Genomic DNA, 55,681 nt, shown 5'->3' with positions numbered 1-55,681 from the left:
CATCGGTCAACGCCTTGATGGTCTCTTGCGTATCCGCGACGATGGTGAGATTCGCGCGCTTCGCGATGGGCGCGCTCGCATCGAGGTTCACGGCGATCACATGCCGGCAATCCTTGATGCCCTGCAAGTGCTGCACAGCCCCCGAGATGCCGAACGCGATATAGACGCTCGCTTCCACGGTCTTGCCCGTTGCGCCGATCTGCTTGTCGCGCGTGAACTTGCCGTCGTCCACCGCCACGCGGCTCGCACCGATCGCCGCGCCCAACGTGCTCGCAAGCGCTTCGAATGCAGGGATGTCGGACACGCCGTTGCCCGCGGAAATGATGAAGTCGGCTTCTTCCAGCGCCACTTGCGCCGCGTCCATCTCTTCGATGCCGAGATCGACATACGCGCTTTCAGTCGAGGCGGGCACGATGCCCTCGCTCGCCACGCGCTCGCCTGCGCCGACGAAGGGCAGCTTTGCATCGACGGCGTTCGGCGCGAGCAGCATCACATCGGCCAATGCGCGCGTGGCAAACGCGCGGCCCGCGTGCGCATACGATGCAACATGCGATGCATCGATCTCGACGATATTCGTTGCGATGCTCGCGTCCGCTTGCGCGGCGTAACGGCGGCCGAGATCGCCATCGCCGGTTGCGTTGTCGGGCATGAAGACATGCGCGGGCGCGAATGCCGCCACGCATGCAGCCAGTGCGCGCAGTTCTTCATCGGGCGCATAGCGGCGGCGATCGAACGCATCGAGTGCGATATAGCGATCCGCACCGAGCGATGCCGCATCGTCGCTGAACGCGCCGAACGCGATCAGCACCACTTCTGTCTCGTCATCCGCGAGCAACGCGGCGGCCGCGAGCGCCTGACGCGCGTGATCGTCGAGCGCGCCGCGATCCGTATGCGCCGCGACGAGCATCGAGCGGCGCGCGGGCTTCGTCGTGCGACGCGGCTTCACGTCGCTCTTGTGGCCGCCATGCGCGAACGCCTGAACGTCACCGCCGTCGCCGATTTCACCGAGCGTGATGCGCTTGAGCCCTTCTGCCGTGACGATAAAAGGCCTGCGCGGATCGATTCGTTTGATCGTGTTCATGCGTTACTCCAGCGCTGCGGCGACCAGCTCCGCCACGTCGAGCACTTCGGGGCGAGGACCGACCACGCCTTCGAGCATCGCGGTGCATTGCGGGCAACCGACTGCGACCACATCCGCGCCCACCGACTTCGCATCCGCGATACGGATATCGGGAATGCGCTGCTTGCCAGGGATATCGGTCAACGGCGCACCGCCGCCACCGCCGCAACAACGCGCACGCATGCCATGACGTTCCATCTCGACGACCTTGATGCCGATGGTCTTCAGGAGCTTGCGCGGCGCCTCGGTTTCGCCGTTATAGCGGCCGAGATAGCAGGGATCGTGATACGTGATCTTCTTGTCCGCGAGCACCGCAGCCGCTCTGGGCGTGAGCTTGCCGCCCGCGACGAGCTCGGCCATGAACGCCGTGTGATGCTGCACTTCGTAGAAGCCGCCGAGCGCGCGATATTCATTGCGCAGACTATGCAGCACGTGCGGGTCCGTCGTGACGATGCGCCTGAACGTGTAGCGCGAAAGCGTATCCATCAGCTTCGTGGCGCACTGCTGGAACGTGGCTTCATCGCCCAGGCGGCGGGCCGTATCGCCCGTATCGGTTTCCACGCCGCCGAGCACCGCGTAATCGACGCCCGCCTTGTTCAGCACCTTCGCGAACGCACGCAGCGTGCGTTGATAGCGCATGTCGAACGCGCCTTCGCCCGCTATCAGCAAGACATCGACAGCACGCCCCGGCTGCGCGACCTGCACCTGCAAGTCCACGGACCAGTCGTAGCGCGCACCGATGTCATAGCCGTTCGCGCTGCCCGTCTCACGCAGATTCGCAAGCGTGATCGGGCCCTTGCCCGGCACGTCGCCTTCCACGAGCGTCTGGTTGCGGCGCATATCGACGATGGCATCCACATGCTCGATCAACATCGGGCACTCCTGCACGCAAGCGCGGCACGTGGTGCAGGACCAGATGGTATCGGCTTCGATCATGCTCGAAATCAGCGGCTTGCCCGGCGCGCCCGCATGCTTGCCGATGGGAATGCCCGGCGTGGGACTGCCCGCATAAGCCGCATCCGTGCCGCCGACCATGCCGGTCACGAGGTCCTGAATCAGCTTCTTCGGATTCAACGGCTGACCGGATGCGAACGCGGGACACGCGGCTTCGCACTTGCCGCATTGCACGCATGCATCGAAGCTCAACAACTGATTCCAGCGAAATTCAACGGGCTTGCCGACGCCGTATTCCTTCGCATCGAGCACGGGCTTCTTCAATGCCGTGGGCGGCACCACGTCTTCCTCGTGCTTCGCCTTGAACCGTTCCTGGCGCGGATGAAACGCGAGATGCAGGAGACCCGCCATCGCGTGCTTCATCGGGCCGCCCCGTGCCGCGCCGAAGGTCATCGTGTAAGCGCCCGCGCCGATCAGCAATGCGACGATGATCGCAAGCGCACCCGACATCCACGATGCAGGCAGCAGCATGAACAACGCGAGTCCGAGCGCGAACGAGCCGAGCAACAGAGGCAGGCTGTCCCACGGTCCGTGCGACAGACGCGCGGGCACTTCCTTCGCACCATGCCTGCGCCGGTACACGAAGAACGCGCCGGTCAGCATGATCAGCGCCGCGACGAAGATCAGCTTGTCGAGCCACGGCGAATAAATCGCGAGGCCATAGTTGAGAAACACGAGCGCCATCGCGAGAATCGCGCCGCCCGCTGTCGCGACGTGCGTCCTTGCGATATACGGATCGCGCGCCACGACATGATGCAAGTCCACGAAATAGCGCTTGGGGATGGTGAAAAGATTGGCCCATCCATAAGCGCCTGCAACGGTGGCGCGTCCTTCGCGCCAGTAAGCGGCGCGCCGCATGATCGCGAAGGCGAGGCCCGCTACCGAAGCCCACAACAAGACGGTGATGACAAACACGGGGTTCATCGCGCAATGCCCTCGTCAAAAGTCCTTGCAAAGACGCAGCGCGTCGTAGATCGCGCCGTGGATGTTGTGCATCGAGATGCAGTCGCCGACGCGGAACAGGAGGAATCGTCCGTTGCCAAGCTCTTCCGAAAGACACGGTTGCGCTTCCGATGCGAAGAGCTTCTGCACATCCACTTGCCCGCGATTGAGCGACTCCGGCTTGAGCTTCCAGTAGAGCGCGTCGTTCGGCGTGGAGCCGTTCTCGATCACCACCTGATCCACCGCGCGTTCCTCCTGCTCTTCCGTGTACTCGTTGCGCAGCACGGCGATCTTCTTGCCGTTTTCCTCGTACACCTTGTCGAGCCAGTAGTTCGGCGTATGGATGACGCCTTGCGCATAGAGGCGTCGATAGAAGATGGGGAACGTGGTGCCGCCGACGTCATCGGCCACTTTCACATCGGGCGTGACGATCTCGACATTCGACCCACGCGACGAGATGAAGTCCGCGACGCCCGCGCCGGCATGCGTGCTCACGCCGTCATAGACGAGCACGTTCTTGCCGGGCTCGACCTTGCCCGAGAGAATGTCCCACGCACTCACGGCGAGACCTTGCTCCACGCCCCACGCCGGCACCTGATCCGTGAACGATGAGCCGCCCGTCGCGAGCACGACGATGTCCGGCTTCTCGGCCATGATCGCCTTGTCGTCGGCAGCCACGCCGAGACGCCGGTCCACGCCGAGCCGCTTCGTTTCCATGTCGAACCAGCGCACGATGCCCGCCATCTGCTCGCGCTGCGGCGCCTTTGCAGCAAGCATGATTTGCCCGCCGACGTAATCGTTCTTTTCGAAGAGCACGACATCATGCCCGCGCGAGCGCGCAACACGTGCTGCTTCGAGTCCTGCGGGACCCGCGCCCACGACCACGACCTTGCGCTTCGGGCCACGCGTCTTTTCGATGACATGCGGCATGATCGCTTCACGCGATGTCGCCGCGTTCTGCACGCACAGCACATCGAGACCGTTGTATTGACGATCGATGCAATAGTTCGCGCCCACGCACTGCTTGATCTCGTCTTCGCGGCCATCGCGAATCTTGATGACCATATGCGGGTCCGCAATCTGCGCGCGCGTCATGCCGACGAGATCGACCATGCCGTTCGCAAGCAGACGCTCGGCCTGGCCTGCATCGCGAATACTTTGCGCATGCATGATCGGCAGCTTCACGACCGACTTGATGCCGGCCGCGAGATGCACGAACGGCTCGGGCGGCAGCGCCATCGGCGGCATGCAGTTGGCAAGCGTGTTGTGCGTATCCGCGCCCGAACCGATCACGCCGATGTAATCGATGAGACCCGTTTCGGCCATCGCCTGCGCGATCTCTTTCAGTTGCTCGTGATCGAGGCCGTCTTCATGGAACTCGTCGCCGCACATGCGCAGGCCCACGCAGAAGTCCGCGCCGACCGTTTCGCGCACGGCCTTCAGCACTTCCACGCCGAAACGCAGGCGGTTTTCGAGCGAGCCGCCCCATTCGTCGGTACGGAAGTTCGTGCGCGGACTCCAGAACTGATCGATGAGATGCTGGTGCGCCGCCGATATCTCGACACCGTCCATGCCCGCGTCCTTCACGCGCTTCGCGGCGGCCGCGAAGTCTTCGATGATGCGGCGAATCTCTTCCACTTCGATGATCTTCGCGTTGCCGCGATGCACCGGCTCGCGCACGCCCGACGGCGTCATCAGATGCGGCCAGTTCTCGCCATGCCATGCCGAGCGGCGGCCCATGTGCGTCGCCTGAATCATGATCTTCGCGCCATGACGATGCATGGCTTCGGCGAGCCGAGACAGCGGATCGATGATCTTGTCGGTCGACAGGTTCACCGACTTCCACCAGCCTTGCGGGCTATCGATCGATACCGGGCTCGATCCGCCGCACACGGCCAGTCCCACGCCGCCCTTCGCTTTTTCCTCGTAATAGCGGATATAGCGATCGCCGGGCAGGCCGCCCGGTTCGGCATAAACCTCCGCATGCGCAGTGCTGACGATGCGGTTACGCAAGGTCAACTTGTTCAGCGTGAGCGGCTTGAAAAGGTTCGGGTAACGCATGGCGGTCCACCTAAGATTGAATATGCCTCGATGCTTTCTATGCGCGATGCGTGCTATCCGTGCTATGCGTGGACGTGCAGCGGCGACACTTCGAACACGCAATGGTCGTGGCCTTCGGCGGCGCACTGCGTTTCGATGGAACGCGAGCGCGGGCCTTTCTTCGCGCTATCGGGCGCGGTGTCGTTGACCCAGTCCATCGCGCCTGCGAACCATCCCGCGAACATGTAGCAGAGCTTGCCCTGCTTGCCGGGCTGCGCGAGCACGAACGACGAATGACGCAAGTGGATACGCGCCATCGAGCTTTGCGGATCGGATTCGACGATATCGAAGAGACCCCAGCCACGCTGCGAAAGACGCTTCAGGTAGTGCTCGAACACGGCCATGCCGACGATGCCGTGCTTCGCCGCTTCCTTCTCGCACCAGTGATAAGCGGACTTGTAGCCGGCTTTATAGAGAATCTCGGCATACGTCTCGCGTCCGAGCGCTTCTTCGACGGCGACGTGATTGTTCGTGAAGAAATGGCGCGGCACGTAGAGCATCGGCAGCGCGTCGGTGGTCCAGACGCCGGTTTGTGCATCGACGTCGATAGGCAGTTGCGGTTGCATCGCGGGTTCCTCGTTCTTATGGTCAGACGTTCCACACTTCGCCGAATACGCGCAGCCAGTTCTCGCCCATCACCTTCTTGATGCGCGATTCACTCCAGCCTGCGCGCTGCATCGCGGCAGTGAGATTCGGAAACTCGCCGATGGTGCGAATGCCTTCGGGATTCACCACCTTGCCGAAGTTCGTCAATTGACGATAACGGCCCTTGTCGTGCGTGATCCAGTCGAAGAACTCGGTGCTATAGCCTTGCGTGAAGTCCGTGCCGATGCCGACCTTGTCTTCGCCGACCACATCGATCACGTATTCGATTGCTTCGAGATAATCGTCGACCGTCGCGTCCGGGCCTTTCTTCAGGAACGGCGCGAACATCGTCACGCCGACGAAGCCGTTCGCATCGACAATCTCTCTCAGCTGTTCATCGGTCTTGTTGCGCGGATGCTCTTTCAAGCCCGACGGACAGCAATGCGAGTAAGTAACAGGCTTCTTGGAACACGCGATGGCATCCGACGACGTCTTCGCGCCCACATGCGAGAGATCCACCAGAATGCCCACGCGATTCATTTCCTGAATCACTTCGCGGCCATAGCCGGAGAGACCGCCATCGGCTTCATAACAGCCGGTGCCGACGAGGTTCTGCGTGTTGTAGCAGAGCTGAACGACGTTCACGCCCAGCTCCTTGAACACTTCGATATAGCCCAGGTTGTCCTCGAACGCATACGAATTCTGGAAGCCGAAGATGATGCCGGTCTTGTTCTCTTTCTTCGCGCGGAGAATGTCGTCGGTCGTGCGCACGAGCGTGAGAATCTCACTGTATTCGCGGATCTGCTGCTTCATTTCCGCGATGTTGTCGACGGTCTTCTGAAAGTCTTCCCACACCGAGACCGTGCAATTGACGGCAGTGACGCCACCCTTGCGCATGTCTTCGAACACGGAGCGCTCGAACTTCGAGATGTTGAGTCCGTCGATGATGATGCTGGAGTCGTGCAAAGTGCTCATCGCTTGTTTGCTCCGTGTGCTCAGTAGATGGGGAAGCGCTCGCACAGCGCGAAGATCTCGCGGCGCACGCGTTGTTCGGTTTGCGGATCGCCTTCGGGATGCTCGCGCAACGAATCGAAGACTTCGAGAATCAGGCGTCCGGTTTCGCGGAACTCTTCCACGCCGAAGCCGCGCGTGGTTCCCGCGGGCGTGCCCAGGCGAATGCCCGACGTGACCGTGGGCTTCTCGGTATCGAACGGAATGCCGTTCTTGTTGCACGTGATGCCTGCGCGCTCGAGGGCCTGTTCAACCTGATTGCCCTTGAGACCCTTGGGACGCAGATCGACGAGCAAGAGATGGTTGTCCGTGCCGCCCGTGACGAGATCGACGCCGCCCGCCTTCAGCACTTCGCCCAACGCCTGTGCATTCGCGAGCACGTTGTCGATATACGTCTTGAACTCGGGCTGCAACGCTTCGCCGAACGCAACGGCCTTGCCCGCGATCACATGCATCAGCGGACCGCCTTGCAGCCCCGGAAACACGGCGGAATTGATCTTCTTCGCGATGTCTTCGTCGTTGGTCAGGATGAAGCCGCCGCGCGGGCCGCGCAGCGTCTTGTGCGTGGTCGACGTGACGACATGCGCGTGATCGACCGGATTGTCATGACGCCCCGCCGCGATGATGCCCGCGATATGCGCCATGTCGACCATGAGCTTCGCACCGGCGCGATCGGCGATTGCGCGCAGCCGCTTGAAGTCCAGCTTGCGCGGGTAAGCCGAGAAACCCGCGATGATCAGCGACGGCTTGTGCTGCTCAGCCAGCTCCTCGATCTGCTCGTAGTCGATCAGCATGGTGTCGCGATTCACGCCATATTGAACCGCGTTGAACCACTTGCCCGACAGCGCCGGCTTCGCGCCGTGTGTGAGGTGACCGCCCGCGTCGAGCGACATACCGAGCACGGTATCGCCCGGCTTCGCGAGCGCGAGCATCACGGCGCCGTTGGCCTGCGCGCCGGAATGCGGCTGCACGTTGGCGAACTTCGCGTTGAAGAGTTGCTTGATGCGATCGATGGCAAGCGACTCGACTTCATCGACGAACTCACAGCCGCCGTAATAGCGCTTGCCCGGATACCCTTCCGCATACTTGTTCGTGAGCACCGAGCCTTGCGCTTCGAGCACGGCGCGCGACACGATGTTTTCCGACGCGATCAATTCGATCTGCGATTGCTGGCGTTCCAGTTCCCGAAGGATGGCGCCGCGTACGGAGGCATCGCGCGCGGCGAGCGGCGCTTCAAAGAAGGGATTCGAGTTCGACATGGCAGGTCCGTGGTCAGGTAAGAACGATCATTGGATGAAGCCTGGGTTGCGTGCCTTGCGCCGCGTGAGCCTTCATCGCTTGCGTCTATTCTTGACGTTCGCCTTGCCGGTCAATTTACGAATTCAGACGTGTTCTTGGCCTTTTCCGACATGCGCGTCTGTTTTCGACAAGTGGCCGAATCGCTTTGGGTGTAGGACGCTTCTCCTTAAGGATGCACTGCACTATGGCGGCACGCTCGTGCGCTGAGTCAGTGCTTTTAGCACGCGTGTTCGCGCCGCAATAGTGCGTGCTTTGAAGACATTGATAAGCGCGGCTTGAATATTCAGGGTTTAGCCTGATGGCATGCAAGTTGCACTTGAAAACAAAATGCTGGAGTGACACCACGCCGCAAGTCTCGGCGTCGAACTATAGATTCCAAGGAATCAATTCCCACATGTCTCCCGATCGCACGGCGTCGCTGTCGCACTTCGCCTTTATGCCGCTGCCGAACTTCACGATGATCGCGTTCACCAACGCAGTGGAAGTCCTGCGCATGGCGAATTACCTGACGGGGCAGCCGCTCTATCGATGGTCTATCGTCAGTCCCACGGGCGGACCCGTTGCGGCAAGCAATGGGCTTTCCGTCGATACGGGACCGGTGGAATGCGTGGGCCAGCCGGATATCGTGTTCGTGGTGGGCGGCATCGACGTGCAGCATTCGACTACGCCCGAACATCTCTCCGCATTGCGTCGCTTCGCGCGCACGGGCAGCGTGCTCGGCAGTCTTTGTACGGGAACGTATGCGCTTGCGCGCGCCGGATTGCTTGCGGGCTATGCGTGCGCCATTCACTGGGAGAACATGTCGGCGCTCAAGGAAGAGTTTCCCGACACGCGTTTTCTCAAAGAGTTATTCGTGATCGATCGCGATCGCGTGACGTGTACGGGCGGAGTCGCGCCGCTCGACATGATGCTCAATCTGATCGCCGCGCGTGTCGGCACGGCGCGAGTCACGCAGATCGCGGAACAGTTCATCGTCGAACACGTGCGGGACACCAGCGCGCAACAACGCATGCCGCTCGTGGCGCGGCTCGGATCGGCGAACAAGTCCTTGTTCGAAGTGATCTCGCTGATGGAGAACAACATCGAGGAACCGCTTTCGCGCGAAGAACTCGCGCGGCTGGCGGGCATGTCGCAACGGCAATTGCAGCGTCTTTTTCGCGAGCATCTCGGCATGACGCCGACGCATTACTATCTGACGCTGCGCCTGAGACGCGCGCGCGAATTGCTGCTGCAGACGGACATGTCGATCATGCACATCACGATGGCGTGCGGCTTTCAGTCCGCATGTCACTTTTCGAAGAGTTATCGCGATGCGTTCGGCACCGCGCCCACGCGCGAGCGCAGAAAGCAGGTGCCGCCTTTGAGTGCCGTGCCGGTCATGGTCGCTTGAATTCTCTCAGCGCATGAAAAGCAAGCGCCTCTTTCTAGAGGCGCTTTGTTCTTTACTAAGCCGCTTTGAGCAACCCATGCGGATCGATGACGAACTTGCGCGGCGCGCCACCATCGAACTTGCGATAACCTTCCGGCGCTTCGTCGAGCGTGACCACCGATACATTCACGATATCCGCTATCGGCAAACGGTCCCACAAAATCGCCTGCATCAGATTGCGGTTGTATTTCATCACCGGCGTTTGTCCCGTATGGAACGAATGCGACTTGGCCCAGCCGAGCCCGAAGCGGATGCTCAGGCTGCCCTTTCTCGCGGCGGCATCGGCGGCGCCGGGGTCGTCGGTGACATAGAGGCCTGGAATGCCGATCGCGCCTGCTGCCTTCGTGATTTCCATCAGTGAGTTGAGCACGGTCGCGGGCGCTTCGGCGTTGTGCTCGCTTCCGTGTCCGTGCGCTTCGAAACCGACGCAATCCACGGCGCAATCCACTTCGGGCTTGCCGAGAATCTGCTCGATCTGCTCGCCGAGCGTCGCGTCTTTCGAGAGATCGATGGTCTCGAAGCCCATCTTGCGCGCATGCGCGAGGCGCTCTTCGTTCATGTCGCCGACGATGGTGCAGGCCGCGCCCAACAGACGCGCCGATGCAGCCGCCGCCATGCCGACCGGCCCCGCGCCCGCGATATAGACGGTCGCGCCCGGCTTCACGCCCGCCATGACCGCGCCGTGATAGCCGGTCGGAAGAATATCGGAGAGACAGGTGAGGTCGCGGATCTTGGACATCGCCTGCGCCTTGTCGGGGAACTTGAGCAGGTTGAAGTCGGCGTACGGGACCATCACGTACTCGGCCTGTCCGCCGATCCATCCGCCCATGTCCACATAACCATACGCGCCGCCCGCGCGCGACGGGTTCACGTTGAGGCACACGCCGGTGTGCTGCGCCTTGCATGTGGGACAGCGGCCGCATGCGACGTTGAACGGCACGGAGACGAGATCGCCGATGGATAGCGTCTCCACGTCGCGTCCAATTTCGATGACTTCGCCGGTGATTTCGTGCCCGAGCACGAGGCCGATGGGCGCGGTGGTGCGGCCGCGAACCATATGCTGGTCCGAGCCGCAGATGTTCGTGCTGACGACTTTCAAAATGACGCCGTGGCCGATGTCGCGGCCGCGGGGATCGACCATTCTCGGATAGTCGATGGACTGGACTTCGACTTTGCCCTGGCCTAGATATACGACGCCGCGGTTCGTGCTCATCTCATTCGTCTCCTTGGATTCGTGGGCGGCTGCGCGCGTGCGTCTCGTCGCGATGCACGCGGCCGTTGGGGGAGAGTAGGACGGTTTTACTTCACACGTTGGGGGGAATGCGACGTGGGGTTGGTTGGGAGCGACAGGGGTTGTCGTAAGTGGGTGGAGGAAGCACTGCATGAACCGGTACATAAAACCAAATCGCCTCGCGCAGCCGAAGCCACGCGAGGCGAGACTCCTCATCGAAACGAGAGAGAGAAGAAAGCCCTTAATGCCCCACCGGCCCCGTAGCCTTAAGCTCGGCTGCAGTCTTAGCTTGCGGATGCGCCGCCTGCTTGATGAGCAACGCCACCGCCGACACCAATCCCGCCACCGCGATCACCGCGAAGATCCCGCCAAACGTGAAGTGCAGCCGCGTCAACTCGGCAACAAGAAACGACCCCGCAATACCGCCAAAGCGCCCGATGCCGAGCATCCACGCAACGCCAGTACCACGCCCTTGCGTCGGATAAAACGCGGCGGCGAGCGCGGGCATCGACGATTGCGCCGTGTTCATCAACACGCCCGCGAGGAACACCACCAGCACGAGCAAACCCACGTTGCCTGCGGCCTGACCGATGCAGTACACGCTCACCGCCGTCAACGCATAACATGCGGCGATGATGCGGTTCGCGTTGAACTTGTCCATCAGCACGCCGAGCAACACCGCGCCCACGCCGCCGAGCGGGAACAATGCGGAGATGAGCGTCGCGCGTTGCGGATTGAGTCCGGATTCCTTGAGCAGAATCGGCATCCAGTTGATCGATGCATAGAAGATCACGAGGCCCATGAAATAGGCGAGCCACAGCATGATCGAGCCGACGATGTATGAACGCGAGAGCACCACGCTCATGCCGCTCTGCCCTTGAACCGCAGGCGCCGCTTCGGTCATGAAGAAAGAACCGGCGTTGCGCGCGTCTTGCGAAATGCGTGCGAGCGTCGCGCGAATCTTCTCGACGGGCTTCGCCTTCGCCACCATGTAACGCACCGATTCCGGCAGCGTAAGAAGCAGCAGCACGGACAGCACGAGCGGCGCGACGCCGCCCAGAAACAGCACGCTGCGCCAGCCGAAATGCGGAATCATCCACGCCGCGAGAAAGCCGCCGAACGCCGCGCCCAACGGAAAGCCGCAGAACATCAGATTGATGAGCGTCGCGCGCCGATTATCGGGGCAAAACTCACTCATCATCGTGACGGCGTTGGGCATCGCCGCGCCGAGGCCCAGGCCCGTGACGAAGCGCAGCGTCGTGAGTTGCGTGATATCCGCCGAATAGGCCGATGCAAAACACGCGACGCCAAAGAGAATCACCGATGAAAGCAGCATCAGTCGACGGCCCAGGCGATCCGACAGCGGCCCCGACAGCAGCGCACCCGCAGCAAGGCCGAAGAGCGCCGCGCTCAGCACCGGCGCGAGCGCGGGGCGGCTGATATGCCATTCCGTCACCAGCGACGGCGCGATAAAGCCGATTGCAGCCGTATCGAAGCCATCCAGCAGGACAATGACGAAGCACATCCCGAAGATGAGCCACTGAAACGGCGAGAACGGATGCTCGTTGATGAACGTCTGAACGTTCACGCTTGGACTTCTGCTCACTTCATTCCCTTTATGTTGAGAGGCCAGATATTCGCCGAATGTTCGCGATACGAACAGCGATTCACATAGCGAACCTTACGACTCGCGTGAGAGTACGCAACAAAGGACGCCTCCGCAACGCGGGGATACCCGGAAACGGCTCCGGCACGCCTTCGAATGCGTCGATAGAATGAGCCCATGCGAAAGCCTCAAACTCACTCTAAAGCGAACGAACACGCGTTGCCGCTTCACACGCCGAGCACGGCATCGCTTGCAATGGCCGCCGCCATCGCCATGATCGCGTGGCTCGCCATTGCCGCGCAGACGGACCTGAGCATCGCGCGTTCGCTCGGTCGCGGACTCACTGTCATCGACGGCCTCGCGCGCATGAGCAGCTATCTGACGAATCTGACCGTGCTGCTCACGGCCTTGTGCTTCACATGCGTCGCCACGCGCGCGCAGTCGCCTGTCGCGCGATTCTTTCGGCAACCGCCTGTCGTGACGGCGGTCGCGGTGTATATCGTGTTCGTGGGCATCGCGTACAACACGCTGCTGCGTTTCTGGTGGACGCCGTCGGGGTATCGCGCGCTCGTCAATGAGGCGCTGCATACCATCGTGCCTTTGCTTGCAGCGCTCTACTGGCTTTTGTTCGTGCCGCGCTTTCACTTGTCATGGCGACGATGCGCGTTATGGCTCGTCTATCCGCTTTGCTATTTGTTCATCACGCTATGGCGCGGCAGCACGTCGGATTTCTATCCGTACTGGTTCATCAATGTTTCGGAGCTGGGCTATGAGCGCGTGTTCTTCAACGCAACCCTGCTCGTCGTGGCCTTTCTCGTGTTGATGAGTGTGTTCCTCGTGATCAATCATCGGCGCGAAGACTTGAGCGTGCCCGATCCGGATGTCGAGTCGGACGACATGGCCGACCCGGGCACACCGCGCTGATTCGCGCTCAAGCTCAGGCGGGTTTCGTATCCAACATGATGAGTTCGACGCCGGCGTGCGCGAAATTCGCAAGATCCGCAGCCGTCGCCTGGCCTTCGGGCGATGCCAGGCCCGAGTGAATTGCATCGAGTGAATCGAATTCCAGCAGCGCGACCAAATGATAAGGCGACTCGCCTTGCGCCACCGTCACGGGACCGGTGCTGATTTCATAGCGCTTGAGACCAGGTATTTTCTTGGCAAGCGGCGCATGCGTCGATGCGTAGTGGGCGTCGAATGCTGCCTTGTCGGAAGGCGTTTTATAGAGCGCCATGAGTTGGGCCATCGTCGTTGTCTCCTGAGTGGTCGTGGGCGTTAATGCATCGAATCATCGAATAAGGCGCTATTGCTTCTCCAACTGAAGATAAAGCCGCTGCACGTTCTGCGGCTGGGCAATGGCATAGAGCTTATAGCCGCTAAAGGCGGGGACTTGCACCGAATGCATCGCATCGGTAAGACCCACGCCGCTCTTGTAAGCGCGCTTGACCGACGCATCCAGTTCGCGCAGATAAACGCCTGTCTGCATGACGTCGTCGCCATTCAGCGGCGCGCCGAACGCGGGCACGACGGCCGTGAGATCCAGCGCGCGCAAATTGTCCAGCGCGCTGAGCCAGCCGGGAATGTGCTCGTTGCGCAGTTCGGGAATGCGTCCATTCGAAACGAGACTGCCCGCGAACAACACACCCGTTTGCGTATCGAGCACCGCAAGATCGCCGGGCGTGCTGGCCGGACCGAAATGCAGCAATTGCAGCTTGCGTCCGCCGCTTTCGATTTCCGTCGTGCCATTGACCGTGCGATCCGGCACGGTCACGCGCGATCCGGCCATCTCGTCTTCGCCCAGCGTCTTGCGCAAGTTCGCGAGACAGATCGAGCATCGCTCTTTAATCAGTTGCGCAGTGCGAGCGTGCGCGAGTATGGGCACATCGCGATCCCTAAATGCAGCCGCGCCGAATACGAACTCCGGCGCCTGATGCGTGATGATGACGAGCTTCACCGGCAAAGGCGTGACCTTGCGAATGGCTTCGATCATCGCGCGTCCATAGCGATAAGACGGCCCCGTATCGATCACCGTCACGCCGCTCGGCCCCACGATAAAGCCATTGTTCGCGACGATGCCGTGATTCGCGGGCGCAACCGCATCGGCGGTGCCGATGAACGCATACACGCCCGGCGCGATAGCGACGGGCGCAGGCATGCCGGCGAGCGCGGCCATCGCCACATCGACGAACGCGAACAGCAGCGCGCCTATGAAGGCTCTCACGCAACGTGGCGTCATTTCATCGCCGATGTTTGCGGGGCCGATTGCGCGTCGATCGCGACCACGCCTTCGAAGTTCTTGTTCTTCGTATCCTCGATATGCGCCTTCAATTCACCGCTTCCGCTCGGCACGAAATAGAAGCGGAAATTCGGGTTCTCGCTGATCGAAAAGTTCACGTTCGCGGTCATCACCGGCTTGCCTGCATATGTCACGGCAACCTTGCGCACGAAATAGGCCGTAGCGTAATTGCGCGTGACCTGATTCATCGCCATGCCGGTTCGGTTCGGGTGACGCACCATCAATTGAGCGAGTTCGGGCTTGCCCGCTGCGGGCTTGCCTTCGGCCTGAAGACGCACGGCACCGGCCTCGCGTTCGCCCGCTTCATCGTCCTTGCCTGCAGGAGCCGAACAGCCGCCCGATGCCTTGACGAAACGTACTGCGCTATAGAGATGTCCGTCGTTCGTCTCGGCTATCACGCGCATGAACGTGTAGTCCTCCACGCGCACGCGTGTTTCTATGCTTGCCAGTCCCGACTCCGGCGTGAATTCGAATGAGCCTGCATACGGCTCCGGATTCTCGTCGATGAATAGATAGACCTTGCTGATATAACGGGAAGGCGTTTGTGGAAACTGCGCATTGATCGCGATGGGAACAACGGCAGCATCGGCGGCGCGCGCGGGTGCATCGAGTTTGATGACGGCATCGCCATGTGTATCGATCGTGCGGCCTTTGAACGTGCCTTCCTTGAAGTCGAGCCAGCGCGCGACCTTATCGGGATCGTCGTCGGGCTGAGCGGCTTGCGCGATGCAGGGGGCAAGCGTCACGAACAATGCCGCGAACGCTGCAATGGGTCGACTCGTCATGATGTCCTCCTCTGCCGCTACTGCTCCCATTCGAGTTCCGCATAGGCCGCCGTCACGTTGCGGCGATGATAGACGTCGTACAGCAGCCACTTGCCGCGCTGATTCACGCCTATCGTATCGACGGCTTTTTGAATGGTTTCGCCTCGCTTGATGGCCGCTCGCACATCGCGCGCCAGTTCGGCAAGGTACTGTTCCTCCGCATCCAGCGATTGCGGCCACGGGACATTCAGCGGACCATGTCCCGGTACTACATAGCGCGGATTCATCTGCTTAATGCGCGCGATATCTTCAAGCCAGCCGACAATGCTTCCGTCCACCACCGGTATGCATCCGACGAAAAGCAGATCGCCGAGCCATAACGTACCGCTCTTCTCATCGTATACCGTGATGTCGTTGTTGGTATGCGCTGTTTTCCATGATTGCAGCGTCAGCGTGCGTTCGCCGAGATCGAGTGTCATGGTTCCGTCTACCGACAAGGTCGGCGGGATGATTTCGCTGCCGTCCGCCACCGCGCCAAGCTCTCGATGCAACGCTCGCAAGTAGTTGTCCGCGCGCGCCGCCTCCGCTTCCGCGAGCTTCGCGCTGCCGACGTATTGCGGATGATGGTCATTGAACGCCGCATTGCCGAAGATATGATCCGGATGCATGTGCGTATTGATGACATAGCACACAGGCAACGGCGTGACGCGTCGAATAGCGGCGCGAAGTTGCCGCCCTTCGGCGAGCGTGCCGCCCGTGTCGATGACCGCCACGCAGCGAGATCCGACGATAAAGCCCACGTTGGCAATATCGCCGCCGTTGGCAGGCGTCGCGACATCGTCGTGACCGCGATGCGCGTAATTGCCCGGTGTAATCTGCTGCACCGCAAGCGCCGGTTCCGCATGCGCGCTCGCGGCGCCTAACGCAAGCATTGCCGATAACGCCAACGCGCGCAGCATCGACGCTATTGTCATCGAACGCTTTCCGCATCCGCGAGACGCCTGGGCCGCAGCAAGCCGAACTCCGCATACTCGCGCTCCAGAAACGGCTCGGCATGTTCGAGCAGAAAGCGTCGAAACGCGAGACACGTGGGCGACAATTGCTTCGAGCGCGAATGCACGAGCTGCCATGTTCTTTCGACGGGCGTGCCGTTCACATCCAGCACCGCAATGCCGCCCGTGCGCAATTCGAGCGCAAGCGTATGCAGTGAAATGAGGCTCACGCCCATGCCGGCCATGACAGCCTGCTTGATCGTCTCGTTGCTTCCGAGCGTGACGCTGCGCGATGGAACGAAGAGATTCTGCTTGAACACATGTTCCGCGACGGCACGCGTTCCCGATCCCGGCTCACGCAACAGGAACGTGTCGTGAGTGAGTTCGTGCAAGTCGAAGCGACGCGCATTTCTCAACGGATGCGACAGCGGCGCGACGATCACATGCGGATGATAGGCAAGCGGCTCGGCCGTCGTGCCAAGCTCGGGCGGCGGGCGTCCCATGATCGCGAGATCCGTTGCATTATCTTGCAAGAGCCTGAGCAAGGTCTCGCGATTTCCCACCGAAAAGTGCACATCGACTTTTGGATATTGCTGCGAATAAAGCGCGAGTAATTTTGGCGCGAAGTAAGTTGCGGAACTCACTATGCTCACCGCAATCGATCCGCTATCCGCTTGCGTGAGCGACATCATGGCGTCTTCCGCGTCCTTGATTTCACCGAGGATGCGGCTCGCATGATGCTGCAGCTTCTCGCCGGCCTCCGTCAGCGCGAGCCGGCGCGCAACGCGCTCGAATAGCGGCAAGCCGACGGCGTCTTCGAGTTGCTTGATCTGCATCGACACCGCCGGCTGCGTGAGATGCAACTCTTCCGCCGCGCGTGCGAAGCTGGGACAGCGCGTGGTGATCACGAAGATTTGAAGCTGACGCAGCGTGAGAGAACGGACGAAGTTCATGCGTGGTGCAGAGCGTGGAGCGAATCACCGGCTCGCGCGCGGTGCGTTCCCCGTCTTGACGGGCGCGCTTGCAGGCGGCGAAATATTCTTGAGCGCGCCTTGGAAAGCAATCGTCTCCTTCTGCAAGGGATGCGCGAAGTCATTGCCCGCGCCGGGCACTTCGGTGCGAATGAGGAGCACGCGACCGGGCACGTCATCGGCAATGACGAACGTATAGCGCTTGCCGGTGTATTGCGCAAAGCGATCGGCATTCGGATCGTTGAGGTAAGGCTGAATCACGATCTGGCGCGCCTTGACGCCCTTGCCGTTCTTGATCCCGAGTGTCTCGCCAGAAACGGGCGTGACCGCAGGACCGGCGGCAAGCGCAAGCCGAACGCGCTGCTGGAAATAGCGGCGCTGTCCACCGGTCAATTGCTGCATCTCGGCGATATCGTGTTCGAGAAAATAAATGATGACGGGATTGCATGGCAGGCCGCCTGGCACATCGACGTTGCCTGTGCGATCGGTCACGCGCGCGTCGTTCTTGTTATTGCCGGGACTCATCACGAGCACGCGCAACGTATCGCTGACCTTGGCGGGCGGGCCCGAATAATCCACTGCGTAATCGAGTTCCGTCTGAGGATCGATGCCCGTCATATGCGGCTGCATGAAAAGCAACCGCTCGGCTGGCGCAATGTCCGGCGCAGCCGCCGATGCGGGCGGCGCATCGGCGGCGAATGCATTGATCGACAAGGCACCGGCGAGCGCGCACGCCGTCGCGAGCGCGCGAAACACCACATGCGCGGCGCTCATTGCGTTTGCGCCGGCTGCATCGGCTGTAGCGGCAGCAACGGAACCTGATAGCTCGTCAGAATCTGATCGATCTTCGGCTGGTTCGATGCAATCCAGTTGTCCACTTTGTCCCGCCATGCCTTTTCGCCATAACGCACGCCCATCGAGATTTCGAAATCGAAGCGTATGCCCGGTTGAGGCGGAAAGGCCACGAGCCTCACCTTGTTATCAGAGCGATTCACGAAATAGCCTGCAATAGGGCCCCAAACGAATGCGGCATCGACATTGCCTTTCGAAAGATCGCGCTCGATCATCTCGCCGGGAAACGCTTCCGGATCGCCGCTTTGCCCTTGATACGACACAGCCTGATCGATGAGGTTATTTCTCAGCAGCCAGTCCACCGCAGGACTCTTCACGAAGATGCCGAGCTTCATCTTCTTGAGCTGATCGGGCGGCAGATTGATGAGGTCCGCCGGCGTCTTGATGCTTTCGTACTCGGGTCGGTTGGGCAGGACCATTGCATATGTCGAATGCAGATACGGCCGCGTGGTCGCAGTGAGTTCATAGCCCTTCGGCACGCCGATGATCAGATCGCACTTATAGCGGTCGGTATCGGGCACCTTTTCGCGCAGCGTATTGCGCACGAAGCCCATGCGCTGCGGGAAATACGTGTATTCGAGCTTGTAGCCGAAGTCACTCGCCATCTGGCTCGCAATCTTGTTCTCGTAACCTTCGCCCTTCTGGTTCGAGAGCGGCATGTTGTTCGGATCGGCGCATACGCGCAGCACGCCGTCCGCGCCGTCGTTATTCGGCAGATTGGGAGGCGGCGCGCCCGCGCCTTGCGCAAACGCCGCTTGCGCTGCAAGTGCCGTAAAACAGGTGGTCATCAAACGAAACATCGAACGAAACAGCGCGCCGCTGGCTTGACGGTAAGACATGAAGCCTCCGGGAGTGAACGCGGTCATCTAACGTCGACGTGCCTATTTGGCATCGATCGCCTGCAAGTCGCCCGGATTGATTTTGCCGTCGGAACGTCCCTTCAGATACGCGTAAAGATTCTCCCAGTTCTTTTGCATCATCTGACTCGAACTGAAGTCGGGCATACCCTTCTCTACGCGGCCGCCAAATACAGTGCGATGAAATTCGGTTTTGTCGAGCGTTTTGAAAGCATCGATCAGCGAAGGGCCGACCATGCCCTCCTGCCTTGCCCCGTGACAGCGTTCGCATGCAAGCGCACGCCACGTACGCCAGCCCTGCAGCGTATCGTTGTCGACCTTGTTGCCGTCGACGACCTTGTACGCCACCGGCTTCATCTGCCCTGAATCGGTCTGGGCAAGCAAGCCTGAAGACGCAACGAGCGTTATCGACAACACCAAGAGTGATCGGCCTTTCATGCGCTTGTCTCCTTGAATAATGATCGTGCTTTGAAGCGGATATGCGCGGCGGCGTGAGTGAGTTGCCGCCGCGCATGACTGCTCAGGTCAGGAAGGTTGCATCAACTCGGGATGGCGAAGATGAACAGCGTGCCGCCGAGCGCCGTGTACTTGGCGAGTTCGCGATAGCCGCCGACCGCGCCGAGACCTTCCGTCGACTTCTCGAGTCCGGCTGCCATGCCGATGCCGGCCCAGCCGCCGATACCCGAATACACGCCGACGTATTGCTTGCCCTGATACTGATACGTGAACACGTTGCCGATGATCCCCGACGGCGTCTTGAACTTCCACAGCTCCTTGCCGTCCTTGATGCGAACCGCCTTGATATAGCCTTCGAGCGTGCCGTAGAACACGATGCCGCCTGCCGTTGCGAGCGCGCCGGACCACACCGAGAACCGCTCCGGCTTGGACCATGCGATCTTGCCTTTGGCCGCATCCCACGCGATGAAGTTGCCCATCGAACCGTTTTGGTTCGGACCGGGATACATCGAGAGCGTTGCGCCGACGAACGGCTGACCGGACACGTAATCGACCTGGAACGGCTCGTAATCCATGCAGACGTGGTTGGTCGGTACGAGGAAGAGACTCGTGCCCGGATCGAACGCGGCAGGCTGTTGGTCCTTGGAGCCGAGCGCCGCGGGACAGATGCCCTTGACGTTGTGATCCGGACCGGCCTTTTGCGTCGAATACGATGCATTGCGAATCGGCAAGCCGCTCTTGAGATCGACGCTATCGGCCCAATTCACTGCCGGGTCGTACTTCTGCGCGACAAGCAATTCGCCCGTTTCACGATTCAGCGTATAGCCGAAGCCGTTGCGGTCGAAGTGAACGATCGCGGGCACCTTCTTTCCGCCGATGTTCAGGTCCGAGAGGATCATCTCGTTGACGCCGTCATAGTCCCACTCGTCGTGAGGCGTCATTTGATAGACCCATTTCGCTTTGCCCGTATTGAGATCGCGCGCGAAGATCGACATGGACCACTTGTTGTCGCCGGGGCGCTGTGTCGGGTTCCAGGTGCCGGGATTCCCCGTGCCGTAGTAGACAAGGTTGAGCTTCGGATCCCATGCGTACCAGCCCCATGTGGTGCCGCCGCCGTATTTCCACTGATCGCCCTGCCAGCTCTTGATGGACGAGTCGGCGCCGATCGGCGTCATCTTGCCGTCGGTCCAGGTCATCGTTTGCTGCGGGTCGAGCAGCATCTCATCGTCGGGGCCTGTGCTAAAGGCCTTCCAGACTTCCTTGCCGTCCTTGATGTTGTACGCGATGAGACGGCCGCGCACGCCGAATTCGCCGCCGGAGATACCGGTCAGCACCTTGTCGCCGAATACGTGTGGGGCGTTGGTATTGGTTTCGCCTTTCTTGGGATCGCCGTTTTGAACGCTCCATACAACATCGCCGGTCTTGGCATCGAGCGCGACGAGTTTCGTGTCGGCTTGCTGGAGGAAGATCTTGCCGTCGCCATAAGCGAGACCACGGTTGACCGTATCGCAGCACATCACCGATATGACTTGCTGATCCTGCTTGGGCTGGTATTGCCAGATGAAGGTTTGGTCCTTCAGGTTGATGGCGATGACCTTGTTGGGAAACGGCGAGTGAATGTACATCGTATCGCCGATGACGAGCGGCGAGCCTTCGTGACCGCGCAGCACGCCGGTGGACATGGTCCAGGCAACCTGTAGCTTGCCGACGTTGTTCTCGTTGATTTGCTTGAGCGTGCTATAGCGGTGATTCGAATAATCGCCCGCTTGCGCTGCCCAATTCGAGGGATTCTTGATGAGGCTGTCGAGTTGTGGATCGGCCTGCGCCACATACGAATTCAGGCCTGCCGTCGCGACCACCGCCAGTCCAAGAACCAGGGTGCGTAAGTTCATGTCTCCTCCAGAAAGGTGATGCCTCCGACCCAGGGATGACCACGCTACCGGCTTGCATCGTGCGCGCCTTCTGGATGCAGGTAACGCGTATTCGCATTGCCCGGTCATGGCCGGACGTTTTGTGTATCGACGCCAATTGCATATTCCATGCCGGTTTTTAAAACGCTTGCGCGCGGGGTGGTTTGCGGCTGCGCGTGGTGACTTGCTGCGTATGCGTGCCTGGATGAGCGATACATACTGTGTCAAATACGCGAAATGTTCTGTTTGTTTGAGACAGCGTTTGCTTCACTTCGCTGTTGACGCATTGCAGCAGGTTTCTCTTTGCCTCTGGCCGCTTTGCGCGTGCATACTGACTCTGTGTGTTCTTGCCCGGGGAGGTATCGCCATGACTCAGACCGAGAAGGTTTATACCGACGACGAGATTCAGCAACGTCTGACCGGATTGCTCGCGCATTGGTATCTCGAGGATGGTTGGCTCAGGCGCAAGATCAAAACGGAAGGATGGAAAGGGACGCTCATGGTAGTGAATACCGTGGGGCATCTGGCCGAAGCGGCCTGGCATCATCCGGATTTGACGGTGTCGTATGCGTTTGTCGTCGTGAAGCTCAAGACGCATTCTGCCAAGGGCATTACTGATAAGGACTTTGCTCTGGCTTCGAAGATCGAAGAGGTCGTGCAATGGCAGCCGGGGAAAGAGGGCGGCGCCCTCGAGGGGACCCCTTCCGGGGATCAGCGGTTTCGTTACATCAAATATGACTGAGGTTTTTTTGCCTTACGCGGCGGCCTTTGTTTCTTCGTTTCTTCGTTTCTTCGTTTTTTCGCGTCGGTCTATTAGCTCGCCCCTCCCCGGGGCGGGGGTCACTTTCTTTGCTGCTGCAAAGAAAGTAACCAAAGAAAGCAGCTTTTTCGCCCGCACTTCGTTTTTGATGTTGCACTCCGTAGAACCACGTTGGCACTCAGTTTGAAACAGCCCTGAATCACCTTCCGCGCCCGCTGAGCGCCACCCCATGCGAGCCCCCGGGCTCGACAACACCGTCGGTACACGACGCGCCGCGCGATCGCGCAAGCTTCAACGACAGTCACTCGCCACCGCTAACTCTCACTCGTGGTGGTTCGCGCGCATGGCTTGCAGTTGGAGTTTGCGGTTTGCGTGTGTGCTTGGTGCTTTGTGGCTAACGTGTGCGTTTTCTATTTCTACGTACGCGCCAGTGCCCGACGGTGTTAACGAGCCAGGGGGCTCGCATGGGGTGGCGCTCAGCGGGCGCGGAAGGTGATTCAAGGCTGTGTCAAGCTGAGTGCCAATCTGGTTCTACGGAGTGACCATACAGTCAGTGCTTCGGGCCCGAAAAGCTGCTTTCTTTGGTTACTTTCTTTGCAGCAGCAAAGAAAGTAACCCCCGCCCCGGGGAGGGGCGCACTAATAGACCAACGCGAATAAACGAAGCGACACCTCGCCAGAAAAGGCAAAAAAAACCCGCGTCCTGGTACAGGACTTGCCTAAAACGGGGGCCCAAGTCCCGGCCCAAAGAGGGAGCCCACGCCCGCATGCAAACCGACAAAAGCCGCCTATCGCCGCCCCCGGCGATCACCCTTTCGGCGTCTGCCCGGCTGCATCTCGGCTTCATCGATCCGAACGGCTCGCTGGGCCGCGCCTTCGGCAGCGTCGGCCTCGTCATCGACGGACACGACACGCGCATCACCGCAAGGCTCGCGCAGCAACGCACATCGCACGTCCACGGCATCACGACGCAAGCGCAGCGCGAACGCATCGAATCGCATCTCGAACGCCTGCGCGCAGCGCTCAACGAACCGCGTCCCGTCGAAATCGAAGTGCACGAAACACCGCGCGCCCACACCGGCCTAGGCTCCGGCACGCAACTCGCACTCGCGCTCGGAACCGCTTTCGCCCGCATCACGGGACACGACATCAGCACCGCCGACATCGCGCACATGCTCGGCCGGGGCGGCCGCTCCGGCATCGGCATTCATGGCTTCGATCACGGCGGATTGATCGTCGATGGCGGACGCAGCACCGCGCCAACTCACTCGACGATCCCGCCGCTACTCGCGCGTCACGCGTTTCCCGATGCCTGGCGCATCCTGCTCATCGACGATACCTCCCGCGAAGGTCTTCACGGCGACGCCGAAAAACGCGGCCTCGCAGCGCTTGCGCCCTTCCCCGCTTCGCTCGCCGCGCATCTCTCGCATCTCGCGTTGATGCAGATCCTGCCCGCCGTCGCCGAGAGCGACTTCGATACCTTCGCCAGCGCCATCACGACGATGCAGCAGACCATCGGCGAATACTTCGCGCCCGTGCAAGGCGGCGTGTTCGCAAGCCCCGACGTGGCCCGCGCACTCGACGCCGTAGCCGCCGAACAGAAAGCCGGCATCGGGCAAACGTCGTGGGGACCCGTGGGTTTCGCATTCGTCGCAAGTGCCGACGCCGCGGAACGCGCGCTCGAAACGGCGCAACGAGCGACGCAGCAAGGCACGCGAAACGCATCGCTTGCGTTCTCCATCGCGACCGCGCGCAATCGCGGCGCAACATGGCGCGCAGCCGGTCATCGACAGCCGGGCGCAGACGCCGCCTGAAGAACACGGCCGCCCTCATTCCAATCGATACGAGTCCATCACCATGCCCGAAGCCACCGAAAGACCCCATGTCCTGCACATGTTCACGAGCACGCCGCAGATGAGTCCGTTCGATGTCAACATGGCAGCCGACGCCGGCTATCAAATCCTCGTGCCGTATTGCAATGTCGATATCGACAGCGTCGTGCAACTCACTCAAGACGCCATCTTTTCGCGCGGACCCAAAGGCGTCTCGCGCACAGGCATCTTCATCGGCGGACGCGATGTCATGCTCGCCGCCGACATGCTAGAACGCGCGCGCAATGCGATGGTGCCGCCCTTCGAAGTCTCCGTATTCGCCGATCCGAGCGGCGCCTACACGACCGCCGCGGCGCTCGTCGCGCTCGCTGAAAAGCATCTGAAGGCCGTGCATAACGTGGGCTTCGACGGCAAACGTCTGCTCATACTCGGCGGCACCGGCGCGGTCGGACGCGTGGCGGCGGCGATGGCCGCATCGCTCGGGGCGGATGTCGCCGTTGCAAGCCATTCGAGTCAGTCGCGCGCCACGCAAGTGAGCGACGAGATCAACCGGCGCTTCGATATCGCCACGGTGGGCGTCGCGACAGGAACGCCCGAGCACTTGCATCGCGAACTCGCGCGCGCGGAAATCGTCTTCGCCACCGCCGTAGCCGGCGTGCAGGTGATGACCGCCGCCGATCTCGCCCACGCAAAACATCTGCTCATTGCCGCCGATGTCAACGCCGTGCCGCCCGAAGGCATCGCGGGCGTCAACGTCATGGACGACGGCAAGCCGCTCGCAGGCGCGCCGCGTTCGGACGCCATCGGCATCGGCGCGCTCGCCATCGGCAACGTGAAGTATCAGGCGGAACATCGCCTCTTCGTGCGCATGCGGACCGGCGGCAAGCCCGTCTATCTCGGCTTTCCCGAAGCGTTCGACGAAGCGCGCGCCATCGTCGCGGGACAAGACTCATGATGACCTCGCGTGCGCCGCGCGTCGCGGTAGCCGGATTGTCCGCGCGTCTGCTCGCGCAATCAGCCGAGCGCGCGGGCCTCAACGTGGTCGCGCTCGATATCTTCGGCGATCGCGATACGCGCGCACACGCGGGCATGTGGTTCGATATCGGCGGCGATGGTTTATCGATCGATCGCGCGCGTCTCTACGATGCGCTCGAATGCGCCGCACGCCTGCCGCGCATGCTGGGCCTCATCGTGACGAGCGGACTCGAGCCGCTCGCAATGGAACTGAGCCGTTCGCCACGCGTGCCGCGTTTCATCGGCAATGGCGCGCAAGCGCTCGCGGTGCGCAATCCACGGCGCTTTTTCGCGTTGCTCGATGAAGCGCATATTCCGCATCCGGAAGTACGTTTCACGCCGCCCGAAAATGCGGACGGATGGCTCGTGAAGCGTTCGGATGGCTGTGGCGGCACGCATATCGAGCATGCGCGCGACGTGCATCAACTTCACGCCGACGCCTATTTTCAGCGGCTTTCTCAAGGCCGTTCGATGTCCGCGCTGTTCGTTGCAGCGCATCGCGAAGTCGCGGTCATCGGCTTCGCGGAACAACTCACGGTGGCGGCGGGCACGCTGCCTTTCGTGCACGCGGGTTCGCTTGGACCCATTGCGTTGCCGCGCGATATGGCCGAGCGCATCGTTCACGCAATCGAAACGATCGTGTGGCAAACGGATCTCACTGGCCTGAACAGCATCGACTTCCTGCTCGATGCCGACACGTTTCAGGTGCTCGAAATCAACACGCGCCCTTCATCGACCATGGCGCTTTACGAAACTGCGTGGCCCGATGCATGGCCGCGCGGATTGATCGGCGCGCACGTCGAAGCCTGTCTCGACGGCGAATTGCCACTCAATGCGGACATGTGGACGCGCACGCCCGCAACCATAGCGGGACAGTGTGTGGTGTTCGCGCCGCACGGCTTCACCGTAACGAACGCATTCAGCGATGCCTGCTTCAACGATCCCGCCTGCCACGACGTGCCCTTGCCCGGCGCGCGAATCGAAGCGGGCATGCCGGTCTGCACCGTGAGCACGGCTGCATCGACACTCGATACATTGCGCATCGAACTCGAACGCGAACGGGCGCGTCTTCTGCAACGTATCAACGACATCGACTCATGACTTTATCTTCATCACTCAGCGTCAATGCACTCAGCGAGGCGCTCGTCCAAAGGCTTATCGACGACGCCGAGCGTCTTCACGTCGAACTCAATCGCACGGCGGGCGGCACCATCATCGTCGATGCAGGCGTGAACGCAGCGGGCAGCATCGATGCGGGCGTGTTGATCGCGCGCATCTGCATGGGCGGCCTCGGGCGCGTATCGCGGCGCATCGCGTTCGATGCCGCACCGCTTTGGCCGAGCTTCATCGAAGTGCATGCATCGAATCCGGTGCTCGCGTGCCTCGGCAGTCAATATGCGGGCTGGAGCCTTTCCGCGACGAAAGAGCAAACCGGCGGCAAGAAGTTCTTCTCGCTCGGTTCAGGTCCCGCGCGCGCGCTTGCGTGCAAGGAGCCGCTCTTCGATGAACTCGGCTATCGCGACCGTCATGATCGCGGCGCGCTCGTGATGGAAGTGGACCGCTTGCCGCCGCAAGTCGTCATCGACAAGGTGCTGAACGATTGCGGCCTCGCGCCCGCCAATCTGGTGATCGCGGTCACGCCGACGCAATCTGTCGCGGGGACGGTGCAGGTCGTTGCGCGTGTCGTCGAAGTTGCGCTGCACAAGACGCATGCGATCGGCGTCGATCTGAACGAGATCGTCGATGCAAGCGGCAATGCGCCGTTACCACCGCCCTCGCCCGATGGCGTGCAGGCGATGGGCCGCACCAACGACGCGATCCTTTATGGCGGCCGCGTGCATCTCACCGTGAAGAGCGATGCCGTCGCGAAGAAGCTCGCGAACGAACTGCCGTCGTCGAATGCGCGCGATTACGGCAAGCCGTTCGCGGAGATCTTCAAGTCGTTCAACTACGACTTCTATCAGATCGATGCCGCGCTCTTCGCGCCCGCCGAAGTGTGGGTATCGAGCCTCGAAAGCGGCGCGACGTATCACGGCGGAAAGCTCGAACGGGCGCTGCTCGACGCGCAATGGCAGGCGTCATGACACGCATCGCCATCATGACCGACGAGACGGGCTGGCACACGAACCGCCTGAAGAAAGCGTTTCGCGCGCGCGGCGTGGAGGCGCGTTGCGTCGATCTCGCGGATTGCCGCATCGATACGACATGGAAGCCGCACGGCATCGCGATACCCGGATTCGGTCACACGTTGCCCGACGCGGTTTTCGTGCGCGGCATCGCGGGCGGCACCTTCGAACAGGTGACGTTGCGGCTCGGCATCCTGCATGCGTTGCGCGAAAGCGGCGTGCCCGTCTATAACGATGCGCGCGCCATCGAACGCAGCGTCGACAAGTCGATGACGAGCTTTCTGCTCAATCGCCATGGCGTGCCGACACCCGCGACGTGGGCCGGCGAATCGCGCGCGTTCGCGCAACGCGTGTTGATGCGCGAGCGTGCAGCGAGCCGCAAGGTCGTGATCAAGCCGCTCTTCGGATCGCAAGGCAAGGGCTTGCAACTGCTCGGCGACGATGCTTGCGAAGCGCTTCCATCGCTCACGGCGTTCAATGAAGTGGCTTATCTTCAGCGTTATGTCGATGGCGGCAGGCCCGGCTTCGACTGGCGCGTGCTCGTGATCGGCACGCAAGCGGTCGCCGCGATGAAGCGCGTGGGCGGCGACGGCTGGGTGCACAACTTCGCGCGCGGCGCGCAGTGCGAGCCTGCCGAACTGACGCCCTCGCTCGCGGACATTGCCGTACGCGCAAGCGTCGCGCTCGGCCTCGATTACGCGGGCGTCGATCTGATCGCGTGCGCGGAAGACGGCGACCGTCCGCTCGTGCTCGAAGTGAACGGCGTAGCGGCGTGGCGCGGGCTGCAATCGGTGACATCGTTCGATATCGCTTCCTTGCTCGCCGATGATCTGCTGGATCGCAAGTGTGCGCCATTCGCTGCACCGCAACGCGCGCTTTCGCTCGCCGGTCGCGATGGACACGCCTGATCATTCACGAAACGAACGCGCACGCGCAGCGTTCCTGCGTGCATGCCGGCTCGATGTCGAATGCGCGAAGCCGGGCAACGTAAGCGTTGCGAGCGCGGGACACGGCATGACATCGGCGCAGTTCATCGTGAGCGCGGGAACGGCGGCGGCTGGTCTCTTCACGCAGGGCGCGAGCGTGGGCGCGCGCATTCTCGATGCCGTGCGCCGCACGTTCGACGCCGTCGGCTGCAATACGAATCTCGGCATCGTGCTGCTGGCTGCGCCGTTATGCGCGGCGCTCGAACATCTGCCGAACGATGCGCACATCGACGCTGCAAGCTGGCATCGCGAAACGCAACGCGTGCTTGCATCGCTCGATCTCGACGATGCCCGCCTCGCCTATCGCGCGATCGCCATTGCGAATCCGGGCGGCTTAGGGGACGCGCCCGAGCAATCCGTGCATGAAGCGCCGACCGTGGACTTGCGCGCCGCCATGACGCTCGCCGCCGACCGCGACAGCATCGCGCGCCAGTACGCAAATGGTTTCGCGGATGTGTTCAATGAAGCGCAACGCGTAAGCATCGAAGAAAACACCGCAATACTAGGGATATTCCTTAGCTTTCTAGGCAAGTGGCCCGACTCGCACATAGTGCGCAAGCAAGGCGCGGCGATGGCGCAAAGTGTCACGCGCGATGCAGCCGCGCACGACGCACGCTGGCGCGCTGCCGGCCGTCTTGCCGCCGATCCCGCGCTCGACGCATGGGACGCCGAGCTCAAGGCACGCGGCATCAATCCCGGCACCAGCGCGGACCTCGCGGTCGCGACGCTCTTCGTCGCGCTGATGACCGCGTAATGAACCATGCGCGACACGTCCCTCATGAAAATTGGCACGGTTCCTGTTTAGGAAGTGCGCGGTTATGCCGCCCGTTTTTGCAGCGCCTGAGTGCAGGAGAGTACCGAAGAGTCTTGCGCGGCTCCGAACGCCGCCGCGATTCGACAGCAAGTCGATCGTCCCAAGAACCACCCATCACTGGAGGAACAGCATGGCCAAGATCAACCGCGTCATGATAGGAGAGTCGCTGGTCGGCGAGGGCAACGAGGTCGCACACATCGACTTGATCATCGGACCGCGAGGTTCCGCTGCCGAAACGGCGTTCTGCAACGCACTCACGAACAACAAGGACGGCTTCACGTCATTGTTGGCTGTGGTCGCACCGAATCTCATCACGAAGCCGAACACGATTCTCTTCAACAAGGTGACCATCAAGGGAGCGAAACAGGCCGTACAGATGTTCGGCCCTGCACAGCATGCGGTGGCGCTGGCCGTGGCGGATTGCGTCGAGGACGGCACCATTCCAGCGGACGAAGCCGACGACCTGTTCATCTGCGTCGGCGTGTTCATTCACTGGGAAGCGTCCGACGACAAGAAGATTCAGGAGTTCAACTATCAGGCCACGAAGGAGTCGATCAAGCGTGCGGTCGCGGGCGAACCAAAGGCATCGGACGTGGTAGCGAGAAAGGGTTCCGTCGCGCATCCTTTCGCGCCGGCGTGATGATGTAACGTGTCAAACGGCCGGTGCACCGCAGAAGCATCGGCCGCTCATCATCGACGTATGCAACGACCAAGCGAGGTTCACCGAATGATCCCACGTTGCCGCGCGCTCGCGATGCTGGCCGCGCTCGCACTCATCTCGCCGCTGTCATTCGGCGCGCCGGCGCAAGGGCATGACTATCCGACGGAAGGCCGCGTCGAATACGTGTTGAGCTGCATGGACGACAACGGACATGACTTCGTGAACGTCTATAAGTGCTCGTGCGCAATCGACAAGATCGCGCAAGTGCTCAATTACGACGACTACGTCGAACAGTCGACGTTCTCCAAATACGCCACGCTCGGCGGCGAAGGCGGTGCGGAATTTCGAGTGGATCGCGCGAAGGCGCAGACCAAGAAATTCCGTGACCTTCAGCGTGATGCCTTCAAGGCTTGCGGCATCGTGCAGCGTACATCGACGGGGAAATAGGCCGCTTCATTGGCGCTTCACTGCGGTACCTTATTGCGGTACATATCCGCGCCCGATCCAGCCGAGGCCCGGCGTGGCGGACCACGAACGCCGGCGCTCGATCACCACGCCGACCGCATCGACGTCATCGAACTTGGCGGGCTTCGCGAGCGTGATCTTCACCCAGTGCGCGCCGAATTCCGCAATCACCATTTGCGCGATGCGCTCCGCGAGCGCCTCGAGCAATTGCACGCGGTGCGATGCAAGCAGCGCGTGAATGGCCTCGCGCACCGCCGCGTAATTGATGGTGTCGTCGATGTGATCCGTCGTGCATGCGCGTAGCGACGGCGTGCCGATCATGAGGCTCATGCGCACGGTTTGCGCATCGTGCAACTCACTCTTGTCGATGCCGATCACCGTTTGTCCCGTGAGTCCTTCGATATAAACGATATCCATCGGCGCGTTGTGCTCTTCGGTGAAGGCGTCGCCAACGGCTTCGCGGATCGGATCGAATCGGCCCATGTGTATGACCTCGCCAATTATTTCGCGCTGAAGCGCTAAAGGAATCCGTAAGGGTTTAAGCCATCATGACAAGCAAAAAACGGGCGCAAATGCCGTCTCTATGCGACTACTTATTGAACCTGCGCGTCATAGGATGTACAGTTTTTGAGAACCGGGGTCCTGAACGGAGGCATAAGCCCGGCTACGAGGCGCGCACGCGTGCGGCAGGCAGCAACAGCACGCAAGACACGACGGCATTCGCACGCGAGCCGCGGCGCCAGTGAATATCACAACAGATTCGGCGTCGGCTGACTGCGCGGGACGCGCAACCGGAACGCGGCGCCACGGAGACACGCCCTCATGTCGTCGCTTGCTGACGTAGATACGCATGTCCGGGAAGTGCTGAACATCGTCAATAACCCGCTGGCTTCGCGGCGTGCGAGTGACTCGGTCGCCCAATCGTGGACGCGCTGCCTCACCGAATTCCATCTCGACCCTGGCCGTTTCGTGATGCCGCCCGTGCTCACGCAACGCGAACTCACTGAGCGTCGCGAGGCTGCGAGCGATCTCATCGCGTGTTCGAAGCTCGAGATGACCACGCTGTATCAGCAACTCGCGGACCCCGAACTCGCGGTCGTACTCGTCGATTCGGACGGCGTCATCGTGCATCAGGTGTCGTCGGTGCCGTTCGGCGAAGCCGTCGCCGCCGATGGCCTGCGCGTCGGCGCACTCTGGAGCGAACGCGAAGCCGGCACGAACGGCATGGGCACATGCCTGATCGAGCGCGACTGCATCGCCGTATGTCAGCACGAGCACTTTTATCCGCGCTATACGTCCCTCACCTGTTCCGCCGCGCCGATTTTCGACGAACGCGGCGGGGTCGTCGGCGTACTCGACGTCACGAGCCGCTCGAAGCTGTTGCAGCAGCATTCGCTGGTGCTCGTCGGCATGTCGCGGCAGATGATCGAAAATCGTCTGATCGATGCGCGCTATCGGCACGCGAACATGATCCACTTTCATAGCCGGCCGGAATTCGTCGGCACGCTGCACGCGGGCAAACTCGCCGTGAGCGATGAAGGCATCGTGCTCGCCGCGAGCCGCAGCGCATTGTTTCAGCTCGACCTGCGCTCGCCCGCTGAACTGTGCGGCAAGCGTATCGAGGAAGCGTTCAACGCTACGCTCGAAGACATGATTGCGCGCAGCATTCGTGGCTCGTTTCATCCGGTGACCGTGTATAGCGCGAAAGCGAACAGTCGTTTCTTTCTCACTGCACAGACGCCGCGCGAAGCGGCGAATAGCGGCACCCGCATCCTGATGAACGATTCGCGCGCCAAGCCCAGCCGCAAAGAGACGCGCGATACGGCGGGCCAAGGGCGGCTCGACAAGCTCTCGCATCTGGAGTTCGGCGATCCGCGCATGGCTTCGCAAATTCAGCTTGCCGCGCGTGTCATTCAACGCAAGATCCCGATCATCCTGCGCGGACAGACGGGCACCGGCAAGGAAGTGTTCGCCAATGCGCTGCATAGCATCAGCCCGAACGGAAGCGGTGCGTTCGTCGCGGTGAATTGCGCGTCGTTGCCGGAGAATCTGATCGAGAGTGAGTTGTTCGGCTATCGCGCGGGCGCGTTCACCGGCGCGCAGCGTGAAGGACGGCGTGGCAAGATCGTGCAGGCCAACGGCGGCACGCTCTTTCTCGATGAGATCGGCGACATGCCGCTCACGCTGCAAGCGCGTCTCTTGCGCGTGCTCGAAGAACACGAGGTCACGCCGCTCGGTGCCGAAACTACCGTGAAGGTGGACTTTCAGCTGATCAGCGCGAGTCACCGCAATCTCATCGAACTCGTGCAGAACGGCATGTTCCGCGAGGATCTTTACTATCGGCTCAACGGTATCGAGATCAATCTGCCGCCGTTGCGCGAACGTGCCGATGCGCTCGCGCTCATCGGTCATATTCTCGAAACGGAATGCGAAGACCCGCCCACGTTGAGCGCCGAAGCGCGGCAAGCGCTGCTCAACTATCCGTGGCCCGGCAATATCCGGCAACTGCGGCATGTGCTGCAAATGGCCATCGCGCTATGCGACGGCCCCGAGATTCGTTGCGCGCATCTGCCGCCGGAAATATTGAACGGTGCGTCGGCGCGCGCGATGAGCGCCACGCCATCCCCGCAGCCGGCGCCGCTTGCGCATCTCACCGACGATGCTCAAATGAGCGCGCTCAACGCGATCCAGGTCAAGGAGCGCGAGACCGTTCTGCTGCTGCTCGACGAACATCGCTGGAACGTGAGCAATGTCGCGAAGGTGCTCGGCATCAGCCGCAATACGCTGTATCGCAAGATGCATCGGCTGCATATACGGCTGTCGCATGATTCGTCCGCGCCCAACGACGCATGACGCAGCCGACGCCCGCCCGCCGGCTCGATGAATTCAAGCCCGATGCGCGCTTCGCATGGTGCGTGACGGGGTCCGGTCACATGATCGAGGAATCGATCGACCTTGCATTGCGCCTGCCGGGCTGCGATCTGTTCCTGTCATCGGCGGGCGAGGAAGTGCTGCCGCTCTACGGATGGCCCATCAATAAACTGCGTGAGCACTTCAAGGTCTTTCGCGACAACAGCGCGAGCAGCGTGCCTGTGGGCATGCTGTATAACGGCGACTATCACACCGTGGTGATCGCGCCCGCGACGAGCAACACCGTCGCGAAGTGCGCGTTCGGCATCTCCGATACGCTGCCCACGAATCTCTTCGCGCAAGCGGGCAAGCAATGCGTCCCGGGCATCGTCTTCGCATGCGATACGGCGCCCTCCGTCATCACGCAGACGCCGCACGAATGGGTCGAAGTGCGGCCGCGCGCGATCGAATTCGAGAACGTCGAGCGGCTCGCGCGCATCGAACATACGACCGTCGCCTATACGCTCGATGACCTGCGCGCCGCGCTCGATCGACGGCTCGTGCAACTCAGGCTCGCATGGAACACATCGTCTTCCTGACCGGCCGGCTTGCCGAGCAAAGTCTTTTTCGCGTGCTCGAAGGCATTGCGCCCGTGAGCGCGGCGTCGCCATTCACATGGGAAGTGCGCGAGATAGGCTTGCAGGTTGCGGGACTGATGACCGCCGACATGATCCGCCGACGCGTTGCGTTGCCGCTCACCGAAGGCACGAGCCGCATGATCGTGCCGGGACGATGCCGCGGCGATCTCGATGCACTCACGGAACACTATGGCGTGAAGGTGGAACGCGGTCCCGAAGAAGTGAAGGACTTACCGCAGTTCTTCGGGCGCGAGGCACGTCATGTGGATTTATCGCGCTACGAGACGGAGATTTTCGCGGAGATCGTCGATGCGCCGCGTCTCGACCTCGACGGCATTGCCGCACGCGCGCGCGATTATGCGAGCCAGGGCGCGGATGTAATCGATATCGGCTGTTTGCCCGAGACGCCGTTTCCGCATCTCGAAGATGCGGTCGCGATGTTGAAGGAACAGGGTTATCGCGTGAGCGTGGATTCGATGCTCGATGACGAGCTCTTGCGCGGTGCGCGCGCGGGCGCGGATTATCTGATGAGCCTGAACATCGATACGCTATGGATCGCCGATGAAGCCGCGTGCACGCCGATCCTCGTGCCGCGCGAGCCGCGCGATACGGCGTCGCTCGATGCGGCCATCGACGTCATGCGAAAGCGCAATCGTCCCTTTCTCGCCGATCCCATTCTCGATCCGATTCCGTTCGGCCTGGCCGCTTCCATCGCGCGTTATGTGAGTTTGCGCGAGCGTCATGCGGATATCGCGATCATGATGGGCGTGGGCAACGTCACCGAACTCACCGAAGCGGACACGAGCGGCATCAACGCGGTGCTGCTCGGCATGGCCGCCGAGTTGCGCGTGTCGGCGGTGCTGACGACGTCGGTCAGTTTGCACGCGCGACGGGCGGTGCGTGAAGCCGATGTCGCGCGTCGCGTGATGCATGCCGCGCGCGAAACGCAGACGCTGCCGAAGGGCATCAGCAGCGATCTGTCCGCGCTGCATGCGAAGCGCCCGTTTCCATATAGCGCCGATGAAATCGACGCGCTCGCTGCCGCCGTGCGCGATCCGAATTTTCGCGTGCAGGTTTCGGCGGAAGGCATACACGTCTATAACCGCGACGGGCATCGGCTGGAAACGGACCCGTTCGCGCTTTATCCGCAATTGCAGCTCGAAGCCGATGGCGGTCATGCGTTCTACATGGGCGTGCAGCTCGCGCGCGCGGAGATAGCGTGGCAGCTCGGCAAGCGCTTCGATCAGGATCAGCCGCTCGATTGGGGATGCGAGGTGGACCGGCCGCAAGAGGATCTCACCGCGTGGCATGCGCCCGGTTCGACGATGAAGAAGCGCTAACGCTTCCATTTGATCGAGCAGCCTAGCGCGGGATATTGCTCGCCTTCGGGATCGTGGCCGTCGGCGATGGCGCGCATCGCTTCATAGAGGTCGCGGCGTGCGTCGTTTAACGGCTCGTTGCGCGATGCATCGATACGTCCGCGATAGCGCAAACGCATGCTCTTGTCGAAGCCGAAACATTCGGGCGTGCACGCCGCGCCGTATGCGCGCGCGACTTCCTGCGATTCATCGTGAAGATAAGGAAACGGCAAGCGCCATTCGTCTGCGAACGCAATCATGCGGTCGAAGGAATCGTCGGTATAGATGCTTGCATCGTTCGAATTGATGCCTGCCATGCCGATGTTTATTTTCTCGAGATCGATGGCGTCGCGGATGAGGTGCGCAAGCGTCGCTTTTACATACGGACAGTGATTGCACATGAAGACGATCACGAGGCCGTTCGAGCGCTTGAGTGAGTCCAGCGACCAGGTGCTTCCGTCCGTCGCGGGAAGCGTGAATGCGGGTGCGAGCGCGCCCAGTTCCGCGACTGGAGATTCGGTGGGCATGAGAGAGCTCCCAATTGGCTGTTTGGCATATTGGCGGTTCCCGTCGGCTCGGCTAGCATGAAGGCTCTTTCAACTCATAAGGATCACTCATGCATATTCTCACTATTCAGGAAGCGCAGAAGGATTTACATAAAGTGCTCGAAATGGTGGCGCAAGGCGAAGACGTGGCTATCGGCGGCGAATATCCAACGTTACTGCTAAAAGTCCGGTCAGTAGGCAACTTCGTCGACAAGCATGGCAATAAAGCGGGCGGATCGATTATCGTGTTCGATCCCGCGGACGAGAGCGCGTTCGACGACGAAGCCTTTAAACCGCTGCCGGACGACATCATCGAAGAGTTCTACGGCCCGCTGTTTCCCGAAGACGTCACCGCCAGAGTAGAGAGCCGCTGATGCGTGTATTGCTCGATACCCACGTCTATATCTGGCGCGTCTCCAAAGATCGCCGCCTGACGCCTCGGCTCAGGCGCGCGATCGAGGAGGCGCAGACGGTGTACGTCAGCACGGCCACCATCTGGGAAATGTCCATCAAGGCTGCGCGCGGCAAGCTGGAGCCGCGCGCTGAATACGCAATCGACGAAGTGGAACATCACCCGTTCATCGAGCTTCCCGTACGGCTCGCGCATGCCAGAGCCGTACGGCACTTGCCGCATCTTCACCGTGACCCGTTCGACCGGCTGCTCGTTGCGCAAGCGCTGACGGAAGACTTGAAGTTCCTGACTGCCGATCGCGAACTTGCCGGGTATCTGGAAGACGCGTTATCCGCGTAAGCGCTTCCTCACCGATACCGCTTCGCCATCGCCTCCATCGCCATTGGCCTGATCCGCTCCGCCTGCCCTTCACACCCGAACGCGCGAAACCGGTCGATGCACAGATCGCGCGCCGCCGCTGTCGCCGCCTTCAACGCGTGCCGTGGATCGAACTCCGATTTCGCCGACGCCATCGCGCGCCGCATCGCACCGGTCATCGCAAGGCGTATGTCCGTGTCGATATTCACTTTGCGCACGCCATTCGCAATGCCGCGCTGAATCTCCGCGACCGGCACGCCGAACGTCGATGGAATCTCGCCGCCGTATTCGCGGATCACATCGAGCCATTCCTGCGGCACCGACGACGACCCGTGCATCACGAGATGCGTATCCGGTATGCGCGCATGGATCTCGGCGATGCGGTCGATCGCGAGAATATCGCCCGTCGGCTCGCGGCTGAACTTGTACGCGCCATGCGACGTGCCGATCGCTATTGCCAGCGCATCGATGCCGGTTGCATCGACGAAAGCGCGCGCTTCATAGGGATCGGTCAGCAGGCGATCGTGACCCAGCGCGCCCTCTGCGCCGACACCGTCTTCCTCACCGGCGCGTCCCGTCTCGAGCGACCCCAGGCATCCAAGCTCGCCTTCCACCGACACGCCGACCGAATGCGCCGCATCCACCACGCGGCGGCTCACGTCCACGTTGTAGTCGTAATCGGCGGGCGTCTTTTGATCGGGCAAGAGCGAGCCGTCCATCATCACCGACGTGAAGCCCGAACGAATGGCCTGCTGGCACACGGCGGGACTCGCGCCGTGATCCTGATGCAGCACCACGGGAATGTCCGGATGCGCCTCGACCGCCGCGAGCACCAGATGCCGCAAATACGCCTCGCCCGCATACTTGCGCGCGCCCGCCGACGCCTGCAAGATCACCGGGCTTTTCGTGACCTCGGCGGCCTGCATGATCGCGTGGACCTGCTCCATGTTGTTGACGTTGAACGCGGGCACGCCGTAGCTGTGTTCCGCTGCGTGGTCCAGCAGTTGCCTCAATGCGATGAATGCCATCGTCGTTCTCCGTTCTCTCTTTCATGCCGCGACGCGGCGTGCTTCATCGATGACGGCCGCAACCGTCACGCCGAAATGCGCATAGAGTTCGCTCGCGGGCGCCGATTCGCCGAAGCGGTCGATGCCCACCACGCCGCCCTTCAATCCGACGTATTGCCGCCAGAACGCCGTGACGCCCGCTTCGATCGCCACGCGCGGCACGCCCTCGGGCAGCACGCGCTCGCGCCACGCGTGACATTGACGATCGAACACGGTGGTCGATGGCATCGACACCACGCGCGCAAGAATGCCCTCGTTTTTCAGCGGTTCGATGGCCGTGAGCGCGAGCGCGACTTCCGATCCCGTCGCGATCAACACCACGCGCCGCGCATCACGCTCGCATGCGCCGGGCCAATCCGCGAGCACATAGCCGCCGCGCTCGATGCCGTCGATCTGCGCCTCATCGCGCGGCACGAAGGGCAGGTTCTGACGCGACAACAGCAGACACGCCGGCCTGTCATGCTCCACCGCGCAGACCCACGCTTGCGCGGTTTCTACTGCATCGCATGGACGCCACACGTCGAGCCCTGGAATGAGGCGCAGACTCGCGGCATGTTCTATCGGCTGATGCGTGGGGCCGTCTTCGCCGAGACCGATCGAATCGTGCGTGAAGACGAACACCGTGCGCGTCTTCATGAGCGCGGCCATGCGCAGCGCGTTGCGCGAATAGTCGGAGAACGTGAGGAAGGTCCCGCCGAACGGCAGATAGCCGCGATGCAATGCGACGCCGTTCATCATCGCGCTCATGCCGAACTCACGCACGCCGTAGTGAAGATAGTTGCCGCGTTCGGACGATGCAGTCACGTCGGTCGCGTCTTTCCATCGCGTGAGATTCGATCCGGTCAAGTCCGCCGACCCGCCGAGCAATTCGGGCAACACGCGCGCGAGTCCTTCGATGGCGTTCTGCGACGCCTTGCGCGTCGCGATGTTCTGCCTTGCATGATCGGCATCGCGTACGAGCGCATGCGCGGCATCGCGCCAATTGGGGGGTAACGCGCCCCGCATGCGACGCTCGAATTCCGCGGCTTGCGCCGGAAATGCATGGCGATACGCGTCCATGCGACGCTTCCAGTCCTGTTGCGCCGCCGCGCCTTGCTCGCGCGCGTTCCATCGTTCATAGAGGGATGAAGGAATCTCGAATGGCGCATGCGGCCAGTCGAGCGCAAGACGTGTGGCTTGAACTTCGTTTGCACCGAGCGGCGCTCCATGAACATCGTGCGTGCCGGCCATCAACGGCGCGCCTTGGCCTATCGTCGTCTTGCAGCAAATCAGCGTCGGACGATCCGATGATCGCGCTTCATCGATCGCTTGCGACACGGCTTCGACATCGTGGCCGTCAATGCCGGGAATCACATGCCAGCCATATGCCGCAAAGCGTTGTGGCGTGTCGTCGCTGAACCAGCCTTGTACATGACCGTCGATGGAGATGCCGTTATCGTCGTAAAGCACCGTCAGCTTGTTCAGGCGCAATGTGCCTGCAAGCGAAGCCGCTTCGTGCGAGACGCCTTCCATCAGGCATCCATCGCCAACGAACACATACGTTCGATGATCCACGATCTCATGCCCCGGCCGATTGAACTCGCGCGCGAGCAGCGTCTCCGCGAGCGCCATGCCGACCGCGTTCGCGAAGCCTTGGCCGAGCGGCCCGGTCGTCGTTTCGACGCCCGGCGTCACACCGACTTCGGGATGCCCCGGCGTCTTGCTTCCCCACTGCCTGAAGCGCTTGAGTTCGTCCATCGGCAAGTCATAGCCGGTGAGATGCAGCAGCGCATACAGCAGCATCGAGCCATGACCATTCGAGAGCACGAACCGATCGCGATCGGGCCAGTCCGGGTCCGCCGGATTGTGCTTCAAATGACGCTTCCACAACGCGACGGCGATCTCGGCCATGCCCATCGGCATGCCGGGATGACCGGAGTTCGCCTGCTGTACCGCATCGACGGCGAGCATGCGCAATGCGTTCGCCATCTGACGCGTATCGGGAGAGCGAAAAGTTTTGGGCAAGGCTTCGGCGACGGCATTCATGAATGCCTCCATGTTTGCAAGGGAAACGCGGCTCAGGCGCGCGTGCGGCGATCGCGCAACTGAAGAATCATCGGCGTGAAGATGAGCTGCATGGCGAGGCCCATCTTTCCACCCGGCACGACGATCACGTTCGGGCGCGACATGAACGAGTCGTGCAGCATCGTGAGCAGATAAGGAAAGTCGATTCCCTTGGGCTTCGCAAATCGAATCACGACAAAACTCTCATCCGGCTGCGGAATTTCGCGCGCGGTGAAAGGGTTCGATGTATCCACCGTCGGCACGCGCTGAAAATTCACATGCGTGCGCGAGAATTGCGGGCAAATGTAATTCACGTAGTCGGGCATGCGGCGCAGAATCGTATCGACCACGGCCTCATGCGAATAACCGCGCATCGTTTGATCGCGATGCAGCTTCTGAATCCATTCGAGATTGATGATCGGCACCACGCCGACGAGTAGATCCGCATGGCGCGCGATATCGACCTTGTCCGTGACGGCCGCACCATGCAGTCCCTCATAGAACATCATGTCCGTATCGGATGCAATGTCTTCCCACGGCGTGAACGTTCCCGCGTCCTGACTGAAATGCGCGGCTTCGGCTTCATCGTGAATATACCGGCGATACTGGCCCCGCCCGCTCTCGCCATACATGCAGAAAAGGCGCTCGAGTTCTTCGAGCAGATTCGCTTCCGGCCCGAAGTGACTGAAGTGCTGAATGCCGTCGCGTTCGCTCTGCTTCATCGCTTCACGCATGCCGAGACGGTCGTAACGATGAAACGCATCGCCTTCAACGATCTGGGCATTGATGCGTTCGCGCCGGAAAATATGCGTGAAGCTCTTCATGACCGTGGTGGTGCCCGCGCCGCTGGAGCCCGTCACCGCAATGATCGGATGCTTGACTGACATGCGCTGTCTCCCTTTGCCTTTTATGAGCGATCACGATCACACCATCACGCCGGCGTCTCGGGCAGGAACAAAGATCGTTCGTTGAACAACGGCGACGTGAAAGGCTTGTCCTCGCCGCGATCGTATTCGCCGTGATAACGCTGAATGCGCGCCACTTCGTTAGCGGAGCCGAGAATCACCGGCACGCGTTGATGTAGTTTCTGCGGCGTGACATCGAGAATGCGTTCGCGTCCGGTAATGGAAAGTCCGCCTGCCTGCTCGACGATGAAACTCATTGGATTGGCTTCATAAAGCAGGCGCAGCCGCCCTTCCATCTCAGGCGTCTTGAAGTCGCGCGGATACATGAACACACCGCCGCGCATCAGAATGCGATGCACCTCCGCCACCATCGATGCAATCCAGCGCATGTTGAAGTCCTGCGCGCGGCATCCCGTTCGTCCGTCCTTGCACTCCTTCACATAGCGGCGCACGGGCGGTTCCCAGAAGCGTTCGTTCGATACGTTGATCGCGAACTCACAGGAGTCCTGCGGTATGCGGATATCCGAATGCGTGAGCACGAAGTTGCCGACGTCGCGTTCGAGCGTGAAGCCGTGCGTGCCGTTGCCGACGGAAATCACGAGCATCGTCGATGGCCCATAGATCGCATAACCTGCCGCGACCTGTTCGCTTCCTGGCCTGAGAAAGTCCGCTTCGATAGGCGTGTCATGTTGCGAAGCGCTTCTTCGCAACACGGAAAAGATGGAACCCACTACGCCGTTGATGTCGATGTTCGACGAGCCATCGAGCGGATCGAACGCAAGCAGATATTCGCCCCGCGGATACGGCTCGGGCACCGCATACACACCATCCATTTCCTCGGACACCATGCCCGCGAGCAAGCCGTCCCATTCACAGTGCTGCAGAAAGATGTCGTTGGTCACGAGGTCGAGCTTCTTCTGCTCTTCGCCATGCGTGTTGATGCTCTGCGCGGAGCCGTGCTGACCGCCCAATGCGCCGCGCGTCAATGCAGCCGCGATCGTCTTGATGGATGCAGCCACATCCACGAGCAAGGCAGAGAGTCCGCTCGCCGCATGCGGACCGGGCTTGCGATCGAGCGTATCGATCAGGAACTTCGACAACGTCGTGCGTCCGTCCTGCATGGCGCGCTCCTTTCAGGATTGCGTTTCGGTGAACACGCGGCTCGCGCGTATGTCGCATGCATCGAGTTGCATCAGCGCGTCGGCGTCGGCGGGGCCACTTCCGTGCTCCGCTGCGGCAAACAGGCGGTTCGCCTGACGCAGCCGCGCGCGATCCAGCGCATTGCGCACCGAACGTGCATTGGCGAAGTTCGGCAGACGAATGCGCCGCGAAAGATACGCTTCGAAGGCACGACGCGCATCGTCGTCGAAGCGGTAATGCATGTCGGCCAGCATATGTTCGGCTATGGTGAGCAACTCATGCGGCTCGTAATCCGGAAACACGATGTGATGCGCAATGCGCGAACGAAAGCCGGGGTTGCTGCGAAAGAACGTCTCCATGCGCGATTCGTAACCCGCCAGAATCACGACGAGATCGTCGCGCTGGTTCTCCATCGTCTGCAGCAGGATTTCAATGGCCTCTTGCCCGTAGTCGCGCTCGTTCTCCGGGCGATACAGGTAATACGCTTCGTCGATGAACAGCACGCCGCCCATCGCGCGCTTGAGCACTTCGCGCGTCTTCGGCGCGGTATGGCCGATGTACTGACCGACGAGATCGTCGCGCGTCACCGAAACAAGCTGATTGCGCCGGATATAGCCCAGCCGATGCAGCACTTGCGCCATGCGCATTGCAACGGTCGTCTTGCCCGTGCCGGGATTGCCGGAGAAGCACATGTGCAGCGTCGGCGCGCCGCTCGCGATACCCAGCGTTTCGCGCGCCCGCTCGACGAGCAGGTGCGCTGCGATTTCACGGATGCGCGTCTTCACGGGCGCGAGGCCCACGAGATCGCGATCCAGCTCGGCAAGCACATCGCCGATGCGTGACTCGCGATAAAGCGCCATCAAGTCGGCGTGCGTTTGCGGCGCCTCTTCGATCGTGTCGTCGGCTTGCATGAGCGTTCTCCTTATGGTCCGTGGCGTCGTGGCTAATACCGCTCGCCCGCAGGACGATCCGTCGCGTATGTGCGGAACGAATAGCGTTGCACGCGGCTGCGATTGTCCTGTCGTTCGAGACGAAAGCCTCTCTCTTCGGCAGGCCGGTTCACGATGAACGAAAGCCGCATCGTCTCGAAGCCGCGCACCGAATCGAACGCATTCACCTTGATGTAGTGCTGCGGATACGTCTTTCTGCACTCGTTCACTTCCATCATGACGGCGGCCGCATCGTGCAGATCGAACATCGGCAGGCCCCACATTTCCCAGTATGTGTTGCGTGGATGCGGATCGTCCGTGTATTCGACGGAGCATGACCAGCCCTCACTCAATGCATAGTCGATCTGCGCGGCGATCTCTTCATCGCTCAATGCAGGCAGAAAAGAAAATGTTCCTTGCGTGATGTGCATTTCAGTTCCCTCATGCGTTCTTCGTTCATGCCACCGATGGCGTCACCGCGAAATCGGGCGTATCGGTGGAGGCGTAGTTGAAGGTCACATCGCGCCAGGTATCGAGCGCGAGCTTGAGCGGCGTACACCAGCGCGCGGCGGCTTCGAGTATGTCGATGCCTTCGTGCACGATGTCGCGCCCTTCGTTACGCGCCTTGACCATTGCTTCGAGCGCGACGCGATTGGCCGTTGCGCCAGCCTGTATGCCTTGCGGATGCCCGATCGTGCCGCCGCCGAATTGCAGGATCGCATCGTCGCCGAAGAGGTCGAGCAACTGATGCATCTGCCCCGCATGAATGCCGCCCGACGCCACCGGCATTACCTTGCGCAAGCCGGCCCACGGTTGATCGAAGAAGATGCCGCGTTGCAGGTCCACTTCGTTACGCGGCTCGCGGCACACGTTGTAATAGCCCTGCACGGCGAGCGGATCGCCTTCGAGCTTGCCTACCGCCGTGCCCGCATGTGCGTGATCGACGCCCGCCATGCGCAGCCACTTCGCGATCACGCGAAACGATATGCCGTGATTGCGCTGCCGCGTGTACGTACCGTGTCCCGCGCGATGCAGATGCAGGATCATGTCGTTCTTGCGCGCCCAGCGCGACATCGACTGAATGGCGGTGTAGCCGATCACGAGATCGATCATCACGATGCACGAGCCGAGTTCCTTGGCAAACTCTGCGCGCTCGTACATGTCCTCCATCGTGCCCGCGGTCACGTTCAGATAATGGCCCTTTACTTCGCCTGTTTCCGCTTGCGCGCGATGCACCCCTTCCATTGCAAACAGATAGCGGTCGCGCCAGTGCATGAAGGCTTGAGAATTGATGTTCTCGTCGTCCTTCAGGAAGTCCAGTCCGCCCTTGAGCCCTTCATAAACCACGCGTCCATAGTTCTTGCCCGACAAGCCGAGCTTGGGCTTCACCGTCGCGCCGAGCAGCGGACGCCCGTATTTATCGAGCCTTTCCCGTTCGACGACAATGCCCGTCGGCGGTCCCTGAAACGTCTTGAGGTAAGCAACGGGAATACGCATGTCTTCGAGCCTCAGCGCCTTGAGCGGCTTGAAGCCGAACACATTGCCGATGATCGATGCAGTCAGGTTCGCCACCGATCCTTCCTCGAACAAATCGAGGTCGTACGCGATATACGCAAAATATTGCGGCTCGTCGGCGCGCGCATTGGGCACCGGCTCCACGCGATACGCTTTCGCGCGATACATGTCGCATGCGGTGAGCCGGTCGGTCCACACCACGGTCCATGTCGCGGTGGACGATTCGCCCGCGACCGCCGCCGCCGCTTCCTCCGGCTCCACGCCCGATTGCGGCGTGATGCGAAAGAGCGCGATGATGTCCGTGTCCTTCGGCGTGTAGTCGGGCTGCCAGTAACCCATCTCGCGATACTTCATCACGCCGGCCGCATAGCGCGAACGCGGATCGGCCGGATTGCGCGCCGCCTCGACAGCGGCCTTGCTGAAGTCGTTCATTCCGTTTCCTCGGCTTAAGGGAGATGAGAACGACGTGCGCGCTTTCGATAAGGCATCGGGCGACCGTCGCGTTCGTGTTGCGCCTTGCTGTGAATGCAGAGTAGGCGCGCGCCGGGCCGAAGGGAATTCACGAATTTCTTGCACGAGCCTAAGCGATCGCTTATCGAGCGTCACGCGCGCGGACGGGACACTTTGCTGCGTTTTCGTCACAGTGCCCGCGCGCAGACCGAAACGACGCCTTTGGCATAGCGCTTGCGTCGCTCATGCGGCGAGCACCGTCCGATTACCGGGCGGCGCTGCCGCATTCACATCGTCAAGGAGAAAAAGTTATGCAATGGACGACACCGAGCTTCACCGACATGCGCTTTGGCTTCGAAATCACGATGTATATCGCCACGCGTTAAAGCGGATCAGCCCGCACGGGGCATCGCCTCGACGCTTCGTGCGGCTTCAATTTCGATCATGATCTACGAGACCATCGTCACGACCGCGGACCGCGATGGGCGGCCGCATATCGCGCCGATGGGCGTGCGTTTCGAAGAAGGCTTCGCGATTCTTGCGCCGTTCCGTCCATCGGTCACGCTGGACAACATCGTCGCGACGCAAAGCGCCGTCATCAACACGACGACGGACGTACGCGTGTTTGCGGGCTGCGTGACGGGCATTCAACGCGACTGGCCGACGGTCGTCGCAACGCAAGTGCAGAGCGTGCGTCTTGCCGATACGCTCGCGCATACGGAACTCCGCTTGAGCGAACTGCGCGACGACGAAACGCGTCCCGTATTGCGCATGGCATGCGTGCATCGCGAAACGCATGCGCCTTTTCCGGGCTTCAATCGTGCGCAAGCGGCTGTCGTTGAAGGGGCGATTCTCGTGAGCCGGCTCTTCATGTTGCCGCCCGAAAAAGTGGATAGCGAGATTGCCTATCTGCGTATCGCCATCGACAAAACCGCGGGCGATGCGGAACGCACTGCATGGAACTGGCTCTTGCAGGCCATCGAACAACATCGCGCAAAACCGAGTGAATGACGCAATTTCATGGAGTTGGATGATGACCGCCTTGCTCGCGAGCGTTCGCTCAGCGGATGAAGCATTCGATGCCGCTCAAGCCGGAGCCGAACTCATCGATTTGAAGGAGCCGCGTGCAGGCGCGCTCGGCGGCGTCGCGATGGACGACATCGCGCGCATCGTGCGTGCGTTGCGGGCGCAATATGCGGTGAGGCCGATCAGCGCGACCATCGGCGACTTGCCGAACGATGCGCTCGACGAGATCACGCATCGCGTGCTGGAAGTCGCGGCTGCGGGCGTCGATTACGTGAAGGTCGGTGTCGCGCCGGGACCGCGCGCCGCCGAATGCTTGCGTCATCTCGCGGGTTTGCCTGCGTCGGTCGTGCCCGTGCTGCTATCCGATGAAGGCGTGGATCGCGAACTCGCGACGCTTGCTGCGCAACTCGGCTTCGTCGGCATCGTGTTCGATACGGCGAGCAAGAACGGCCGCACGCTGTTCGATTGCGTCGATGTCGCGACGTTGGCGGAATGCATGGCACAGGCACGCGCGCGCGGCACGATGACCGCGCTTGCCGGTTCGCTCGGCTGGTCGGACCTGGATAGAATCCGCGCGCTTGCGCCGGATATCGCGGGCTTCAGAGGCGCGCTATGCGATGAACGCGAAGGCCGCACGGGCCGTCTCGATCCGCAGCGCGTGCAGCAGTGGGCGCGTGCGTTGCATGGCGAACGCATGGCCGCTCAGGCCTGAAACGCGAGCAGCCTCTCTCTCATGCGCGATGCATCGCCTTTGCTGAAGACTTCGACGAGATAATTCGCGTCGCGCACGTAAGCGGGAAAACGCCGGTCGACGATGCCATTCGCGGCGAGCGCTTCGAGCGGCGCGTGCGCTTCGACATCGCATGATTTCACGATCATCAGACGTTCCGCGTTGAGCGTCGTGGAAAGCCATGCGGCGAGGCTGTCGGATGTGGTGTCCCAGTTGGTCATCGAGTCGGGCGTCGTGCGCATGAGGTCCGTCGGCACCCATATGGCCACGCGGCCGTCGCGTAATGCGCGGCGTATGCGTTCTTCATTCGATGCAAGCACGAGCTCGGGCACGACGCCTTGCATGAGGATCGCGTATTGCGCCATCGCGAGCAGGCACATGTTGTGAGCCGCGAGATCGTCGAAGCCCCATTCGCGCTGATACTGGCGCACCGCATCCGCGAAATCTCCGCCGCCCGGCACGATCACGACGCGCCCGCCGCCCACTTCCCATAGCCGCATCAGCCATTCGCGCAGCGCCGGATCGTGACTCAGGCTTCCCCCGATCTTGACCACCCACATCGCGTCATCCTCGTTCGAGATTCGTTGTCGTCACTGCAAAAGGCGACGATGCGAGCAACGCAACCGCCACGCTCGGCGCGCACGTCGAAGCCCATTCCGCGCGTTCGTCATCAGCATTCGACACGCCCGCGAGCCGCGCGAAGTCGATATACCCGCGCGCCTCCTGCCGCGCGAGCGCTTCAGCAAGAAAGCGTCCGCAACCTGCACCGATGATCGGCGCCCGCATCGACGAAGCATGTTGCGCACTGACGCGCGCAAGGCTCGCTTCGAGCGTGCGCAATTGCTCGTGCCGCCACGCGAGCGCGAAGCGTCGCCATTCGTCGGCGCTGGCATCGCCTGCATCGCGTCCGATCATTCGCGCAATGCGCGCGCGGCTCGCGGCCTCGGTCTTCGGGCCGTTGTCGGCGCTCGCGTGCTGATCGTGCGCTTCGAGCAACTCTCCTGTCAGACGATAGACGTCCGCTGTCGTGGCGAACCATTCGTTCATCACGCCGGTGCTTTCGCCGCGAAATGCAATGCGATGTGCGACGCCGCACAAAGGGGTTCGCACGATGCCCTGATACACGAGTTCGCCGCTGGCGAGACGTTGCGCATCGTTCGTGCCGCGTGCGGCGATGCGGCCATCGATGATCGGAATGATGTCGGTGGTCGTGCTGCCGATATCGACGAGCAATGCGTCGGGCACGCGCGTCGCGACCCATTGCGCAGTTGCAAGCCAGTTTGCCGATGCGACCTTGCGCCAGCCATCGGCGCAAGCGGAGCGCGCGAGCCAGTTCGATTCGCCGCCATAGAACAGGGTGCGCGGACCGAGCCGTTGCGCGAGCGTGCGTGTGAGCGCGCGCACGCCTTCGGCGCGGTCGGGGAAGAGATCGACCATCTCGCCGGTCATCGTGACCGCGTGCCGTGCGGATGCATGCGTTGCATCGGGCCAGCGTTCCAGCGCGCATTCGATCGCACGTTCGAGATGCGCGATGCCTTGCCAGAGCGGACATGCCCATTGCGCGACATCGACGAGCGCGCCCATGCGCGCCATCGACACCTTGACGTGCGCGCCGCCCACGTCCCAGCCGAACACCGGCGCATCGCCGGCGCGCGCGGTCACGTTGAGGCTCCGTGTTCCCGCAGGCGCGTGTCATCGTGTTCGAAGCCTGACACACGATGCGCCGCGAGCAGTTGCGCCGCGAGATTGCGCCGCTTGCTGATTTCCGCGTAAGCCACGGTCAGCCGCGGATTGACTTCGATGACCACGGGTCCGCGTTCTTCATTCCACACGACGTCGATGCCCGTGAAGCCCCGCAAGCCGGGCAGCGCATCGGCGACACGCAGCGCGAGGCGTTCGAGCACGCGCCCTTGCGCGCTATCACGATCGATGTAATCGGCCTCGACGCCATCGAACTGAACGATGCGTTCGCGGCGATCCGACTGCGCGTCGTTGCAAATGCCGATGCACTGACGATTGATCGAAACGAGCCGCGCGCCTTCATCGTTGCAGATGATGGAGAGGCTTAACGGCTCGCCGTGGATCCATTCCTGCAAGACGGGGTTGCGCCCTGCTGCCGCGCGCGCTTCGTATTCCATTAGCGCGGCGTCGAGGTCGTCATAGACATAAGTGTCGAGACCGCCTGCGCCGTCGTCGGGCTTGACGACCCATTGCATGGCCCTGGACGATGCGGCCTGCTCCGGCTCGAGCGCGGGCGTCGCGGCGATGCCATGCGCTTCGAGACACGCTGCCGTCGCGCTCTTGCTCGACGTCATGCGGATGATTTCCTTGCCGCAACCGAGCCAGCGTGCAGTGCCGACGGCATCGTGGAAGCGCAGCAGCAGGCCGTCGCATTCGGGCGCGACGACGAGTGCGTAATCGTGCTCGCGCGCGACGCGCGATACGAAATGCGTGATGGCTTCCCCTGCTTGCGCGCGTCGATGAGGATAGCGATCATCGATCTGCTCGAAGCGTGAACTCGCGACGGTCACGTCGATGCCGGGCAGCGCGCGCAAGTCGGCTGCGATGGCATCGCGCATGACGCGGCCTTCGACGATGAGCGCGCTGAGGTCCGCGAGGCTCGCTGTGCTCGCGATGTCCGGATCGATGCCGCCTCCGGTGAGATACTCGAATACGAATATTTTGGTCAACGGAAAAGCCATCCATGCAGGTGATACCTGTTCTCGATCTGCTCGACGGCCACGTGGTGCACGCGGTGCGCGGCGAGCGTTCGCGCTATCGGCCGATTCGGTCTTCGTTGTGCGCAACGAGCGATCCGATCGATATCGCCCATGCGATGCTGCACGCGACGGGCGCGCGCACCTTGTACGTGGCAGACCTCGGCGCGATTCTTGATCGCGGCGCACATGTCGATGTGCTTGCTGCGCTGTGCGTTGCGTTGGGCGAGGACGTTGCGATCTGGCTCGATGCGGGCTTTAGTGACTTTGCATCGATGCGGGCCTTGTTCGAGCGTGTTTCCTTGCGATGCGGTGGCGCTGCTGCGTCGTTGGTGCCTGTGTTCGGCACGGAGACTTTGACTGATGCGCGTGCTATCGCCGAGGCGGACGCGGCCGGTTACGAGCCGATTCTTTCGCTGGATTATCGTGGAGGGCGGGCGCTTGGCGCATCGCACGGGGATAGCGCCTGGTGGCCGGCGCGCGTGATCGTCATGACGCTGGATCGTGTTGGCGCTCACGATGGACCTGATATGGATACCTTTGGCTCTGTGCGCGCAGCAGCGGGCGAGCGCTGTTTGATCGGCGCTGGCGGGGTTCGTCATGGTGACGATGTTGCACTGGTTGGACACGCTGGCGCGTGGGGGTGGCTTGTGGGTTCTGCTATCCATGAGCTTCGGCTTGGGCGGTCGGTGTTCGAGTGACTCAATTTTTATGCCACCGGGTTTTGGCTCGCCTGGCTCGCGTTTTTTTGTTGCGGTGCTTCCTTGGCGTGACAGTGTGTTTCAATCAGTTGTCGGTTTGTTCTTTTCGCGTCGGTCTAAAGTTCGCTCGCGCTCGGGTTTTCTGGTTTCTTCGTTTTTTCGCGTCGGTCTATTAGTGCGCCCCTCCCCGGGGCGGGGGTCACTTTCTTTGCTGCTGCAAAGAAAGTAACCAAAGAAAGCAGCTTCTCTTCCCGCGGTTCAGACTGACGGTGCACTCGGTAGAACGAGATCGGCACTCAGCTTGATAGAGCCTTGAATCACCCTCCACGCCCGCTGACGACTAACGTCCTCCGAGCCCCTCGGCTCGACAAAACCAGCGGGACGCTTCGCTCGACTCGAAAATTACGCTATGCGTTACGCGACGCGCCAGCGCACGCTCGGTGTTAACGAGCCAGGGGGCTCGGAGGACGTGGCGCTCAGTGGGCGCGGAAGGTGATTCAAGGCTGTGTCAAGCTGAGTGCCAATCTCGTTCTACGGAGTGACCACACAGTCAGTGCTTTGGGCCAGAAAAGCTGCTTTCTTTGGTTACTTTCTTTGCAGCAGCAAAGAAAGTGACCCCCGCCCCGGGGAGGGGCGACCTAATAGACCGACGCGAATAAACGAAGCAAACCCGAAACGCGAGCGCCAGCGAAAAATATCGGCATAAAGGTTGCTAAACCTCGCCGACCATGCCCCCCACTCAAACGCCCGCGCAAGCAAAAAAAACCTGGACCTGTCCATTCTGCCCGCTGCTATGCGAAGACATCACGTTGACCGACACCGCCGACGCGCGCGCAGAAGCGTCAAACACCGCGTGTCCACGCATGACGCAAGCGCTTGCGACATTCAGCGAGCACGACGGCAGCCGCCGTCCCCAGATCGACGCCCACGACACCGATCTCGCGTCGGCGCTCTCGCGTGTCGCGGAAATCCTGTCGCACGCACGTCGGCCGCTCTTCAGCGGACTCGCCACCGACGTAGCCGGCGCTCGCGCGCTCTATGAACTCGCCGCACACAGCGGCGCCATCGTCGATCACATGCACGGCGACTCACTCGCCGCCAGCACGCTCGCACTCCAGGATCGCGGCGCGCTCTTCACCACGCTCTCCGAAATACGCTCGCGCGCGGATCTCATCGTCGTCATCGCATGCGAGCCATCACGCCGGTATCCGCGCTTCTATGAACGCGTGCTCGAACCCGAACGTCAAGCGAATATCGTCTTCGTCGGATGCAAAGCCGCTCATGCAGCCGCCACGGATGCCGACGTCATCCTCGAAGACGCCGATACCTTCGACATACTCGCACTCTGGTCCGCACTCGTCGAAGGCCGCAGCGCCGACGCGCTCTCCGACCCGCGCACCGCGCATGCACTCGACGCGCTGATCAAGCGCATCCACGCCGCACGCTATACCGCGTTCATCTACGAGCCCGCCGCATTGCCGACTCCGCACGCGGCGCTCGCTATCGAAGCAATCAATCGCATCGTCAAGACCATGAACCGTACGGTGCGAGCAGGCGCACTCGCCCTCACCGGCGACGACGGCGCGCTCACGGTCAACCAGACTGTGACGTGGCTCTCGGGCTTTCCGCTGCGCACGCGCATCGCGTACGGTCTGCCGCTCGATCATGATCCGCATCGTTATCGCACCGACGATATGTTGCGTCGCAAGGAGATCGATACGTTCCTGTGGATATCGAGTTTCGAGCCGCAACCGCTGCCCTCTTCGCTCGACGACGACGTGCCCGTCATCATCCTCGGCCACCCCGCCACGATGCTCGCTGAACGCAAAGCACCCACCGTATTCATACCCGTCGCGACGCCTGGCATGGATAGCAGCGGACATCTCTTTCGCGTCGATGCATCGGTGGTCGTGCCGATCGTGCCCGCACGCAATGCAGGCTTGCCGAGCGTCGCCGCTGTCGTCGGCGAAATGATCAGCGCCGCGAGGTCATCGTCATGACGCTCTCGCGCATCAAAGGCGGCGTTGTTTATGATCCGGCCAATGGCATCGATGGCGAACGTCGCGATCTCTATATTCGCGATGGCCGAATCGTCGATGATGCTGAGGGCGAAAGCATCGCGCCCGAACGCGATTTCGACGCAAGCGGCATGATCGTGATGGCGGGCGGAATCGACCTCCATTCGCATATCGGCGGCGGCAAGACGAATCTCTCTCGCCTGCTCTTGCCGGAAGATCATCGCAACGATGCGCGCGCCGTACCCGACAAGCCCGACGAAGGCCGCTACATGCGTCTGCCTTCATGCGGCACATGCACGCCCGGAACGCTTGCTACCGGCTATCGCTACGCGGAAATGGGCTATACGGCCGCATTCGAGCCGGCAATGGTCGCATCGAATGCGCGCCACACGCATCTGGAAATGGGCGATACGCCGATCATCGATCACGGCGCCTACGTGATGATGGGCAACGACGAACTCTTTCTGCAAATGCTCGCCGCGCACGAAGACTTCGAGCACATGCGCGATTACGTGGGCTGGACCATCGATGCGAACAAGGCGCTCGGCGTCAAGGTGGTGAATCCCGGCGGTATATCCGCATTCAAGTTCAATCAACGTTCACTCGATCTCGATGAAGCACACGTGCATTACGGCATCACGCCGCGCGATGTACTGAGAACGTTGACGCGTGCGCTGAGTGAGTTGCAGGTGCCGCATCCGTTGCATGTGCATGCGAGCAATCTGGGCGTGCCGGGCAATGTGCAATCGACCATCGCGACGATGGACGCATCCGATGGCCTGCCCATCCATCTCACGCATATTCAGTTTCATAGCTATGGAACCGAAGGCGCGCGCAAATTCTCTTCGGGCGCGCGCGCGATTGCCGAAGCGGTCAATGCGCGGCCCAACGTGACCATCGATGTCGGGCAGATCATGTTCGGCCAGACCGTCTCCGCATCCGGCGACACCATGATGCAGTTCCGCAATGCGCCGCTTGCCCACCCGCGTAAGTGGGTGCTCGGCGATATCGAATGCGACGGCGGCTGCGGCGTCGTACCGTTTCGGTATCGCGAAGAAAGTTTCGTCAATGCGCTGCAATGGATCATCGGGCTGGAAATCTTTCTGCTCGTCGACGATCTGTGGCGTGTCTCGATGACGACCGATCATCCGAACGGCGCGCCCTTCACGAGTTATCCGCATCTGATCCGCCTGCTTACTGACAAGCCGTTCCGCGACGAACAACTCGACAAGCTACATGCCGATGCCAAAGCCGCCAGCGTGCTGAGCGAAATCACGCGTGAATTCTCGCTATACGAGATCGCGATCATCACGCGCGCGGGTCCCGCGCGTCTCTTGGGTCTCAAGGATCGCGGCCATCTGGGCGCAGGTGCGGCGGCGGATATCGCGGTGTATCGCGAAGACGCGAATCGCGAGCGCATGTTCACGTCGCCCGCGTTCGTGTTCAAGGACGGCGAACTCATCGCACGCGACGGCACCTTGCTCAAGACGCCAACGGGCGGCATCCATTACGTGCGTCCCGACTACGACCGCTCCATCGAAGCGCGTGTGCGCGAATACGCGCAGGCGAATCTCGCATCGAGGTTCGAAAACATCGCTATCGGCGACGACGAAATGGACTCGGTCAACAATGGCGGCAAGCTCTTGCGCGTCCCATGCGAACGACGATGACCACCATGCGCATCAACGACACGCAAATCGATGACACCTTCGCCGAAGCCTTTCCGATGAAGGCGACGCGTCTCGTCATCACCGCGCATACATCGACATGGGCGCGCCATGCAGCGAACTCACTCACAGGCTTTGCAACGTCCGTCATCGACTGCGGATGCGAAGCCGGCATCGAACGCGATTTGAGCGGTAATGAAACGCCCGATGGACGTCCAGGCGTATCGGTGTTGATATTCGCCGTATCGTCTAAAGAATTGGCTAAACAAATCGCGCGACGCGTCGGTCAGTGCGTGCTCACGTGCCCGACTACGGCCGTATATGGCGGCATCGATCCTTCAACGAGCCGCGCGCCGCTTTCCGACAACGCACCGCTCGGCGCGGGCCTGCGCTTCTTTGGCGACGGCTTTCAGATATCGAAAGTGCTCGGCTCGACACGTTACTGGCGCGTGCCGGTCATGGACGGCGAGTTCGTTTGCGAAGATTTCACTGCAACGGTCAAGGCAGTCGGCGGCGGCAACTTACTCTTCCTTGCGCGCGATATCGACAGCGCATTGCACGCGGCCGAAAGTGCAGTGACCGCGATGCATGCATTGCCCAATATCATCACGCCCTTTCCGGGCGGCGTGGTCCGGTCGGGATCGAAGATCGGCTCGAAGTACAAAGGTGCGACGGCATCCACGAATGACGCGTTCTGTCCCACGCTCGTCGGCTTATCGAAGAAGAGCGAGCTGACACCCGAGGTTGCATGCGTGCTCGAGATCGTGATCGACGGCCTCACCGATGCCGACGTCGGCGCGGCAATGACAGCGGGCATCGCCGCGGCGACATCCATAGGGCGCGCGGGCGGCGTGCTGCGCATATCGGCGGGAAACTATGGCGGCAAGCTCGGGCCTTATCACTTCAAGCTGCATGAGTTGTCGGCGGGCATTGGCGGGAGTCGCGCATGAACGCCATCACGTTGCGCGTAAAAAATGCGCCGGGCTTTCGCGTCGATGCGTCGAACTTACTGCCCAATACGTTGGCGCAAATGTCCTCGAAGGAATTGGCCGAAATCACTTTGCAAGGCCACGGCGAGACATGTGCTTTAGGCGATCTCTTTGATATTGCACACGCCGATGCCGCCGACGCGTCGCTGAACATCGAAGGCGATGTCGCGTGGCTCGACCGCATCGGCGCATCGCTAGGCGAAGGCAAGCTGACCGTGCATGGCAATGCGGGCGATTACGCGGGCATCGGCATGAAAGGCGGTGAGTTGCGCATACAAGGCAACGCGGGCCGCTTTGCCGCTTGCGAAATGCAAGGCGGACGCATCGACGTGCAGGGCAATGTCGGCGATTTCGCGGCCGGCGCGCTGCCCGGCAACATGGAAGGCATGACGGGCGGCGTGCTTGCGGTTCATGGCAACGTGGGCGCGCGCCTTGCCGACCGCATGCGGCGCGGCACCGTAATCGTCGGCGGAAATACGGGGGACTTCGCGGCATCGCGCATCGTCGCGGGCACGGTCTGCATCGCGGGAGAGACGGGCGCGCATCTTGCGTATGGCATGCGGCGCGGCACGGTCGTACTATTGACGAAGCCATCCAATGTCCCGAGCACGTTCACTGAAGGCGGACGCGGCTTCGACGTCTTCTGGCTGCTGCTCACGCGCATGCTCGCTAACGAGATCGAACCGTTTGCGAGGCTCGAACAACGCGCGCTGCCCAAGCGCTTTGCCGGCGATCTTGCCGTGGACGGACGGGGGGAATTGCTGATCGCTAATTCATGAACGGACGAGAACAATGGACCCTGTATTCGGCGCGCGAGATGCCCTTTGAACGAGGGAGGCATGCATGACCGCTGTGAGGACTCCACCCGCCACGCGCGAGCAGTCGCGCGTGGCGAACGATTCTTTCGCGCCGCCCCTCATCGCGCTTCACTGGGTCATTGCAATCGCCATCATCGCGATGCTGTGCATCGGTTTCTACATGGTGGGCCTGCCGCGCGGGCTGCCGTTCAAGTCGACGGTCATCAACTTCCATAAGTCGCTTGGCCTTACGGTTTTCCTGCTGGTGCTGATCCGCATCATGGTACGCCTGGCTTATGGCCGGCCGCCTCTGCCGCCGATGGGAGCGTGGCAACGCGCCGCCGCGAGCATCACGCAGGGTCTTTTATATGTTGGCATGGTGGCGATGCCGCTTACCGGTTATCTCGGCTCGTCGTTCAACAAGTACGGCACGCGCTTCTGGGGCGTGCTTCTGCCACAATGGGGCTGGGACGACAAGGCAATGCGCGAGCTGTTCTTCGGCATTCACGGCTACATTGCATGGATCATGGCCGCGCTCGTCGTTCTTCACTTCCTTGGCGCAATGAAACATCAGCTCATCGACAAAGACGGGCTCTTGAGGAGAATGTGGCCATGACTTCGCTACATGGAACCCGACGATGAAAATTCGCGTTCTGGGTTCATCGGCAGGCGGCGGATTTCCGCAATGGAACTGCAACTGCCGCAATTGCGAGGGCGTGCGTCGCGGCACCATCGCCGCACGCGCGAGAACGCAGTCGTCCATCGCGGTCAGCGACAACGGCGAGGACTGGCTGC

55 protein-coding genes (2 of these 55 running past the window's edge) are annotated in these 55,681 nt (G+C 61.5%); 26 read left to right on the top strand and 29 right to left on the bottom strand.

All coding sequences use genetic code 11. The features are described 5' to 3' along the window. The 6 genes from AWB72_RS19110 to AWB72_RS19085 all read right to left on the bottom strand — a co-directional run. On the bottom strand, positions 1-1,081 hold the 5' portion of the coding sequence (locus tag AWB72_RS19110) for an electron transfer flavoprotein subunit alpha/FixB family protein (protein ID WP_040049677.1). 80 nt of this gene lie to the left of the window's left edge; only the first 1,081 of its 1,161 coding nucleotides appear in the window; its start codon is at positions 1,079-1,081; its stop codon lies beyond the left edge, outside the window. Positions 1,082-1,084: 3 nt separating this feature from the next. Further along, positions 1,085-2,998 (bottom strand): (Fe-S)-binding protein, encoded by a 1,914-nt coding sequence (locus AWB72_RS19105; protein WP_087128439.1) that lies wholly within the window; start codon positions 2,996-2,998, stop codon positions 1,085-1,087. Positions 2,999-3,013: 15 nt separating this feature from the next. Further along, positions 3,014-5,077 carry an NADH:flavin oxidoreductase gene (locus AWB72_RS19100; protein ID WP_040049675.1) on the bottom strand — a complete coding sequence of 688 codons (2,064 nt, stop codon included), beginning with the start codon at positions 5,075-5,077 and terminating at the stop codon, positions 3,014-3,016. Positions 5,078-5,139: 62 nt separating this feature from the next. Continuing rightward, complete coding sequence (locus AWB72_RS19095; protein WP_040049674.1) at positions 5,140-5,682, bottom strand: DUF5943 domain-containing protein; 543 nt, start codon at positions 5,680-5,682, stop codon at positions 5,140-5,142. Between the two features lie 22 nt (positions 5,683-5,704). Continuing rightward, entirely contained in the window at positions 5,705-6,676 is a 972-nt protein-coding gene (locus AWB72_RS19090; protein ID WP_040049673.1) for a dipeptidase, read from the bottom strand. A 20-nt stretch (positions 6,677-6,696) separates the two neighbouring features. Continuing rightward, positions 6,697-7,971, bottom strand: coding sequence for a serine hydroxymethyltransferase (locus AWB72_RS19085; protein ID WP_040049672.1), 1,275 nt, complete (start codon positions 7,969-7,971; stop codon positions 6,697-6,699). A gap of 434 nt (positions 7,972-8,405) precedes the next feature. Here AWB72_RS19085 and AWB72_RS19080 point away from each other — a divergent pair, with 434 nt between their 5' ends. Further along, the gene (locus tag AWB72_RS19080; RefSeq protein ID WP_040049671.1) at positions 8,406-9,401 is read left to right on the top strand and encodes a GlxA family transcriptional regulator; all 996 of its coding nucleotides are present in this window, start codon (positions 8,406-8,408) and stop codon (positions 9,399-9,401) included. A gap of 55 nt (positions 9,402-9,456) precedes the next feature. Here AWB72_RS19080 and fdhA read toward each other — a convergent pair whose 3' ends face one another. Beyond that, positions 9,457-10,653: a formaldehyde dehydrogenase, glutathione-independent gene (gene fdhA / locus AWB72_RS19075; RefSeq protein ID WP_040049670.1), complete on the bottom strand. Its 1,197-nt coding sequence runs from the start codon at positions 10,651-10,653 to the stop codon at positions 9,457-9,459. 259 nt (positions 10,654-10,912) lie between these two features. Continuing rightward, positions 10,913-12,277 (bottom strand): MFS transporter, encoded by a 1,365-nt coding sequence (locus tag AWB72_RS19070; protein WP_040049669.1) that lies wholly within the window; start codon positions 12,275-12,277, stop codon positions 10,913-10,915. 177 nt (positions 12,278-12,454) lie between these two features. On the opposite strand from AWB72_RS19070, the gene AWB72_RS19065 reads away from it, so the two are divergent. Continuing rightward, positions 12,455-13,201: a Pr6Pr family membrane protein gene (locus AWB72_RS19065; protein WP_040049668.1), complete on the top strand. Its 747-nt coding sequence runs from the start codon at positions 12,455-12,457 to the stop codon at positions 13,199-13,201. A 13-nt stretch (positions 13,202-13,214) separates the two neighbouring features. Here AWB72_RS19065 and AWB72_RS19060 read toward each other — a convergent pair whose 3' ends face one another. The 9 genes from AWB72_RS19060 to AWB72_RS19020 all read right to left on the bottom strand — a co-directional run bounded on the left by AWB72_RS19060 (position 13,215) and on the right by AWB72_RS19020 (position 21,357). Beyond that, positions 13,215-13,523, bottom strand: coding sequence for an EthD family reductase (locus AWB72_RS19060; RefSeq protein WP_040049667.1), 309 nt, complete (start codon positions 13,521-13,523; stop codon positions 13,215-13,217). Positions 13,524-13,580: 57 nt separating this feature from the next. Beyond that, positions 13,581-14,498 carry an MBL fold metallo-hydrolase gene (locus AWB72_RS19055; protein WP_244285683.1) on the bottom strand — a complete coding sequence of 306 codons (918 nt, stop codon included), beginning with the start codon at positions 14,496-14,498 and terminating at the stop codon, positions 13,581-13,583. Positions 14,499-14,509: 11 nt separating this feature from the next. Continuing rightward, positions 14,510-15,358, bottom strand: a complete 849-nt coding sequence (locus AWB72_RS19050; RefSeq protein WP_084592772.1) for a quinoprotein dehydrogenase-associated SoxYZ-like carrier — start codon at positions 15,356-15,358, stop codon at positions 14,510-14,512. Positions 15,359-15,375: 17 nt separating this feature from the next. Then, positions 15,376-16,311, bottom strand: coding sequence for a quinoprotein relay system zinc metallohydrolase 2 (locus AWB72_RS19045; protein WP_040049665.1), 936 nt, complete (start codon positions 16,309-16,311; stop codon positions 15,376-15,378). After that, positions 16,308-17,282, bottom strand: a complete 975-nt coding sequence (locus AWB72_RS19040; protein ID WP_040049664.1) for a LysR family transcriptional regulator — start codon at positions 17,280-17,282, stop codon at positions 16,308-16,310. Before AWB72_RS19040 ends, AWB72_RS19045 begins: the two co-directional genes overlap by 4 nt. A gap of 24 nt (positions 17,283-17,306) precedes the next feature. After that, positions 17,307-18,074: a hypothetical protein gene (locus AWB72_RS19035; RefSeq protein ID WP_040049663.1), complete on the bottom strand. Its 768-nt coding sequence runs from the start codon at positions 18,072-18,074 to the stop codon at positions 17,307-17,309. Continuing rightward, the gene (locus AWB72_RS19030; RefSeq protein WP_040049706.1) at positions 18,071-18,991 is read right to left on the bottom strand and encodes a substrate-binding domain-containing protein; all 921 of its coding nucleotides are present in this window, start codon (positions 18,989-18,991) and stop codon (positions 18,071-18,073) included. The genes AWB72_RS19035 and AWB72_RS19030 overlap by 4 nt, the downstream gene beginning before the upstream one ends. A gap of 42 nt (positions 18,992-19,033) precedes the next feature. Then, the gene (locus tag AWB72_RS19025; RefSeq protein ID WP_040049662.1) at positions 19,034-19,447 is read right to left on the bottom strand and encodes a c-type cytochrome; all 414 of its coding nucleotides are present in this window, start codon (positions 19,445-19,447) and stop codon (positions 19,034-19,036) included. Between the two features lie 101 nt (positions 19,448-19,548). Beyond that, positions 19,549-21,357: a methanol/ethanol family PQQ-dependent dehydrogenase gene (locus AWB72_RS19020; RefSeq protein WP_040049661.1), complete on the bottom strand. Its 1,809-nt coding sequence runs from the start codon at positions 21,355-21,357 to the stop codon at positions 19,549-19,551. A gap of 385 nt (positions 21,358-21,742) precedes the next feature. Between AWB72_RS19020 and AWB72_RS19015 the strand changes: the two genes are divergently transcribed. The 9 genes from AWB72_RS19015 (at position 21,743) to AWB72_RS18975 (ending at position 30,014) form a co-directional block, all read left to right on the top strand. Beyond that, positions 21,743-22,117: a 4a-hydroxytetrahydrobiopterin dehydratase gene (locus AWB72_RS19015; protein WP_040049660.1), complete on the top strand. Its 375-nt coding sequence runs from the start codon at positions 21,743-21,745 to the stop codon at positions 22,115-22,117. A gap of 784 nt (positions 22,118-22,901) precedes the next feature. Then, a complete protein-coding gene (locus AWB72_RS19010) occupies positions 22,902-23,948 on the top strand; it encodes a beta-ribofuranosylaminobenzene 5'-phosphate synthase family protein (protein ID WP_040049659.1) in 1,047 nt (348 codons plus the stop codon). A gap of 43 nt (positions 23,949-23,991) precedes the next feature. Beyond that, on the top strand, positions 23,992-24,921 hold the full coding sequence (locus AWB72_RS19005) for an NAD(P)-dependent methylenetetrahydromethanopterin dehydrogenase (RefSeq protein ID WP_040049658.1): 930 nt from the start codon (positions 23,992-23,994) through the stop codon (positions 24,919-24,921). After that, positions 24,921-26,081 carry an ATP-grasp domain-containing protein gene (locus AWB72_RS19000; RefSeq protein ID WP_052449782.1) on the top strand — a complete coding sequence of 387 codons (1,161 nt, stop codon included), beginning with the start codon at positions 24,921-24,923 and terminating at the stop codon, positions 26,079-26,081. Before AWB72_RS19005 ends, AWB72_RS19000 begins: the two co-directional genes overlap by 1 nt. Continuing rightward, positions 26,078-27,064: a methenyltetrahydromethanopterin cyclohydrolase gene (gene mch, locus AWB72_RS18995; RefSeq protein WP_040049656.1), complete on the top strand. Its 987-nt coding sequence runs from the start codon at positions 26,078-26,080 to the stop codon at positions 27,062-27,064. Before AWB72_RS19000 ends, mch begins: the two co-directional genes overlap by 4 nt. Further along, positions 27,061-28,014 carry an ATP-grasp domain-containing protein gene (locus AWB72_RS18990; RefSeq protein WP_084592778.1) on the top strand — a complete coding sequence of 318 codons (954 nt, stop codon included), beginning with the start codon at positions 27,061-27,063 and terminating at the stop codon, positions 28,012-28,014. The genes mch and AWB72_RS18990 overlap by 4 nt, the downstream gene beginning before the upstream one ends. Beyond that, positions 28,001-28,846 carry a triphosphoribosyl-dephospho-CoA synthase gene (locus tag AWB72_RS18985; protein ID WP_040049705.1) on the top strand — a complete coding sequence of 282 codons (846 nt, stop codon included), beginning with the start codon at positions 28,001-28,003 and terminating at the stop codon, positions 28,844-28,846. Before AWB72_RS18990 ends, AWB72_RS18985 begins: the two co-directional genes overlap by 14 nt. A gap of 190 nt (positions 28,847-29,036) precedes the next feature. Further along, positions 29,037-29,546: a formaldehyde-activating enzyme gene (gene fae, locus AWB72_RS18980; RefSeq protein ID WP_040049654.1), complete on the top strand. Its 510-nt coding sequence runs from the start codon at positions 29,037-29,039 to the stop codon at positions 29,544-29,546. Between the two features lie 87 nt (positions 29,547-29,633). After that, the gene (locus tag AWB72_RS18975; RefSeq protein WP_040049653.1) at positions 29,634-30,014 is read left to right on the top strand and encodes a hypothetical protein; all 381 of its coding nucleotides are present in this window, start codon (positions 29,634-29,636) and stop codon (positions 30,012-30,014) included. Positions 30,015-30,044: 30 nt separating this feature from the next. Here AWB72_RS18975 and AWB72_RS18970 read toward each other — a convergent pair whose 3' ends face one another. Continuing rightward, complete coding sequence (locus tag AWB72_RS18970; protein WP_040049652.1) at positions 30,045-30,515, bottom strand: dihydroneopterin aldolase; 471 nt, start codon at positions 30,513-30,515, stop codon at positions 30,045-30,047. A 339-nt stretch (positions 30,516-30,854) separates the two neighbouring features. Here AWB72_RS18970 and AWB72_RS18965 point away from each other — a divergent pair, with 339 nt between their 5' ends. From AWB72_RS18965 to AWB72_RS18955, 3 genes are read left to right on the top strand one after another with little or no spacing between them, the layout of a single operon-like run. Continuing rightward, a complete protein-coding gene (locus AWB72_RS18965) occupies positions 30,855-32,885 on the top strand; it encodes a sigma-54-dependent Fis family transcriptional regulator (protein WP_040049651.1) in 2,031 nt (676 codons plus the stop codon). Next, positions 32,882-33,481 carry a flavoprotein gene (locus tag AWB72_RS18960; protein ID WP_040049650.1) on the top strand — a complete coding sequence of 200 codons (600 nt, stop codon included), beginning with the start codon at positions 32,882-32,884 and terminating at the stop codon, positions 33,479-33,481. Before AWB72_RS18965 ends, AWB72_RS18960 begins: the two co-directional genes overlap by 4 nt. After that, positions 33,460-34,860 (top strand): DUF6513 domain-containing protein, encoded by a 1,401-nt coding sequence (locus AWB72_RS18955; RefSeq protein ID WP_040049649.1) that lies wholly within the window; start codon positions 33,460-33,462, stop codon positions 34,858-34,860. Before AWB72_RS18960 ends, AWB72_RS18955 begins: the two co-directional genes overlap by 22 nt. Here AWB72_RS18955 and AWB72_RS18950 read toward each other — a convergent pair. Next, positions 34,857-35,405 (bottom strand): thioredoxin family protein, encoded by a 549-nt coding sequence (locus tag AWB72_RS18950; RefSeq protein ID WP_040049648.1) that lies wholly within the window; start codon positions 35,403-35,405, stop codon positions 34,857-34,859. The two genes, AWB72_RS18955 and AWB72_RS18950, sit on opposite strands and share 4 nt — an antisense overlap. Before the next feature lie 89 nt (positions 35,406-35,494). On the opposite strand from AWB72_RS18950, the gene AWB72_RS18945 reads away from it, so the two are divergent. Continuing rightward, positions 35,495-35,797: a hypothetical protein gene (locus AWB72_RS18945; protein ID WP_040049647.1), complete on the top strand. Its 303-nt coding sequence runs from the start codon at positions 35,495-35,497 to the stop codon at positions 35,795-35,797. Continuing rightward, a complete protein-coding gene (locus AWB72_RS18940; RefSeq protein WP_040049646.1) occupies positions 35,797-36,174 on the top strand; it encodes a type II toxin-antitoxin system VapC family toxin in 378 nt (125 codons plus the stop codon). The genes AWB72_RS18945 and AWB72_RS18940 overlap by 1 nt, the downstream gene beginning before the upstream one ends. Before the next feature lie 8 nt (positions 36,175-36,182). On the opposite strand, the gene fba is transcribed toward AWB72_RS18940, so the two are convergent. From fba to AWB72_RS18905, 7 genes are read right to left on the bottom strand one after another with little or no spacing between them, the layout of a single operon-like run. Next, the gene (gene fba / locus AWB72_RS18935; RefSeq protein ID WP_040049645.1) at positions 36,183-37,220 is read right to left on the bottom strand and encodes a class II fructose-bisphosphate aldolase; all 1,038 of its coding nucleotides are present in this window, start codon (positions 37,218-37,220) and stop codon (positions 36,183-36,185) included. Positions 37,221-37,241: 21 nt separating this feature from the next. Then, complete coding sequence (tkt, locus tag AWB72_RS18930) at positions 37,242-39,284, bottom strand: transketolase (RefSeq protein WP_040049704.1); 2,043 nt, start codon at positions 39,282-39,284, stop codon at positions 37,242-37,244. 32 nt (positions 39,285-39,316) lie between these two features. Next, a complete protein-coding gene (locus AWB72_RS18925) occupies positions 39,317-40,189 on the bottom strand; it encodes a phosphoribulokinase (protein ID WP_040049644.1) in 873 nt (290 codons plus the stop codon). 44 nt (positions 40,190-40,233) lie between these two features. Continuing rightward, the gene (locus tag AWB72_RS18920) at positions 40,234-41,328 is read right to left on the bottom strand and encodes a class 1 fructose-bisphosphatase (RefSeq protein ID WP_040049643.1); all 1,095 of its coding nucleotides are present in this window, start codon (positions 41,326-41,328) and stop codon (positions 40,234-40,236) included. A 12-nt stretch (positions 41,329-41,340) separates the two neighbouring features. Further along, a complete protein-coding gene (cbbX, locus tag AWB72_RS18915; protein ID WP_040049642.1) occupies positions 41,341-42,258 on the bottom strand; it encodes a CbbX protein in 918 nt (305 codons plus the stop codon). A 32-nt stretch (positions 42,259-42,290) separates the two neighbouring features. Next, complete coding sequence (locus tag AWB72_RS18910) at positions 42,291-42,707, bottom strand: ribulose bisphosphate carboxylase small subunit (RefSeq protein WP_040049641.1); 417 nt, start codon at positions 42,705-42,707, stop codon at positions 42,291-42,293. A gap of 25 nt (positions 42,708-42,732) precedes the next feature. Then, positions 42,733-44,223, bottom strand: coding sequence for a form I ribulose bisphosphate carboxylase large subunit (locus AWB72_RS18905; RefSeq protein ID WP_040049640.1), 1,491 nt, complete (start codon positions 44,221-44,223; stop codon positions 42,733-42,735). A 329-nt stretch (positions 44,224-44,552) separates the two neighbouring features. Here AWB72_RS18905 and pqqA point away from each other — a divergent pair, with 329 nt between their 5' ends. The 3 genes from pqqA to AWB72_RS18890 are packed head-to-tail and all read left to right on the top strand — an operon-like array spanning position 44,553 to position 45,979. Further along, a complete protein-coding gene (gene pqqA, locus AWB72_RS29690) occupies positions 44,553-44,627 on the top strand; it encodes a pyrroloquinoline quinone precursor peptide PqqA (RefSeq protein WP_008354335.1) in 75 nt (24 codons plus the stop codon). Between the two features lie 58 nt (positions 44,628-44,685). Then, positions 44,686-45,252, top strand: coding sequence for a DUF447 domain-containing protein (locus AWB72_RS18895; RefSeq protein ID WP_040049639.1), 567 nt, complete (start codon positions 44,686-44,688; stop codon positions 45,250-45,252). 22 nt (positions 45,253-45,274) lie between these two features. Further along, the gene (locus tag AWB72_RS18890; protein ID WP_040049703.1) at positions 45,275-45,979 is read left to right on the top strand and encodes a (5-formylfuran-3-yl)methyl phosphate synthase; all 705 of its coding nucleotides are present in this window, start codon (positions 45,275-45,277) and stop codon (positions 45,977-45,979) included. Here AWB72_RS18890 and AWB72_RS18885 read toward each other — a convergent pair. The 3 genes from AWB72_RS18885 to AWB72_RS18875 are packed head-to-tail and all read right to left on the bottom strand — an operon-like array spanning position 45,970 to position 48,687. After that, positions 45,970-46,557 (bottom strand): amino acid kinase family protein, encoded by a 588-nt coding sequence (locus AWB72_RS18885; RefSeq protein WP_040049638.1) that lies wholly within the window; start codon positions 46,555-46,557, stop codon positions 45,970-45,972. The genes AWB72_RS18890 and AWB72_RS18885 overlap by 10 nt on opposite strands. 4 nt (positions 46,558-46,561) lie before the next feature. After that, positions 46,562-47,659 carry a hydantoinase/oxoprolinase family protein gene (locus AWB72_RS18880; protein ID WP_052449778.1) on the bottom strand — a complete coding sequence of 366 codons (1,098 nt, stop codon included), beginning with the start codon at positions 47,657-47,659 and terminating at the stop codon, positions 46,562-46,564. Next, complete coding sequence (locus AWB72_RS18875; RefSeq protein WP_040049701.1) at positions 47,656-48,687, bottom strand: ATP-grasp domain-containing protein; 1,032 nt, start codon at positions 48,685-48,687, stop codon at positions 47,656-47,658. The genes AWB72_RS18880 and AWB72_RS18875 overlap by 4 nt, the downstream gene beginning before the upstream one ends. 14 nt (positions 48,688-48,701) lie before the next feature. Here AWB72_RS18875 and AWB72_RS18870 point away from each other — a divergent pair, with 14 nt between their 5' ends. The 7 genes from AWB72_RS18870 to pqqB form a co-directional block, all read left to right on the top strand. Further along, a complete protein-coding gene (locus AWB72_RS18870; RefSeq protein ID WP_040049637.1) occupies positions 48,702-49,415 on the top strand; it encodes a HisA/HisF-related TIM barrel protein in 714 nt (237 codons plus the stop codon). An 863-nt stretch (positions 49,416-50,278) separates the two neighbouring features. Further along, positions 50,279-51,415, top strand: a complete 1,137-nt coding sequence (locus AWB72_RS18865) for a molybdopterin-binding domain-containing protein (RefSeq protein WP_244285682.1) — start codon at positions 50,279-50,281, stop codon at positions 51,413-51,415. Beyond that, positions 51,412-53,103 carry a formylmethanofuran dehydrogenase subunit A gene (locus tag AWB72_RS18860; RefSeq protein ID WP_040049635.1) on the top strand — a complete coding sequence of 564 codons (1,692 nt, stop codon included), beginning with the start codon at positions 51,412-51,414 and terminating at the stop codon, positions 53,101-53,103. The genes AWB72_RS18865 and AWB72_RS18860 overlap by 4 nt, the downstream gene beginning before the upstream one ends. Before the next feature lie 5 nt (positions 53,104-53,108). Next, positions 53,109-54,050: a formylmethanofuran--tetrahydromethanopterin N-formyltransferase gene (gene fhcD / locus AWB72_RS18855; RefSeq protein ID WP_084592776.1), complete on the top strand. Its 942-nt coding sequence runs from the start codon at positions 53,109-53,111 to the stop codon at positions 54,048-54,050. Further along, positions 54,047-54,868, top strand: coding sequence for a formylmethanofuran dehydrogenase subunit C (locus AWB72_RS18850; protein WP_040049633.1), 822 nt, complete (start codon positions 54,047-54,049; stop codon positions 54,866-54,868). The genes fhcD and AWB72_RS18850 overlap by 4 nt, the downstream gene beginning before the upstream one ends. A 64-nt stretch (positions 54,869-54,932) precedes the next feature. Continuing rightward, positions 54,933-55,502 carry a cytochrome b gene (locus AWB72_RS18845; RefSeq protein WP_040049632.1) on the top strand — a complete coding sequence of 190 codons (570 nt, stop codon included), beginning with the start codon at positions 54,933-54,935 and terminating at the stop codon, positions 55,500-55,502. A gap of 22 nt (positions 55,503-55,524) precedes the next feature. Further along, positions 55,525-55,681, top strand: partial view of a pyrroloquinoline quinone biosynthesis protein PqqB gene (gene pqqB, locus AWB72_RS18840; protein ID WP_040049631.1) — the 5' portion only. Its footprint extends 764 nt past the window's final position; the window shows 157 of its 921 coding nt (coding positions 1-157); the start codon lies at positions 55,525-55,527; its stop codon lies off the right edge, out of view.

The organism is Caballeronia concitans (assembly GCF_001544615.1).
Taxonomy (GTDB): domain Bacteria; phylum Pseudomonadota; class Gammaproteobacteria; order Burkholderiales; family Burkholderiaceae; genus Caballeronia; species Caballeronia concitans.
The sequence above is the reverse complement of the archived record's forward strand: the minus strand, read 5'-3'. Positions and strand labels throughout refer to the sequence as shown.

What these genes read in the sequence shown, in the direction of transcription:
- AWB72_RS19105 (WP_087128439.1), bottom strand. Translation starts at nt 2,998, where the DNA reads ATGAACCCCGTGTTTGTCATCACCGTCTTGTTGTGGGCTTCGGTAGCG.
- AWB72_RS19100 (WP_040049675.1), bottom strand. Translation starts at nt 5,077, where the DNA reads ATGCGTTACCCGAACCTTTTCAAGCCGCTCACGCTGAACAAGTTGACC.
- AWB72_RS19095 (WP_040049674.1), bottom strand. Translation starts at nt 5,682, where the DNA reads ATGCAACCGCAACTGCCTATCGACGTCGATGCACAAACCGGCGTCTGG.
- AWB72_RS19090 (WP_040049673.1), bottom strand. Translation starts at nt 6,676, where the DNA reads ATGAGCACTTTGCACGACTCCAGCATCATCATCGACGGACTCAACATC.
- AWB72_RS19085 (WP_040049672.1), bottom strand. Translation starts at nt 7,971, where the DNA reads ATGTCGAACTCGAATCCCTTCTTTGAAGCGCCGCTCGCCGCGCGCGAT.
- AWB72_RS19080 (WP_040049671.1), top strand. Translation starts at nt 8,406, where the DNA reads ATGTCTCCCGATCGCACGGCGTCGCTGTCGCACTTCGCCTTTATGCCG.
- fdhA (WP_040049670.1), bottom strand. Translation starts at nt 10,653, where the DNA reads ATGAGCACGAACCGCGGCGTCGTATATCTAGGCCAGGGCAAAGTCGAA.
- AWB72_RS19065 (WP_040049668.1), top strand. Translation starts at nt 12,455, where the DNA reads ATGCGAAAGCCTCAAACTCACTCTAAAGCGAACGAACACGCGTTGCCG.
- AWB72_RS19060 (WP_040049667.1), bottom strand. Translation starts at nt 13,523, where the DNA reads ATGGCCCAACTCATGGCGCTCTATAAAACGCCTTCCGACAAGGCAGCA.
- AWB72_RS19050 (WP_084592772.1), bottom strand. Translation starts at nt 15,358, where the DNA reads ATGACGAGTCGACCCATTGCAGCGTTCGCGGCATTGTTCGTGACGCTT.
- AWB72_RS19045 (WP_040049665.1), bottom strand. Translation starts at nt 16,311, where the DNA reads ATGACAATAGCGTCGATGCTGCGCGCGTTGGCGTTATCGGCAATGCTT.
- AWB72_RS19040 (WP_040049664.1), bottom strand. Translation starts at nt 17,282, where the DNA reads ATGAACTTCGTCCGTTCTCTCACGCTGCGTCAGCTTCAAATCTTCGTG.
- AWB72_RS19035 (WP_040049663.1), bottom strand. Translation starts at nt 18,074, where the DNA reads ATGAGCGCCGCGCATGTGGTGTTTCGCGCGCTCGCGACGGCGTGCGCG.
- AWB72_RS19030 (WP_040049706.1), bottom strand. Translation starts at nt 18,991, where the DNA reads ATGTCTTACCGTCAAGCCAGCGGCGCGCTGTTTCGTTCGATGTTTCGT.
- AWB72_RS19025 (WP_040049662.1), bottom strand. Translation starts at nt 19,447, where the DNA reads ATGAAAGGCCGATCACTCTTGGTGTTGTCGATAACGCTCGTTGCGTCT.
- AWB72_RS19020 (WP_040049661.1), bottom strand. Translation starts at nt 21,357, where the DNA reads ATGAACTTACGCACCCTGGTTCTTGGACTGGCGGTGGTCGCGACGGCA.
- AWB72_RS19015 (WP_040049660.1), top strand. Translation starts at nt 21,743, where the DNA reads ATGACTCAGACCGAGAAGGTTTATACCGACGACGAGATTCAGCAACGT.
- AWB72_RS19010 (WP_040049659.1), top strand. Translation starts at nt 22,902, where the DNA reads ATGCAAACCGACAAAAGCCGCCTATCGCCGCCCCCGGCGATCACCCTT.
- AWB72_RS19005 (WP_040049658.1), top strand. Translation starts at nt 23,992, where the DNA reads ATGCCCGAAGCCACCGAAAGACCCCATGTCCTGCACATGTTCACGAGC.
- AWB72_RS19000 (WP_052449782.1), top strand. Translation starts at nt 24,921, where the DNA reads ATGACCTCGCGTGCGCCGCGCGTCGCGGTAGCCGGATTGTCCGCGCGT.
- mch (WP_040049656.1), top strand. Translation starts at nt 26,078, where the DNA reads ATGACTTTATCTTCATCACTCAGCGTCAATGCACTCAGCGAGGCGCTC.
- AWB72_RS18990 (WP_084592778.1), top strand. Translation starts at nt 27,061, where the DNA reads ATGACACGCATCGCCATCATGACCGACGAGACGGGCTGGCACACGAAC.
- AWB72_RS18985 (WP_040049705.1), top strand. Translation starts at nt 28,001, where the DNA reads ATGGACACGCCTGATCATTCACGAAACGAACGCGCACGCGCAGCGTTC.
- fae (WP_040049654.1), top strand. Translation starts at nt 29,037, where the DNA reads ATGGCCAAGATCAACCGCGTCATGATAGGAGAGTCGCTGGTCGGCGAG.
- AWB72_RS18975 (WP_040049653.1), top strand. Translation starts at nt 29,634, where the DNA reads ATGATCCCACGTTGCCGCGCGCTCGCGATGCTGGCCGCGCTCGCACTC.
- AWB72_RS18970 (WP_040049652.1), bottom strand. Translation starts at nt 30,515, where the DNA reads ATGGGCCGATTCGATCCGATCCGCGAAGCCGTTGGCGACGCCTTCACC.
- AWB72_RS18965 (WP_040049651.1), top strand. Translation starts at nt 30,855, where the DNA reads ATGTCGTCGCTTGCTGACGTAGATACGCATGTCCGGGAAGTGCTGAAC.
- AWB72_RS18960 (WP_040049650.1), top strand. Translation starts at nt 32,882, where the DNA reads ATGACGCAGCCGACGCCCGCCCGCCGGCTCGATGAATTCAAGCCCGAT.
- AWB72_RS18955 (WP_040049649.1), top strand. Translation starts at nt 33,460, where the DNA reads ATGGAACACATCGTCTTCCTGACCGGCCGGCTTGCCGAGCAAAGTCTT.
- AWB72_RS18950 (WP_040049648.1), bottom strand. Translation starts at nt 35,405, where the DNA reads ATGCCCACCGAATCTCCAGTCGCGGAACTGGGCGCGCTCGCACCCGCA.
- AWB72_RS18945 (WP_040049647.1), top strand. Translation starts at nt 35,495, where the DNA reads ATGCATATTCTCACTATTCAGGAAGCGCAGAAGGATTTACATAAAGTG.
- AWB72_RS18940 (WP_040049646.1), top strand. Translation starts at nt 35,797, where the DNA reads ATGCGTGTATTGCTCGATACCCACGTCTATATCTGGCGCGTCTCCAAA.
- fba (WP_040049645.1), bottom strand. Translation starts at nt 37,220, where the DNA reads ATGGCATTCATCGCATTGAGGCAACTGCTGGACCACGCAGCGGAACAC.
- tkt (WP_040049704.1), bottom strand. Translation starts at nt 39,284, where the DNA reads ATGAATGCCGTCGCCGAAGCCTTGCCCAAAACTTTTCGCTCTCCCGAT.
- AWB72_RS18925 (WP_040049644.1), bottom strand. Translation starts at nt 40,189, where the DNA reads ATGTCAGTCAAGCATCCGATCATTGCGGTGACGGGCTCCAGCGGCGCG.
- AWB72_RS18920 (WP_040049643.1), bottom strand. Translation starts at nt 41,328, where the DNA reads ATGCAGGACGGACGCACGACGTTGTCGAAGTTCCTGATCGATACGCTC.
- cbbX (WP_040049642.1), bottom strand. Translation starts at nt 42,258, where the DNA reads ATGCAAGCCGACGACACGATCGAAGAGGCGCCGCAAACGCACGCCGAC.
- AWB72_RS18910 (WP_040049641.1), bottom strand. Translation starts at nt 42,707, where the DNA reads ATGCACATCACGCAAGGAACATTTTCTTTTCTGCCTGCATTGAGCGAT.
- AWB72_RS18905 (WP_040049640.1), bottom strand. Translation starts at nt 44,223, where the DNA reads ATGAACGACTTCAGCAAGGCCGCTGTCGAGGCGGCGCGCAATCCGGCC.
- AWB72_RS18895 (WP_040049639.1), top strand. Translation starts at nt 44,686, where the DNA reads ATGATCTACGAGACCATCGTCACGACCGCGGACCGCGATGGGCGGCCG.
- AWB72_RS18890 (WP_040049703.1), top strand. Translation starts at nt 45,275, where the DNA reads ATGACCGCCTTGCTCGCGAGCGTTCGCTCAGCGGATGAAGCATTCGAT.
- AWB72_RS18885 (WP_040049638.1), bottom strand. Translation starts at nt 46,557, where the DNA reads ATGTGGGTGGTCAAGATCGGGGGAAGCCTGAGTCACGATCCGGCGCTG.
- AWB72_RS18870 (WP_040049637.1), top strand. Translation starts at nt 48,702, where the DNA reads ATGCAGGTGATACCTGTTCTCGATCTGCTCGACGGCCACGTGGTGCAC.
- AWB72_RS18865 (WP_244285682.1), top strand. Translation starts at nt 50,279, where the DNA reads ATGACGCAAGCGCTTGCGACATTCAGCGAGCACGACGGCAGCCGCCGT.
- AWB72_RS18860 (WP_040049635.1), top strand. Translation starts at nt 51,412, where the DNA reads ATGACGCTCTCGCGCATCAAAGGCGGCGTTGTTTATGATCCGGCCAAT.
- fhcD (WP_084592776.1), top strand. Translation starts at nt 53,109, where the DNA reads ATGCGCATCAACGACACGCAAATCGATGACACCTTCGCCGAAGCCTTT.
- AWB72_RS18850 (WP_040049633.1), top strand. Translation starts at nt 54,047, where the DNA reads ATGAACGCCATCACGTTGCGCGTAAAAAATGCGCCGGGCTTTCGCGTC.
- AWB72_RS18845 (WP_040049632.1), top strand. Translation starts at nt 54,933, where the DNA reads ATGACCGCTGTGAGGACTCCACCCGCCACGCGCGAGCAGTCGCGCGTG.